We start from the raw sequence: 56,930 nt of genomic DNA on the forward strand, positions 1-56,930 counted from the left end.
GCCGCCCGGGTCAGCGCGTCGAGCGCGTCCTGGCAGGCCCGCTCGTCCCGCTCCGCGCGCAGCCGCCGCAGCTTCTCGATCTGCTGGGTGCGCACGGAGGAGTTGTCGACCTTGAGGACGTCGATCTCCTCGTCGGTCTCCACCCGGTACTTGTTCACGCCGATGACCGGCTGACGGCCGGAGTCGATGCGGGCCTGGGTGCGGGCCGCCGCCTCCTCGATGCGCAGCTTGGGGATGCCCGCGTCGATGGCCTTGGCCATCCCGCCCGCCGCCTCGACCTCCTCGATGTGCTGCCAGGCCCGCCGCGCGAGGTCGTACGTCAGCCGCTCCACGTACGCGCTGCCGCCCCACGGGTCGATCACCCGGGTCGTGCCGGACTCCTGCTGGAGCAGCAGCTGGGTGTTGCGGGCGATGCGGGCGGAGAAGTCGGTGGGCAACGCGAGGGCCTCGTCGAGGGCGTTGGTGTGCAGTGACTGGGTGTGGCCCTGTGTCGCCGCCATCGCCTCCACGCAGGTACGCGTGACGTTGTTGAAGACGTCCTGCGCGGTCAGCGACCAGCCCGAGGTCTGTGAATGGGTGCGCAGGGAGAGGGACTTGGCGTTCTGCGGGTCGAACTGCTTGACCAGCTTGGCCCACAGCAGGCGCGCCGCGCGCAGCTTGGCGACTTCCATGAAGAAGTTCATGCCGATCGCCCAGAAGAAGGAGAGCCGGGGCGCGAACGCGTCCACGTCCATCCCCGCGTCCCGCCCCGCCCGGATGTACTCCACGCCGTCCGCGAGGGTGTACGCCAGCTCCAAGTCGGCCGTCGCGCCCGCCTCTTGGATGTGGTAGCCGGAGATGGAGATGGAGTTGTAGCGGGGCATCCGCTGCGAGGTGAAGGCGAAGATGTCGGAGATGATCCGCATCGACGGCTTCGGCGGATAGATGTAGGTGTTGCGGACCATGAACTCCTTGAGGATGTCGTTCTGGATGGTCCCGGCCAACTTCTCGGGCGGCACGCCCTGTTCCTCGGCGGCCACGATGTACAGCGCCAACACCGGCAGCACGGCGCCGTTCATCGTCATCGACACCGTCATCTTGTCCAACGGGATGCCGTCGAAGAGCTGCCGCATGTCGTAGATCGAGTCGATCGCCACGCCCGCCATGCCGACGTCACCGGTCACGCGCGGGTGGTCGCTGTCGTAACCCCGGTGCGTGGGCAAGTCGAAGGCGACCGACAGGCCCTTCTGGCCGGCCGCGAGATTGCGCCGGTAGAAGGCGTTGGACTCCTCGGCGGTGGAGAAGCCCGCGTACTGGCGGATCGTCCAGGGCTGGTTGACGTACATCGTCGGGTACGGGCCGCGCAGATACGGCGCGATGCCCGGGTACGTGTCCAGGAAGTCCAGGCCCTCCAGGTCACGGCCGGTGTAGAGCGGCTTGACCGCGATGCCCTCCGGGGTCTCCCAGAGCAGGTCGGAGCCGTCGGCGGCGCGCTTCACGGACGTACGCCACTCGTCGGTGCCCCCGTCGGTGTGCGGGGTCCCCAGGTCGATCCCGGTGAAGTCGGGGATTCCCATCACGACACTCCCATGCGGTCGAGGGTGGCGGAGAGCACGGCCACGGCGTCGCAGCCCGCGAAGACGTAGGCGTCCACGTCGGTGTACTGCCCCGGACGGCCGGCCAGGAACACGTGCCCGGCGCCCGCGGCCCGTAGTGCCGAGGCGGTCGGCTCGGCCTGCTCCTCGTAGAGCGCGTCGCTGGAGCACAGACAGGCTTCGGTGGCGCCGCTCTCCTCGAAGGTACCTCCGGTGACCGGCTCGATGCCGCCGGCCTGGAAGAGGTTCGAGGCGAAGGTCGAGCGTGCGGTGTGCGCGGCGGCGGGGCCGATCGTGGCCAGGAAGATCCGGGGCCGGGAGCCGGTGGCGGCGAGGTGCGCGTCGGAGCGGGCGCGCAGTGCCTCGTACGCCTCGTCCCGGCGGACCCGGGGCAGTCCGCCGGACGGTGGCTCGGGTGCGGGGGCGCGCTGTACGGGTTTCTCGCCGAGGTTCGGGAACTCACTTACGCCGGTGATGGGTTCACGGCGTTTGGCGAGCTTGGCGCTGCGTACCGCCCAAGTCTCCGCGAGGTCCTCGGCGAGCCGTCCGGAGCGCAACGCGGCCGCCTGGCCGCCGAGTTGCTCGATGTGCTGGAAGAACTCCCAGCCCGCGTGGGCGAGTTCGTCGGTGAGCCGCTCCACGTACCAGGAGCCGCCCGCCGGGTCGATCACCCGGGACAGGTGGGACTCCTCGACCAGGATCGTGGAGGTGTTGCGGGCGATGCGGCGCGCGAACGCGTCCGGCAGACCGACCGCGTGGTCGAAGGGCAGCACGGTGACGGCGTCGGCGCCACCGACCCCGGCGGCGAGCGTGGCGATCGTCGTGCGCAGCATGTTCACCCACGGGTCGCGCCGGGTCATCATCACCGGCGAGGTCACCGCGTGCTGCACCTGACCACCCGCGCCCGGCGCCCCGCACACCTCGGCGACCCGTGCCCACAGCCGGCGCGTGGCCCGCAGCTTGGCGATCGTCAGGAACTGGTCGGCGGTGGCCGCGTACCGGAACTCCAGCTGCCCACAGGCCTGTTCGACGCTTATGCCGTTCCGGGTCAGCTCCCGCAGATACGCGACCCCGGTCGCCAGCGAGGCGCCCAGCTCCTGCGCGGCCGAGCCGCCGGCCTCGTGGTACGGCAGCGCGTCCACGGTCAGCGCCCGCAGCCCCGGGTACTCCTCGGCGCACCTGCGCGCGAGCCCGGCCACGTCGGCCAGGTCCAGCGCCTCGCCGGTGCGGGCCTCGTGGCCCAGCGGGTCGGCACCGAGATTGCCGTGCGCGGCCTCTTTGGCGACGCCCCGCTCCTCGTACAGCCGCAGCAGCTCCCGCGCGGCGGCCTCCGTGTCCCGGCCCGCGTCGAGCACGACCGGCGCCAGGTCCAGGTACACGCCGTCGAGCACCCGGGCGAGCGAGGAGACCGGAATGCCGTTCTCCCCCACGGCCAGCCAGAGCGAGGTGACGCCGTTCTCCAGGTCCGCGAGCACCGCGTCGCCGGTCGGTGAGGCGTGCCGCTGCCGTACGTCCCAGCCGTCGAGGGTGGTGCCCTCGGGCCGGCCGCCGCGCACGAAGGGCGCGAAACCGGGCAGGCCGGGCTCGGGGGCGGTGTCACGTGGGGTGTACAGGGGGCGGGTGCGCAGCCCGTCCTCCAGAGTGGTGGACAGGGCGTCTTCCGCTGCCGTACCCGAGACCTCCTTGCCCGACTTGCGCAGAACGCCCTCCACCAGGCGTTGCCACTGCTCGTGCGTAGCGTCAGGGAACTCGGCGGCCAGGGAAAGCCCGTCGTCAGGCAGGACCGTCATGCTCGGATGCTAGGGCAGATCACTTGAGCCGCACTAAGGCGCACCGTGTGACCTTTCCCTCTGCGTCCGTGTGACCGGGACCTCTCCGGCGGGGCGGCCTCAGGAATCGGGCAGGGCGCGTGCCGTCGGGGTGTCTCCGAGGTCGTACAGCGGGGTGCCGTGGGCCCAGCGCTCCAGGCGGGGTCCGTCGATGAGGTGGACATGGCCCTGGCGGGCCGCCCAGCGGACGTCCCGCGCGGCGAACGTTCCCCGGTGCACGACGAGACGGAGGTCGGGGCCCGCCTTGCCGCGGCCCTTGGAGCGACGGCGCCAGACCGGTTCCTCGTCGGGCAACGGCTCGGCCACCGGGCGGAACCCCACGACGAGCAGCCGTCCCTGGTCGTCGCGGGCGGCCAGCGCGGGCCGGTCCTGCGCGGGCAGCGGCAGTACCCGCCAGCCGTCCCTGCGCAGCATCCGCGCCACGGCGAGCACCAGCTCCTGCACATCGAGTTCGGTCAGCTCCTCCGGCGTGTAGTAGCCGCGCCGGCGGCGGGCCAGCGGGCGGCGCCGACGGTGGACGGTGACGGCGATGAGCATGAGCAGGACGAGGATCGCGGCGGGGGCGACCGGGCCGAACGCGCGATACGACAGGGCCAGCGCCGTGACGCCGGCGCAGACGACGATCACGAGTCCCGTGAGTCCGGACAGGACATCGCGGAACCGGGGACCGTACCGCCCCGACCTGCGTAACTCACGTACGGTCTGCCGGCGCCGGGCCCAGTTCGACCGGCCCATCGCCGAGTGCTCCTCCGCCTGCGCCATCGCGGCCAGCTCCCCCCACCCCTGTCCACGTCGTCGTGTGAGAGATGGGTACCCGTCAACGAGCCGGAATCTGCGGGGAGTTGAGATCCGGCCACGACCTGGCCCAAGTGCGCGGGGCAACGGTCGGCGGGAGCCTTCGGCCAGGGAGTATCAGATTCTCTTGTGTGAGGACTTGATTGGCCCATTTGGAGAATGTACTTTCCGCGCGACGAGTCGAAGCCTTTCGGCGCCGTCCGAACCTCCCCGAGGAGGCACCTTGCGCAGGCTCCTGATGGGCGCGGTCACCGCCGCCGCGGTACTACTGGCCGGCTGCTCCGGCCATTCCGACGACGAGGGCGCCAAGGACGAAAGCGCCACTCCGGCCGCGGGCGCCTCCCCGGCGTCGGCCACCTTCGGCACGCTCAAGGACGTCTGCGGTCCGGGCACCGCCAAGCCCGCCGAGGTCCAGGGCGTCACCGACACATCGATCCAGGTCGGCGTCATGTCCGACATCGGCTTCACCAAGAACTCCGAATTCCCGGACGCCGCCAAGGTGTTCACCTCCTGGTGCAACGACGCGGGCGGGATCAACGGCCGCAAGCTCGTCCCCGTCACCCACGACACCAAGCTGCTCCAGGCCCGCGAGGGCGTCCTGGCCGCCTGCAAGACCGACTTCGCGCTGGTCGGCGGCGGCTCCGCACTGGACGGCCTGGGCGTGACGGACCGGCTGAAATGCCTGCTGCCCGACTTCCCGGCCCAGTCCACCCAGGCCGTCGGCTCCGACCTCCAGGTCCTGGCCACCGGCGCGGGCGTCGGCTACTTCCCCTACGCCGGCTTCTATACCTGGTTACTGAAGGACAAGTACCCGGACTCGGCACAGAAGGTCGGCATCATCGCCGGCGACAGCCCGGTCAGCAAGGTGTTCGCCGCCCAGTACAGGGAAGCCATCGCTGGACTCGGCGGCAAGGTCACCTACAACGACCTCTACCCGGCGGCAGGCGTCTCCGACTGGACGCCCTACGCCCAGTCCATCAAGAGCAAGGGCGTCAGGGGCCTGGTCTTCCTGGGCGACCCCGCGAGCCTCGCCAAACTGGAGCAGGCGCTCAGCACCCTCGACTACGCCCCCGACTGGATCGACCCCAACAGCAACGCCTACGGTCCGGCGTTCCTCCAACTCGCCGGTCCCGCCCTGGCCAAGCAGCACAACTACGCCGAACTGTCCGCCACCGCACCGCTGGAGAGCGCCGCCGCCAACCCGGCGACCCAGCAGGTCATCGACCTGTTCAAGAAGTACGCCCCCGACAGCGCGGTCACCTACCCGGTGCTGCGCGCCTTCTCGGCCTGGCTGCTGTTCGCCACCGCCGCCCGCGACTGCGCCACGGTGACGCGCAAGTGCGTCTACGGCAACGCGATCAAGCAGACGGCGTGGACCGGCGGCGGGTTGCAGGCGCCGGCCGATCTGAGCCGGAACGACATCCCGCCCAAGTGCTACTCCATCGTCGAGGCGACGGCGAAGGGCTGGCGGGCGGCCGACTTCCAGCCCGACGACGGCGCCTACCGCTGCGACGCGCCCGTCTACAAGTACAAGGGCGACTACGGCAGGCCGAAGACTCTGGCGGACGTCGGCAAGTCGCTGTCCGACCTGAGCTGATCCGCGTGCCTGTGCGGATCGCGGCTCTCAACTCGCAGGTGTGAGCAGGCGGATGATCAGGTCCACGGTCCGCTCGACAGGAGTGCGGCGGGCCGTGGCGCCGGGCAGCAGGACGCGGGCCAGGATCGCGCCGAGGAGCATGTCGAAGACGTCGTCCGGGTCGACGGCGGGGTCGACGGACTCGGTCGGCGCCGCCCGCAGGATGGCGTGGAACTGGGGGCGGGCCGAGACCCTCAGGGTCAGTTCGGGTGAACGCGGCCGGGACGAGGACTGGTTGTGCGCCAGCAGCCCGGCTGCGGCCGCTCGCGCCACGGGGGTGGTGAAGGCGGCCAGGTAGGCCCGCGCGAACCGCCGTAGATCGGCGCGGAGTTCACCGGTCGGCTCGACGGCGTGCTGGTCGAGGCCGGGAAAGGTGGCCTCCGCGATGAGCTCGATACGGGAGGGCCAGCGCCGGTACAGCGCGGACGAGTGCACCCCCGCGTGCTCGGCGACGGACTGGATCGTCGTCGCCTCGAACCCTCGGCTCACCAGCAACTCGCGCGTCGCGGCGAGCGCCCGCTCGTCGATCGTCGTGTCGCGCGGGCGGCCAGGGCGTCGTCCGGTGTCTGCCACGGGTGTCATGGTAACGGCCCAGGTGGGCCCCTCGCCGGTAGCTAATTTCAGGAGACGGTCTTCTATAAATACGACGTTGTGGCTAGAGTCCGAAGGCAACACCCGCCAGGGACACCGGAGTTCGAGGACACCGGCTCCCCGGGACGCGAGTGCCCCGCACGCCCCCATCGAGGAGTGGCCCATGCGTGCTGCCGTGCTGCGGAACAAGACGGTGCGGGCGAGGACGATCGAGGACCCCGTCCCCGGCCCGGGTCAGCTGCTCGTCCGCTCGCTGGCCTGCGGGATCTGCGCGTCCGACCTGCACTTCATGGACCACCCGGAGGCCGGCCTCGACGACGACAGCGGCATGTCGACCTACGACCAGGACGTCGACATCGTCATGGGCCACGAGTACTGCGCCGAGATCGTCGGCCACGGTCCCGGCACGGAACGGCGCATCCCCGTGGGCGCCCGGGTGAGCTCCCTGCCGATCCTGGTCGTGCCCGGCGGTCGGCGGATCATCGGACAGAATCCCGAATCGCCGGGCGGCTTCGGCGAGTTGTTCCTCCTCACCGAGGCGTTGACCCGCCCGGTCGCGTCCGACCTGCCCAGCGAACTCGTCTGCGTCGCCGACGCGATCGCCGTCGGCTGGTCGGCCGCTTCCCGTGCCCGATCGACCGCACGGGAGGTCCCGCTGGTCATCGGCTGCGGCGCCATCGGTCTCTCAACCGTCGCCGCCCTGCGGTCACTTGGCGTCGGCCCCGTCGTCGCGGCCGACCTCGTGGCCTCGCGTCGGCGCACGGCCGCCGCGATGGGTGCCGATGTGGTCGTGGACCCCGCCGAGGTGTCGCCGTACGAGGCGTGGCGGGAGGCGGCCGGGGCCGGTGACGTGGGGTGCGTCGTCTTCGAGTGCGTCGGGCTGCCCGGCGTACTCGACTCGATCATCAAGGGGAGCACGAGGGGCACCCGGATCTTCTCCATGGGCGGCCCGCCCCAGGGCGATGTGCTCCACACCCTCACCGCCAAACGCAAGGGCATCGGCATCCAGTTCGGCGGCGGGCCGACGCCGGACCACTGGAACGAGGCGTTCGACGCGGTCTGTTCGGGGCGCCTCGACGTCCGGCCGATGCTGGGCCGGACGGTCGGGCTCGACGAGGTGCCCACTGCTCTCGACGCTGCGCGTGCTGCGGACGCGCCGGCCCGGATCGTCGTCGTGCCGTGACCCGGGAAAGGGGCCGCACATCGTGAGCGAGATCAACCAGATCGAGGAACTCCTTTCCGCCGTCGAGGAGTTGACCCAGAAGGTCCGCGCGCTGGAGGACCAGGCGGAGATCGCCCAGCTGGTCGCCCAGTACGGTCCGGCGGTCGACAGCGGCTCGGGCGAGGCGGCGGCCGAACTGTGGACGCGGGACGGCGTCTTCGACGTCGTCGGCCACTTCACGATGCACGGTCACGAAGGCATCAGCGGCATGGTCCACGGCACCGGCCACCAGCACCTGATCAGCAACGGCGCGGCGCACGTACTGACCGTGCCGCACATCCAGGTCGACGGCGACCGGGCCACGGGCCGCGGCTACGCCCTCAACATCCGCTGGGACCCGGACGCCGACCGCTTCTGGGTGGCCCGGGTGTCGGCCAACACCTGGCGCTGGGCGCGTACGGCGGATGGCTGGCGTGTCGTCGAACGCGTCAACGCGAACCTCGACGGCACCGCCGCGCATCGGGAGTTGCTGGCACCGGCGGCCGATTCGGCCTCCGGTCCCGACTCCGACCCGGACCCCGTCCCCGACGCCAACCCAGGCTCCAAGGAGGCGAAGTGAGGATCGGATTCATCGGACCCGGCCGCATGGGTCGGCCCATGATCGACCGGCTGACGGCCGCCGGACACGACGTCACCGTCCACGCCCGCACCTCCCGTACCCGTGCCGCCGCGACCGCCGACGGCCTGACCGTCGCCGACACGGTCGCGGCGACGGTCGAGGGCGCCCACGCCGTGTTCGTCACCGTCCTGACGGACGCGCAGGTGCGCGAAGTGTGCCTGGGCCCGGACGGAGCCGTCGCGGCCATGCGCCCCGGCGCGATCCTCGTCCAGCACACGACCTGCGATCCGGCCACCGTCGGCGCCGTCGCCGAGGCAGGCGCCGCGCGGAGCGTCGACGTACTGGACGCGGCCCTCTCCGGCGGACCGCACGACATCCGCGACGGTCGGCTCACGCTGTGGGTCGGCGGTGCCGAGACCGCGCTGGACCGGGTGCGCCCGCTCCTCGACACGTACGCCTCACCCGTCCTGCACGTGGGCGCGACCGGTGACGGGCAGCGGCTCAAGCTCGTCAACAACGCCCTGTTCGTGGCCCAGGTGGGTCTGGCCGTGGACGCCGTACGGCTCGCGGAGTCGCTGGGGCTGGGGGAGTCGACCGTGCTGGCCGCGCTGCAGCACGGCAGCGGGGCGAGCCGGGCCCTCCAAGTCGTCGCACGCGGCGGGTCCGTCGACTCGGTCGCCGATCGGCTGGCCGACCTGATGAGCAAGGACATCGGTACGGTCCGCGAGGTCGCCGACCGGGCTGGCGTGGACCTCGGAGTCATCGGCACCGTACTGACCTCCGAGGCGGTCGAGAAACGCGTGCTGCGCAAGTCGCCGGGTCCGAACGACAGTTGACGAAGGGTAGTGACCATCATGACTGCCAGCACCGCCAAGTTCGGGCGCTCGTACGGCCCTTGGGGCATCGTCGCCGGAGGGTCCGACGGTGTGGGAGCCGCGTTCGCCAGGGCGATGGCCGCGCGCGGGATCAACGTGGTCCTGGTGGCCCGACGCGTACCCGTGCTCAAGGAGTTGGCGGACAGCATCGCCGTCGAGTACGGCGTCCAGGTCCGCACCGTCCCCCTCGATCTCGCCGTACCCGACGCCGTGGCCGAACTCGGCGCGGCCACCGCGGACTTGGAGATCGGCCTCTTCGTCTACAACGCCGGAAGCGACGACAGCACCGACGACTTCCTGGACCGCGAGCTGCCGGCCCACCTGAATCTGGTGCGCCGCAACTGCGTGACCGTCCTCGAAGCGGTCCACCACTTCGGCGCCCCGATGGCCGACCGGGGACACGGCGGTGTGGTCCTCGTGACGTCCGGGGCGGCCTGGGCCGGCGGCGCGACCCGTGCCACCTACGGTGCCACCAAGGCTTTCGGCCTGGTCCTCGCCGAGTCGTTGTGGGCGGAGTGGCGCGGGCAGGGAGTGGACGTCCTGGCACTCGTCCTGGGCCGCACGGACACGCCCTCCCTGCGCCGGCTCCTCGGCGACCAGGACGAACACCTCGGTGCCCTCGCCGACCCGCGGGACGTGGCGGAGGAGGCGCTGACTCATCTGGCCGACGGCCCGACCTGGATCTCCGGCAGCCCGGACCCGACCGGGGCGTCGCCGCTCGGGGCGCTGAGCCGCCGGGACGCGGTCATCGCGATGAGCCCGCGGTGAGGCGGGAGACACCGACGGGTCACGGTTCGCGCGTGATGCCGACCTCCACGGTCAGGGTGCCCCTGTTGTCCTGGGAGCAGAGCCCGGCGAAGTCGTTCATCGCCAGTTCGAGGGTGCCGTCCCCGGCTGCCCGGAAGGTCAACTTCCGGCCGACGGTGTGGATCGGGTAGTCCTGGTCGCCGACGAGCCGTGCCAGCAGGCTGCCGAAGGGGGATGCCGGCCTGATCTTGCAGCCCGCCGAACCCGCGAGCACCTTGTCGTTGGTCGCGTCGTAGCCCGCCGGGCCGGTCATGGGCACGTGGCGGTAGTCGGCCGTCCACTGCCCCGAGACGAACCGTACGGTGACCCGGTCACCCCGCTGGACGGTCACTCCGGTCACCGGCTGCCAACTGGTCGCCGACTTGACGACGTAACCGGTGGTCGTCGTCTCGGGCCCGTCCTCGGGCGGCAGCGTCCCGGTGAGGAACAGTCCGCCGACGACACCCGCCACGAGCACCGCCGTACCGACGAAGGCCCGCAGGAAGAGTTTTGAGCCCGATCGAGGTGCCGGTCCCGGCACCTCTTGCACGGGCTTGAGCGAAGTGGTGTGCGTCGCCGTCGGTACGGTTCCCCAGACCGGGGCGGGCTGTTGGCGGCCGCTGGTCATCGTGTCCGCGTCGGCCGACGCGGGCGAGGGCGGCGATACCCGTACCGTCGGCGACGGCAGTGGCTCGGCCGTCGTGTCGCCCGCGGCGACGCGCCACAGCGCGGCCCGTGCGGTGGCCATCGACGGGCGTTCGCCGGGGGATTTGCGCAGCAGCGCCTCAACCACCGGGTACAGCGGGCCGAGTTGCTCGGACAGGACGGGTTCCTCGTACGCCACCGCGTGCAGCGTCGCCGGGCTGGCCGGCCGGCGGAAGGGGGACCGGCCGCTGCCGACCGTGGCGAGGGTCGCGCCGAGTGACCACAGGTCGGAGGGCGGGCCGGCCTCCGTCCCCATCACCCGCTCGGGTGCCATGAACTCCAGGGAGCCGACCAGTTCGCCGGTGGTCGTCAGGAACTCGCCGTCGTCCAGGGCCGCGATGCCGAAGTCGGTGAGGACGGCGTTGTCGTCGCGGCGCAGCAGGACGTTGGCGGGTTTGACGTCACGATGCAGGGTGCCGGCCGCGTGCACGGCCTCCAGCGCGTCGAGCAGTTGCACACCCAGGCCGGCCGCGTGCTGCGGTGTGAGCGGTCCGCTCTCGGCGATCCGCTGGGCCAGCGAGGGTCCCTCGACGAGTTCCATGACGATCCACAGCCGGTCCTCGGACTCGACCAGGTCGTGGACGCCCACCACGTGCGGGTGCGACACCCGGGCGACCGCACGTGCCTCACGGATCGCGCGGCGCACCCGGATGCGGTGCTCCTCGTCGCCGTCGGTGAGGATGTGCAGTTCCTTGGCGGCGACCGCGCGGTCGAGGAGCTGGTCGTGGGCGCGCCAGACGGTGCCCATGCCGCCCCTGCCGAGGACTTCGTGGAGGTGGTACCGCCCGGCGATCAGCCGTCCCGAGCCGCGGTGCGCACTCGTCGTCGCCCGGTGATCGCCCTCTTCGGATAACACGCGCTCTCTCACGTTTCCTTCGCGGCGGTGTCGACGTCCGCCGGTGGTCAGTCAGCTCGAACTGTTCGAGCGGGGCTGAGCATAGCGGCGGCAGCGGCCCCCTCGGGATCGTCCGGGAAACCGCTGCCGCCGTGAGCGCCTAGCTCGTCACGCCGCGGGCTTGTAGAACGCGTAGGTGGCGGTGTACTTCACGCTGACCTGGTCGGTTCCGGTGCAGGCCGTGGTGGGGGCGACACCGCCGTCCGTGTTCAGGCGCTGGATGTAGGAGACGCCGGCGAAGGTCCCGGTGCCGCGAGTGGCGGTGGCCTTCAGGAGAAGCTCCGGGATGGTGCCGGTCTTGGGGGAGTTGGCTATCGCACTGCCGTTGACCGCGCTGCCGTCCACCGTGGAGACCCAGACGGGGCCGCGGGAGTGGAGGGCGACGGAACGGTGGGTGCGGTCGTTCTTGGCCCACAGGGTGGCGGCCGGCTCCAGCAGCGTCCAGGCACCGTTGGTGCAGGTGTAGGTCTGGACGCCGGCGGCGGAGAAGACGCCGGTGAGCTTGTTGCCGTCGGGGACCTTCAGCGCGTCGGGAACGTCGACGGGGGCGACGGGGTGGCTGGTCTGCGGGGTCGCCGCCTGACCGGCCGACGCGCCCAGGAACGTGCCGACGGTCGCGACGGCCACAGCCGCGGTGGTGAGAACCACACGCTTGACTGGCTTCATTGATGTACCTCCAGAAGAATTTCTGAGCATGTTGCGCGGGAGTGGGCGCGGCGACCGTACGAGTCCATGCGCCGGAACCTCGCGCGTACAGAATCTGCGGGGCCGGTCGACAGATCTTCGGCCCTCGATGCCGCAGTGTAGGGGTGAACTCCCTTTGCGGGTCCGCCTATTGCTGACGATTCCGTGACGTGCCTGCCCTTTCGGTCCTCATCAATTGCCTATTCGGGCAAGGCGTTTCACGCACAAGTCCCTTCGGAGGAATTCCGCACGACAAGCGGTATCCATTGCGCACTTCGGCGTATCCGCTCGACGGATCTGGACGACACTGCTGCCATGAAAGCGCTCTTCACGACGTTCCCCGCGTACGGCCATCTGCTGCCGATGCTTCCGCTGGCCCGGGCGGCCGTCGTAGCCGGGGACGAGGTGGTGGTCGTCGCGGCGGAGGAACTGCACGCGGCGGCCGACGACTTGACGATGCGGGCCCTAGGGGTGCCGCTTCCCGAGCTCCCCGCCGACAGCGGGGATCCGCTCGACCGGACCGTCGCCCTGTTCACGACGGCCCGCGCGGACCTGGCCTTCGACGGGCTGTGCGAGACAGTCAGGGGCGAACGCCCGGACGTCATCGTCGCGGAGATGCGGGACTACGTCGCCCCGCTGGTCGCGCAGCAACTCGGCATCCCGTGGGTGACCTTCGTGCACAGCCCGGCCACGGCCGTCGACGCGGCTCTGGAAGGCGGACTCGCGAACGCGGCGGAGCGGCGCCAACTGCCCTTGCCCGTCCGGACGGCGACCGTCCAGCTCTGGCCGGAGTGGCTGGAGAGCGAGCAGATCGCCGCGCACCAGGAGACCGCGCTCCCGATCACAGCCGCCGCGTGCACCACCTCCACGGCGGTTGACATCCCGGCGTTCGACGGCGCGCGACCGGTCGTGCTGGTGACCCTCGGCACGGTCGTGGACGACGTGACGCCGCTCAACACGGCTGTGCGCGGCGTACTCGACGCCGGAGCCGATGCCCTGGTCACGACCGGTCTCACCCTGAGCCCCGAGGACATCGAGGGCGACTCCGACCGAGTACGTGCCGTGCGGTTCGCCCCGATCGGGCACCTGCTGGACAGGGTCCAGGCGGTGGTCACGGCAGGCGACCCGGGCACCGCACTGGCAGCACTCTCGCGCGGCCTGCCCCTGGCCTTCGTCCCCGGCACAGCGAACCGTCCAGGCCTCGCGAACGAGCCGCTCGTGGCATCCGCCGTCGCGGGCTTCGACGCCGGTGTCGACTGCGACGACCCGACCAAACTGACAGCGGCGGTGGAGGCGGTGCTCCACGACCCGGAGCTACGAGCACGGGCGCGGGCCGCCGCCGAATGGCTGGACCGACGCCCCGCCCCGGCCGTGGTGTGGTCGTCGCTACGGGACCGGATCGCCGAGGCAGGCCGCTGAACTACCGTGCGGCCCTTGGTGATTCACGGCGCCCGGTACGCCGATCAGGCCACCCCGTCCTTTTCCCCGCCCTCGTCCCCGTCCCGCTCATGGGGCGTCTTCAGACCGGCCTCGATGGCCACCGACAGCCGGTTCTCGGTGGGCGGCAGCGGGCAGGTGGCCAGGTCGGTGTAGGCGCACGGCAGGTTCGCCGCGCGGTTGAAATCCAGGACGACCGTGCCGTCGGCGGCCGGCGCGTCGAGGGAGAGCGAGCGGTTGGCCGCGTAGGTGGTCACGCCGGAGGTGGCGTCGGTGAAGAGCACCACCAGTTGGCCCGGGCCGTGCCCCGGGAACGCGGTCAGGGCCAGGGGACGCCCGTCCAGTTCGAACTCGACCCGGCCCGGTGCGTCGTACACATGCTCAAGGCCCTCGACCGCGGCGCCCACCGTCGTCGGACGCGGTTCGTCGAAGGCGGTGTAGCGACCGGTCACCACCCAGCGGGGGTCCGGTGCGTAGGCGGGGGTGCCGGCGAAGGCGGTGCGCAGCGGCGCGTCCGGGTGCCGGGGGCGGATGATGTCGTATCCCCCGCGCTTGGCCACCTCGATCACGGCATCTCCCCAGACGGCGTTGACGCCACCGCGCTCGGGCAGCACACCGAAGCGGTGTTCGCCCCGCACGGGCGTGCCGTCGACGACGAGTTCCTCACCCTCGTCGAGCGCCACGGCGACCCCGTCGGCGTCGGTCCACCAGGCACCCGGCGCGTCCGTGAAGCGCTGCGGCCGGTCGTCGAGCCAGTGCAGGTCGGTGATGGCCAGGAATCCGTGCGGAGCGGCGAGCCGTTCCTCCTGCCCGCGGTACCAGTCCAGCCAGTCCTCGGTGAAGGCCTGGAGGTCGGTCGCGGCGGGCTGGACGGTCTTTTCGCTGAGTTCGGTCATACCAGTGCCAACCCCGGCCGCCCGGAGGGGGATTCCGGTCCGCGTGTGACAGCTTCTTTTCGGGATGGTGGAGATCTTCGACGACCGAGCCCCTGATCGGGCTCGGGCCGGGGTCGGCTACTCGCCGATCAGCGGTCGCAGTGTTTGGTGGGCGATGCGCAGACCCCGCTTCACCTTCTCCTCGGTTCCGGACCAGACGGGGTCCTCGTGTTCCACGGAGACCGTGCCGGCGTAACCGAGTTCGTGGAAGCGGTCGATGATGCGCCGCCAGTCCACCTCGCCCAGTCCGGGTACCCGGTAGCGCCACCACCCCATCTCCCAGGGGTTGTCGCCCTTGTGCACGGTGCCGAAGAAGCCGGAACGGTCGCGCCTTTCGGGGAAGAGTTCCACGTCCTTGGCCTGGGTGTGGACGATCCGGTCGATGTACGGCTCGATCGTCGTGAGGGGGTCGATGCCGATCCACGTCAGGTGCGAGGGGTCCCAGTTGAGGTAGAAGTCGAGCCCGAACATCCACTCCCACAGCTCGGGGGAGTAGGCGAGATTGCCCGGGTAGCCGTCGGGGTGCCAGCCCTCCATCACACAGTTCTCGATCACGATCTTGATGCCGCGATCCGTCGCGTAGTCCACCAGCTCGGGCAGGACCTTCTCGCCCTCGCGCAGGTTCTCCACGACGGAGAGCGTCGGGTCGCGCCCGATGAACGTGCCGACCGACTCCACCCCCAGCCGTGCCGCCACGTCGATCACGTGCCGGAGATGGGTTCGGATCGCCGCCCGGGTCGCGGGGTCGGGATGGAGGTTGTTCTCGTAGTAGGCCAGGGAGCTGATCTCCAGGCCGGTGCGGTGCAGGAGTTCGCCGGTCGCGTCCTCGTCGGCCTCCGAGAAGGACGCGACGGGGAGGTGGGAGGCCTCGAAGTCGCGGCCGCCGGTGTCGGGCCACACCGCGACTTCGAGGGCCTGGTAGCCCTCGGCCGCGGCCCAGGTGGCGATCTCGTCCAGCGACAGGGAGGGCAGGCAGGCGGTCAGGAATCCGAGCTTCATGGCGGGGGTCCTCCGGTGAGAGGGGTGGGGTCGACGCGGTCGCGGGCACACGCGCCGGTCAGCCGGGGACCGTGGTCCACGCGCGCCGGTCGGCCGAGGTCAGGACGGTGTCGACGAGGTGGGCGGACCGCAGGCCGTCCTGCACGGTGGGCAGGCCGTCCGGGGCCTCGCCGCGCAGGGCGGCGTAGGTGTCCTTCACGAAGTTCTCGAAGCACTCCAGGTAGCCCTGGGCGTGTCCGGCGGGGACGAGCGAGAGGCGGGCCGCCTCACGGGCGTTGGACGACGGGTCGCGGACCACCGTCTCGGTGCGGTCGCCGTAGCCGAGCCAGAGGGACTCGGGCAGCTCCTGGTCGAAGACGGCGCTCGCGTCGGCGCCGTCGAGTTCGAACCACAGCCGGTTCTTCCGGCCGGCCGAGACCTGCGAGACGGTCGCGGACACCAGAACCCCGTCCGTCGTCCGACCGAGCACTCCGACCGCGTCCTCAGTGGTGACCGGGACACGCACGGAACCGGGGAGCGGCGCGCCGGAAAATGTAGGGCCGCCTGCGTCGAGTCGTTCGGCCACCGTCGTGGCCGTCTCGGCCAGTACCTCGGCGATCCGGACCCCGGCCACCCACTCCACCAGGTCGAACCAGTGCGAGCCGATGTCCGCGAAGGCCCTCGACGGGCCGCCGGCCACCGGATCCACCCGCCAACTGGTGCTCTCCGGCGAGAGCAACCAGTCCTGGAGATACGAACCGTGCAGCAGTTGCCAGGGACCGAAGGCACCGGCCGCCACCCGGGCGCGCAGCTCGCGGACCACGGGGTGGTAGCGGTAGACGAACGGCACGGTGGCGATCCGACCCGAGGCCACGGCAGTGTCGGCGAGCGATCGGGCATCGGCGGCCGAAGTGGCGATCGGCTTCTCGCAGATGACGTGCTTGCCGGCGAGCAGCGCATCGCGGGCCTGGGTGACGTGGAGATGGTTGGGCGTGCAGATGTGGACCACGTCGATGCGGTCGTCGTTCAGGACGGCGTCGACGTCGGGGTAGCCGACGTCGATCTGCCAGTCGCGTGCCGCCGCTCGGCTCCGCTCGGGCGAGGAGGCCAGGATGCCGGCCACGTCGGCGCCGGCCGCGCGTGCGCTGCGGACATGCACTCCCGCGATCATTCCCGCGCCGATGACGGCGATCCGTGGGCGCGGGGTGCGTGGACGTCGTATGTGAGTTTCGGTGACGCGTGGGGTGCGCGTGTGCCCGGTCGGGGCAGCCATGCAAGATCCTTTCGGCAATTGCCGTACGGGAACTCGCTGTTCCGGCCTCATCCACGGACAACAGTAAGAGGCGGACTTCCGTCAGGAAAGCCCTTTGAATATTGTCGTTTCTGGAATATTAATCGTCCGTTGGTGTCGTCGGCCTCACTGAAGGAGCGAACGTGGCAGCACGACTGGGGGCCCCGGGCAACGGCTCGCGCCGTCATCCCGACGCGGTCCGCAGCCAGATCGCCCGGCTGGTGGCGGCGGGCGAGGCGTCCCACCGCCTGGACCTGTCGCGGCTCACGGGGCTCTCGCGATCCTCGATCCACACGCAGGTGCAGGACCTGGTGGACGCGGGTCTGTTGCACGGGGAGGACGCCGGCGGCGGAGGGCGGGGGCGGCCGGCGCTGCGGCTGAGTCTCGCGGGTGACGCGGGTGTCGTCCTCGTCGCCGACCTCGCCCCCTTCTCGACGCGCTGTGTGGTGACCGATCTGACCCAACGGGTGCTCGCGGACGAGACCTTCCCCTGGCCGCTGTCCGAAGGGCCGGAACCCACCGTGGCCCTGCTGGTGGAGCAGTTCGCCGACCTGCTCGAACAGGCGAAGGTCCCGGCGGACCGGCCCCGTGTCCTGGTCGTCGGTCTGCCGGGCCCGGTGGACGTGGCACGGGGTATGGCCGTCCGCCCGCCGATCATGCCGGGCTGGGACGCCTTCCCGGTCGCCGAGCGGCTCGGGGGCGTGCTCGGCTGCCCCGTCCTGGTGGACAACGACGTCAATCTCATGGCGCTCGGTGAAGCACGGACGGTTCCGCCCGAGCAGTTGCCCGTCCTGTTCGTGACCGTCGGCGCCGGTATCGGCGCCGGGTTCGTGCTCGCCGACGGGACGCTGCACCGGGGCGCCGACGGTGCGGCCGGAGACATCGGGCACATCCGGGTCCCCGGTGCCGACGAGGTCGTGTGCCGGTGCGGAAAGGCCGGCTGCGTCGAGGCCGTGGCGTCCACCGCGGCGCTCGCGCGGGGCCTCGCTCCGGCCGGTGAGCCACCCGCCGAGATGACGGACGACGGTGCCGCGATGCGGGAGTTCGTCGCACGCCTGCGCGACGGCATGCCGGACGCACTGCACCCGGTGCGGGCCGCGGGCGCCGCACTCGGCGAGGTGATCGCCCTGTGCATCCACATGCTCAATCCCCGGCACGTCGTCGTCGGCGGCGAGGTCGTCGAGGCCAGCGACGACCTGCTCTCGGCGGTGCGCGCCGTGGTGTACCGGCACGCCCTGCCGCTCGCCACCCGCGAACTGTCCATCACCCGCAGCCACTTGGGACGGGACGCGTCGACGGTGGGGGCGATGGTGCTCGGCATCGAGCACCTGCTCTCGCCGACCGGGATCGGGCGCTTCCTGGCTCCGCGCGGTACTCCATGAGCTGACGTGACGGCAGGGCGGTCCACCCAGCGGACCAGCGCTCTTTACCGCCTTCCACCGCTGCCGCTAGCTTCCGACGTGTCTCGCACATCCGGTCTCATCCACCGGCGGACTCGCTCCGCTCGACCGCGATCTGGGAGACACGGTGAATCGATCAACCCCTCGCGCACGCATCGGCGTCGTCGGCGCAGGCATGGTCTTCGACGCCTACGCCCGGGGCCTGAACTGGTACGGCGATCTGCCCCTCATCAGGGTGGCCGACATCGACGTCGGCAGGGCCCGCGCCAAGGCCGAGCTGCACGGCATCCCCGCGTACGGCACGCCCGCCGAGCTCTACGCGGACCCGGACGTCGACGTCGTCGTCAACATCACGCCCCCCGTGGCCCATTGGGAGGTGACGCGGGACGCGCTCGCCGCGGGCAAGCACGTCTACAGCGAGAAACCCCTGGCCGCGTCGGTCGCCCTGGCCCGCGAGAACCTGACCCAGGCCAAGGCGGCCGGGCGCGTGCTGGCCGGCGCCCCCGACACTTTCCTCGGCACGGCGGGCCAGACGGCACGCGCCGCCATCGACGGCGGCCTGATCGGCACGCCCTTCGCCGCCACGTCCTTCGTCCGCTCGTCCAAGGTCGAGGCCAAGCACCCCAACCCCGGCTTCTTCTTCCAGCCCGGCGGCGGCCCGACCCTCGACTGGGGCCCCTACCACGTGGCCGCCCTGGTCAACCTGCTCGGACCCGTCGCCGAGGTCGTCGGCACCAGCACGATCCCGAGCCCCCGGATCACCGTGACCACCCCGGACCGCGTCGTCGACGAGGTCGAGGTCACCGTCCCCACGACCGTCGCCGCCATCCTGCGCACGGCCTCCGGCGCGATCGTCTCCACCCTCCACAGCTTCGACATCTGGGACATGACCCTGCCCCACATCGAGGTCTACGGCACCGAGGGCACCCTGAACATCCCCGACCCGAACCGCCATGACGCCCCGGTCCTCATCAAGCGCCGCACGGACGCGGACTGGTCCGAACTCCCCCCGGTCATCCCGCCCACCCGCGCCCCCGAGGCCGGCCCCTTCCGCGGCCACGGAGTGAACGACCTCGTCGAGTCCCTGCGCGGTCAACCGCTGCGTGTCCCGGGCGAGTTCGCGCTGCACGTCCTCGAAGTGCTCGAAGCGATCGAGCAGTCGACGTTCGCCGCCGGAGCCCGCCCCATCACCAGCCGGACCGAGCGGCCCGCGCCCGCGGCCCTCCCGCAGTCCGTCTCTGCCTGAACCTCACCGGCTGAATCTCACCGCCTGAACCACCCTGCCGAACCTTCTCCGGCCCCGCACGCCGGCACCGAACCCGTGCACCACTCCCATCGATCTCGCACGTCCTGAGAGGAAAATCCCATGCAGCGCAGAACCCGTGCAGTCGCGCTCGCGGCTGCGGCGACGCTGGCAGGCGCCGGTGTCACAGCGTGCGGCGGCGGCTCCGGTTCCGCCTCCGGTGACAAGACCATCACCTACTGGGCGACCAACCAGAGCACCAGCCTCGACGCGGACAAGAAGGTCCTCCAGCCGGAGATCGACAAGTTCACCAAGCAGACCGGCGTCAAGGTCAAACTCGAAGTCATCCCCTCGGCCGACCTGCTCAACCGCATCCTCGCGGCGACGACCAGCGGCAAGGGCCCGGACGTACTGAACATCGGCAACACCTGGTCCGCGTCGCTCCAGGCGACCGGAGCCTTCGTCGAGTGGGACAAGGAGCTGCTGGCCAAGGTCGGCGGCGAATCCCGCTTCCTGCCCGCGGCGTTGAAGTCCACCGGTGCCACCGGCAAGGACCCGGCGAGCCTGCCGCTCTACACCAGTTCGTACGAACTCTTCTACAACAAGAAGCTGTTCAAGGCCGCCGGCATCAGCTCGCCGCCGAAGACCTGGAGCGAGTTCGTCGCCGACGCCCGCAAGCTCACCAAGGACACGAACAACGACGGCAAGACCGACCAGTGGGGTCTTGGCATGCAGGGCGCCTCGTCCTCGTTCGCCGCGCACTGGGCGTTCATTCTCGGCACCCAGCACGGCGCCCAGGTCTTCGACGGCCACACCCCGAAGTTCGACGACACGGGCATGGTCGACGGGATCGACCAGTGGCTGTCCTGGATCGGCAAGGACGGCATCGTCAACCCGTCCGACGCCGAGATGACCGACAAGGTCGCGCTCCTGCAGAACTTCTCGTCCGGCAAGGCCGGCATGATCCTCGCCCAGTCGTCGACCGGCCTGACCCTGGGCCAGTACAAGATGACGACGGACGACTACGGCGTCGTCCCGGTGCCGGCCCAGGACCCTGCGGTCGCGGGCGGCAAGGACATCGGCTCGTTCGTCGGCGGCATCAACGTGGCGGTCTTCAAGAACACCGGGAACCTCGACGGCTCCACCCAGTTCGTGAAGTTCCTGACCAGCGCCGAGGAACAGGTGATCCTCAACAAGACCTACGGGACGCTGCCCTCGGTCACCGACGCCAAGGACCCGGCGTTCGACACCCCCACGCTGGCCGTGGCCCGCGAGACGCTCGACTCCCGGGCCGTACCGCTTCCGCAGATCGCCGAAGAGGCGCAGTTCGAGACCCTGGTCGGGCAGGCGATGAGCTCCTTCGCCGCACAGACCGCGACCGGCAAGCAGCCCGGCAAGGACAAGATCAAGAGCGAGATGACCGCGGCCGACCAGAAGCTCGAAGCCGGTAGCTAGGAGCAGGACGATGGCAGTCATCACTCCTTCCGGGACACGAGAGAGCCCCGGCGCCCCGGACACACCGAAGCGATCCGTGCGAGGAGGCCGCTTCCGGGGCCGCGGCCGCCGCTGGATCCCGTACGCCTTCCTCCTCCCCGCTCTGGCGCTCGAACTGCTCATCCACTTCGTGCCCATCGTGCTCGGCATCGCGATGAGCGGACTGCGGGTGACGCAGTATCAGATCAGCCACTGGTGGGAGGCGCCCTTCGCCGGTCTCGGGAACTTCAGGATCGTCCTGGACTTCGACGGGCCCACCGGCAAGTCCCTGGCCCAGTCCTTCTTCGTCACCCTCGGCTTCACGGCCGTGGTCCTGACCGGGGCCTGGCTCGTCGGCATGGCGGCGGCGCTCGCGCTGCAACGCAGCTTCCGCGGGCGGGGGTTGCTGCGCACCCTGTTCCTCGTGCCGTACGCACTGCCCGCGTACACCGCGGTCATCACCTGGCGTTTCATCTTCCAGCGCGACAACGGCATGCTCAACCACCTGCTCGGCCAGCTCGGGTTGATCGATTCCAACCCGTTCTGGCTGATCGGCCAGAACGCCTTCTGGGCCGAGTGCGTCGTCGCGATCTGGCGGATGTGGCCCTTCGCCTTCCTGATCCTGATGGCCGGCATGCAGGCCATCCCGGGCGAGGTCTACGAGGCGTCGAGCATCGACGGAGCGGGCCCGTGGCGGCAGTTGCAGATGATCACCCTGCCGCTGCTGTCCTCGGTCAACAAGGTGCTGGTCCTGGTGATGTTCCTGCACACCTTCAACGACTTCAGCACCCCGTTCGTCCTGTTCGGCGGCTCGGCCCCGCCGGCCGGGGACCTGATCTCCGTGCACATCTACCAAAGCTCGTTCGCCACCTGGAACTTCGGGCTCGGCTCGGCCATGAGCGTGCTGCTCCTGCTGTTCCTGGCGCTGGTCAGCGCCTGCTATCTCGCCTTCACCCGGAGGACCGGCCATGAATCATGACACCCCGGGCTACCGGGTCTTCCGGTACGTCACGCTGACGCTGCTGTCGGTGTTCGTCCTGGCTCCGCTGTACGTCATGCTGGCCTCGTCGCTGAAGACACTCCCCGACGTACAGGGCGAGTTCACCTGGATCCCGTCGTCGCCGACGATCCAGTCCTTCATCGACATCTGGCACACCGTGCCGCTGGCCCAGTACTTCGTCAACTCGCTGATCGTGGCCGTGTCCGCCACCGTGCTGTCGGTACTGGTGGCCGTCTTCGCCTCCTACGCGCTCAGCCGCTGGAAGTTCCCCGGCAGCGGCAGCTTCAAGTCGGCGGTGCTGGCCACCCAGATGTTCCCCGGCATCCTCTTCCTGCTGCCGCTGTACCTGCTGTTCGTCTATGCCGACCAGAACCTCGGCACCGACCTAGTGGGCACCCGCACCGGGCTCATCATCACGTACCTGACCTTCTCGCTGCCGTTCGCGGTGTGGATGCTGGTCGGATACTTCGACACCGTTCCGCGCGACCTCGACGAGGCGGCGAAGGTGGACGGCGCCGGCCCGCTGCGCACCCTCCTCCAGATCATCGTCCCCGCCGCGACGCCCGGCATCGTGGCCGTGTGCATCTACGCCTTCATGACGGCCTGGGGCGAAGTGCTCTTCGCCTCGGTGCTCACCGACACCCAGACCCGCACCCTCGCCGTGGGCCTGCAGGCCTACTCCACCGAGGCGAACGTCTACTGGAACCAGGTCATGGCCGCCTCACTGGTCGTGTCCCTCCCGGTGGTCGCCGGATTCCTGCTGCTTCAGCGCTTCCTCATCACGGGCTTCACCGCCGGCGCGGTGAAGTGACGGTGAAGTGACCAACCGGCCCCGACAGATTGGAACTTGGCATGCCGGCCATCGGCTTGCAGCTCTACACGTTGATGAACGTCCTGGAGGACCGTCCCGCCACGCTCGCCAGGATCGCCGACCTCGGGGTGACGTCGGTGGAGCCCTTCCGCCTGGGCCGCACCGAGTTGACCCGTGCCGCGCGCCTCGCCGAGGCGCGCTCGCTGAAGGCCGACATCGACGCGGCCGGCCTCACGGTCTCCTCGGCCCACGCCCGACTGCCCGACGCGGAGGACCCCGGCTGGTTCTTCGAGGAGATGGCCGAGGCGGGCGTACCCGTCGCCGTCGCCTCCACCCCCGAGGCACTGCCCGGATTCACCCGCGACGCTCTGGTCTCGGCGGACGGAGTGCGCCGGTACGCCGACCGGTTCAACGCCCTGGCCAAGGCGGCGTCCGGCCACGGCCTGCGGGTCGGCTACCACAACCACTACTGGGAGTGGACCCCGCTCGACGACGGCCGCTACGGCTACGACGTCCTGTGGGACGCCCTCGATCCGTCGATCGTTGCGGAGGTCGACCTCTACTGGGCCCAGACCGCGGGCCAGGTTCCTGCCGAGGTGGTCGCCAGGCTCGGCGAGCGGGTCGAACTCGTCCACGTGAAGGACGGCCCGGCGGTACGCGGCGAACCCCAAGTCGCCGCCGGACAGGGCTCGGTGGCCCTGGCGGACGCGCTCGACGCGGGCCGCGACTCGATCCGGGTACACATCATCGAGGCGGACGGGATCGCCGAAGGGGAGGACATCTTCGACCTGGTCGCGCAGAGTGTGGCCTGGCTGAAGCAACGGCAGGAGGGCGGAAGCGCGTGAGTGTCGAAGGGCCATGACGGCCGGTCGCGCACCCGGGCCCCTCTCGACCATGAGGTCGCCGGGATCCCGGTGACCGGCGGAGACGACGAGGTGTCGATGCATCTGCGCCCAGGGGAGACCGAGGCGGTCGGCTGGCGGGTGGTGTCCCTGCTGGACGCCGTCCGGCAGCTGCGCGATGCGTCACCCGACGTCTGCGGACGTCCGCGGGTGATCGCGATCGACGGCCGGGGCGGCGCCGGCAAGACAACCCTGGCCGAGCGGCTGCGCAGGGCAGTGCCCGACTCCGCCGTCGTGCACACCGACGACATCGCCTGGAACCACGCCTGCTTCGACTGGGGCGCCGTGCTCGTCGAGAACGTCCTGCGACCCCTGCACCGGGGCGAGGCGGTGGACTTCCGCCCTGAAGCCTGGATCACCCACGACCGGCCCGGTTCGATCACCGTCCCCGCCGGTGCCGACGTCATCTGGGTCGAGGGCACGGGCATCATCCGCGCGGAACTCGCCCCGTGGTTGGACGCCTCGGTGTGGATGCAGGGTGACCTCGACGAGCAACAGCGCTCGACGACCGCCCGCGACGGCGACTCCCCGGAGCAGTTGGAGCACGTGGCGAACTGGCTCCTGGAGGAACTGCCGTTCATGTCACGGGAACGGCCATGGGCCCGAGCCACCATGATCGTCGCCGGCCCGCCGCAGATCGACCATGCCCCGGACACCGAGCTGGTGGTCGCCCCGCCGACCGGTCCTTCGGTGTCGGGAGGGGACGACGGCGGTCCGTCACGACCGTACTCATGAGGAGTCCGGCACGGCCCCTCTGCGGCAGGAGCGTTCAGGCGCGAGCCGTCGAGCCGGTGCCGAGCAGGCCGTTGATCACCAGGGTCGCCAGTGTCTCCGCCGTGGCCGTGACCTGTTCCGGTGAGGTGGTCTCGGGTCGTCCCAGGCGTCGGGCCAGCGGCTTCTGCACCATTCCCGAGATGGGCGGGACGATGGCGAAGAACAGCACGTGCATAGGGATGGGTGCCATGCGTCCTGCGGCCACGAGCCGCTCGATGCTGGTCCCCATGGTCTCTAGGACCCCGGCGAGGTAGGTCTCGTACAGGTAGTCCAACCGCTCGCTGTCCGCCGTGGTCTCGCTGAGGAAGAGCCGTGCGATCAGCGGTGTGTCCGCCGCGGCCCGGTAGAAGCCGATGATGATCTGCCGCAGCCGCTCGGCATCGTCCAGCGAGGGATCCACCTCCGGGATGCCCGCCAGATGCGGCCCCACCGCCGCGTCCACCACCGCACGCCAGAACGCCGCCTTGGACCCGTACCTGTCGTTGATGAAGTTGTGGCTGACGCCCAGGCGACGGGCGAGTTCGCGCGCGGAGGCATGGTCGTAGCCCAGCTCCGCGAAGGCTTCGAGCCCGCGCGCCAGGATGCTCTCCTCCGCGGGCACCTCGGGAGTGCCCGCACCTGGGCGCCCCGGCCGGCGTACGGATGCGGTTCGCGGTTCCACCGCTGACTCCCTCGCTGCTGGTCCGATTGCTGCTTTCCGATCCTGCGACGCAGGCCGGCTCCCGATCGGTCGGGAGCCACGATCACTTTACTTGACACCTGTCAGAACAGAACTAATCTGACAGGTGTCAGAGGCTGTCCTCCCGGGTGCGCCGAACGTTCTTTCCTCCTGTCCACGTCTTCTGGAGATCCGTCATGCCCGAACACCCCACCGGCGCGTCCGGCGCTGCCACCATGTCCACGCTCCCGCCCTCCGGCGCGCCCCCGCATCACCGCTGGTGGATCCTCGCCGTCGTCGGCGTCGCCCAGCTCATGGTCGTCCTGGACGCGACGATCGTGAACATCGCACTGCCCTCCGCGCAGCAGGACCTGGGCTTCTCGGACGGTGACCGGCAGTGGGTCGTCACCGCCTACGCGCTCGCCTTCGGCAGCCTGCTGCTGCTCGGCGGCCGGATCGCCGACCTGTTCGGCCGCAAGCTGACCTTCCTCGTCGGTCTGATCGGCTTCGCCGGCATGTCCGCCCTCGGCGGTGCCGCCACCGGCTTCGAGATGCTGATCGTCGCGCGGGCCGGGCAGGGCCTGTTCGGCGCGCTTCTCGCCCCGGCCGCGCTGTCCCTGCTGACCGTGACGTTCACCGACCCCAAGGAACGCGCCAAGGCCTTCGGCGTGTACGGCGCCATCGCCGGAGCCGGCGGCGCCATCGGCCTGCTGCTGGGCGGCGTACTGACCGAGTACCTGACCTGGCGCTGGACCCTCTACGTCAACCTCGCCTTCGCCGCCGTCGCCTTCGTCGGCGGTGTGATCCTGCTTCAGCGCACCAGTCGCGACAGGACCGCCAAGATCGACATCCCCGGCGCCGTCCTCGTCGGCGGCGGCCTGTTCTGCCTGGTCTACGGCTTCTCCAACGCCGAGAGCCACGACTGGAGCTCCCCGCAGACCTGGGGCTTCCTGGTCGCCGGAACCGTCCTGCTGACCGCGTTCACCTGGTGGCAGACCAAGGCCGCGCACCCGCTGCTGCCCCTGCGCATCCTGCTGGACCGCAACCGCGGCGCCTCCTTCATCTCCATCCTGATCATCGGCGCCGGCATGTTCGGGGTCTTCCTCTTCCTCACCTACTACCTGCAACAGACCCTCGGCTACACGCCGGTGAAGACCGGCCTTGCCTTCCTGCCCATGGTCGCCGGGCTCATGGTCGCGGCGACCGCCGCCACCACTGTCCTCGTTCCCCGCTTCGGCCCCAAGCCGGTCGTGCCGGTGGGCATGGGCGTGGCCGCCGCCGGCATGGTCTGGCTCACGGGTCTGGACCTCGACAGCTCGTACGCCACCCACATCATGCTTCCGCTGATCGTGGCCGGCCTCGGCTTCGGCCTGGTCATGGCCCCCGCCATGAGCCTGGCCGTCGACCGCGTACGCGCCGAGGACTCGGGCGTCGCCTCCGCCTCCGTCAACGCCATGCAGCAGGTCGGCGGCTCCCTGGGCACCGCCCTCCTCAACACCCTCTTCGCCAGCGCCGTCACCGACTACCTCGACGGCAGGAACCCCAAGGACCCCGCCGTCCTGGCGCAGGCGAGTCTGGAGGGCTACTCCACCGCCTATTGGTGGTCGGCCGCCTTCTTCGCCGCGGGGCTCGTCATCAGCGCGATCCTCTATCGGCGGGGTGCGCCGGCCACGGACCCGGATGCGGCGCCCGTGGTGCACATGTGAGGTCGAGGGCGCGGCCCGCTTCGGTGGGCCGCCGCTCGCCTACAGGGCCGCCTCTCGACGCGCAGGACTCACGGGACTCGCGTCAGCGCGGTGAGTCCGGCAGCGCGACGAGCAGCCGCTTGTCCGTCACCACGGCCAGTGACAGGGTGCGGTAGCCGACCGACTCGAACAGGATCGTGATCCTGCCGTCGCCCTCGCTCATGACCTCGCCTTTGCCCCACTGGTCGTGGCGCACGCGGACGCCCGGCAGGTAGGCGTGGTCGTCCGGTGAGGGGCGGGCGACCGTCTGCGCCGGCCGGGCGGCGCGCCCACCGGCCCAGGTCCACCGGCGCCGTCGTACGGCTGACTTGTGCGGCCGTCCGGCGGCCTCGGGACGCCCGCTCGCGGAGCTGGGCGCCGGGCCCGTGCAGTTGTCGCACGCCCCGCACGGGACACGGACGGAGTCGCCGAAGTAGCCGAGGAGGAACCGCCGTCGGCAGTCGGTCGTCTCGCAGTATCCGCGCATCATGTCGACCCGGGACTGTTCGAGCTTGCGGTGCGTGGCGTGGACGGCGAGGGCGTTTCGTACGGCGGTGTCGACGTCGTCGTCCGCGCGGGCGCCGTCGGTCCCGTCCGCGCCGGTGAAGCGGCTGCCGTCCTGGCCGGTACGGACGGCCCCGGCCTCCTCCAGCAGGTTCAGCACGGCGGACAGCGCCGTCGCGCTCAGTTCGCAGTCGGCCCGGAGCCGGGTCGCGGCCACGGCGCCCGTCTCGGCGCGCAGGCGCTCGACGACGCGGCGCAGTGCGTCGGCGTCGGGCGCGCCGGCGGCGAAGAAGCGTTGCAGGCCCAGGTCCTGCGGGCGGTAGGCGAGGATCGCCCTTGCCGGTGCCCCGTCGCGGCCGGCCCGGCCGATCTCCTGGTAGTAGGCGTCGAGCGAGCCGGGGACGGAGGCGTGCAGCACGAACCGTACGTTCGCCTTGTCGATGCCCATCCCGAACGCCGAGGTGGACACGACCACGTCGAGGTCACCGGAGCTGAACCTGTCCTGGGTCCGGCCGCGTTCGGCGGCGGAGAGGCCCGCGTGGTAGCTCGCGGCGGACAGGCCGAGGTCGCTCAGCCGCTCGGCGTAGCTGTCCGCTGCCTTCCGCGTCCCCGCGTACACGATGCCCGGCTTCTCCTCGACGGCCGCCCGCTCCACGACGAACCGCTCCTTGGCGGCTGCGTCCTGGAAGGTCGACACGGCCAGGTCGATGTTGGGACGGTCGAAGCCGGCCACTATCTCCACCGGGTCGTTCATGGCGAGACGGTCGGCGATGTCCCGCCGTACCGGGGCCGCCGCGTTCGCGGTCAGGGCGAGCACCGGCGGGTTGCCGAGCCGCCGGCGTGCGTGGCGCAGGCGCAGGTAGTCCGGCCGGAAGTCGTGCCCCCAGGACGACACGCAGTGCGCCTCGTCCACCACCAGCAGCCGGGGCCGTACGGCGGCGAGCCGGTCCGTGACGTCCGGCTTGGCGAGCTGCTCGGGAGCGAGGAAGACCACGTCGACCGTGGAGGCGCTGATGCGGGCCCATGCTGTGTCGTTGTCGCTTCGGCGCTGGGCGGAGTTGATGGCGGCGGTGCGCAGCGCGCCGGATCCGAGCAGGCTCTGCATCTGGTCCCGCTGGAGCGCGATCAGCGGCGATACGACCACGACGGGACCGCCGAGCAGGACCGCGGGCACCTGGTACACGGCGGACTTGCCCGCGCCGGTCGGCATGACGGCCAGGACGTCACGCCCCTTCATCACGGCCTTCATCGCACTCAGTTGGGCCGGACGCAGCTGCTGCCAGCCGAAGACCCGACGGGCGGTGCCGCGCAGACGTCGGGAGGTGAGTGCGAACATCGTTCTCCTTGAAGCTGGGCGATCAACCGTCGGGTCCGGGTGTCTGGCGGCTACCCCGGTTCGCCGGGAAATCGCCTCACGCGATCCGATCGCCCACATCAAGATCCCCACGGCGCGCTCGCCCGGGCCGGCACGCGCAGGCCCGCCGCTCCCGGGGGAGTGAAGCGGCGGGCTCCCTTCGCGGGGAAAACAGACCGTACGCCCCCACCTCGCGAACCGAAAGATGTCGGACTCGACCAGATACACGCCCGCATTCGCCCACGCGACGAACGGGCCAGCGCGGCGAACGTGCTATCGGGGCGAACGGGCCAGCGCGGCGAATGTGCCGACGCCGGCCTCAGGCGTTGTCGGTCCGCCGGCTGTCGGCGTTCCAGCTGGCCAGGAGGCGGATCGCGTCGGCTTCGGGGGAGCCGGGTCGGGGAGTGTAGACGCTGATGATCTGGCTGGAGACGGCGTCGATGCGCAGGGTCTCGTAGGGCAGCGTGACCTCGCCGATGAGCGGGTGGCGGAAGGTCTTCGCGCCGGCCCGTGCGGTTCGTACGTCGTTGGTCGCCCAGCGTGTACGGAATTCCGTACTGCGGGTCGCGAGCTCACCGATCAGTGCGGTCAGGTCCGGGTCGTCGGGGTGGCGGCCGGCCTCGATGCGCAGGATCGCCACGGTGTCGGCGGTGATCAGGTCCCACTCGGGGAACAGGTCCCGGGCCCTGGGCTCGTCGAGGAACAGGAAGCGGGCGCTGTTCGTCCGTCCGGGCAGGTCGAACACGGGCGCCAGGAGCGCGCGCCCCAGTGCGTTGACCGCGAGGATGTCGAACCGGCCGTTGAAGACCACCGCGGGCAGGTGGTCCATCGAGTCGAGCAGCACCCGGATGCCGGGGGTGACCAGGTCTTTCGCGGTGGCGCGGCGCCGCTTGCGGGCCTCGGGGGTCAGCGCGGCGAGCAGCCGGCCGAGGTGCGCGCGTTCGTCCTCGTCCAGGCGCAGGACACCGGCGACGGCGTCGACGACTCCGGCGGAGGGCCCGGTCGCCTGACCGCGTTCGAGCCGTACGTAGTACTCCGGGCTGACCCCGGCGAGCAGCGCGACCTCCTCCCTGCGCAGGCCCTTCACCCGACGGCGGGTGCCCTGCGGGGGAAGGCCGGCGTCGGCCGGGGTGACCCGGGCGCGGCGCGTGGTGAGGAACTCGCGGACCGCCGCCCGTGCGGCCTCCTTGTCGTCCATGCGATCAAGCGTAGGCCCGGCCCGCGTCCCGGAAGGGGTCCCTGTGAGTACCCCTTTTCGCAGTGCCTGTCGGGACGGGGCGAACGGATGTTGGCTGGATGCCGGAGTGATCGAGATCGGGGCGGATGCCGGGGGCGCAGGCCCTCGCCGCTTCCCTCCGACCGACCCGCTTTCCTTCGACACGCTCGACACCTTCGTCTTCCTTCGACGCCCTCGACGAGAAACGAGTTCTCTGATGCAGCACGCCATGCTGGGGAGCCTGCGGGTTTCCCGGATCGGTCTGGGTGCCATGTCCATGGCCGGCACGCTCCTCTCCGGCGGCGGTCTGGACGACGCCGAATCCGTTCGCGCCGTCCATCGCGCGCTCGACCTCGGCGTCACCCACATCGACACCGCCGAAAGCTACGGCCCGTACCACAGCGAGGAGGTCGTCGGTCAGGCGCTGGAGGGGCGGCGCGACCAGGTCGTCCTCGCCACGAAGTTCGGCATCCTGTCCCATGCCGGGGACGGGACCGGCATGTTCGACAGCAGTCCGGCCAACATCCGCACCGCCGTCGAGGGTTCCCTGAAACGCCTGCGCACCGACCGGATCGACCTCTACTACCAGCACCGGGTCGACCAGAACACCCCCATCGAGGAGACCATCGGCACGGTGGCCGAGCTGGTCGCCGAAGGCAAGGTCCTGCACATCGGCCTGTCCGAGGCCTCTCCGGAGACGATCCGCCGCGCCCACGCCGTGCACCCGATCTCCTCGTTGCAGACCGAGTACTCCCTGTGGACCCGTGACGTAGAGACCGAACTGCTGCCCCTGCTGCGCGAGTTGGGCATCGGTCTCGTCCCCTACGCGCCGCTCGGGCACGGGTTCCTGACCGGCGAGATCCGCACGCCCGAGGAGATTCCCGAGGGCGACTGGCGCAAGACCAATCCGCGTTTCATCGGCGAGGCCTTCCAGCAGAACCTGCAACTCGTCGAAGAAGTACGGCACATCGCGGCCGAGGTCAGTGCCACCCCGGCCCAGATCGCGCTGGCCTGGCTGGTCGCCCAGGGCGGGGACATCGCCCCGATCCCCGGCAGCCGGCGCGTCGCTCGCGTCGAGGAGAACACCGCCGCCGACGGTGTCGTCCTGACCGCCGACCAGTTGCGGCGCCTCGACACCCTCACGCCGGCCACGGGCGCCCGGCACGACGACTTCAACGAGTCGACGATCGACCGCTGAACACGCCTGAACACGTCTGAACTACGCCTGAATCACGCCTCAGAGGAGATACGTCATGTCCGCAGCCACATCACTGACCGACCAGAACCGCGCGGTCGTCGAAGCCATGTTCGCGGCCGCCAACCGCGGTGACGTCGAAGGGGTCTTCTCCTACCTGTCCGAGGACGTCGCGGTGATCGAGCCGGTGTTCCTGCCCTTCGGGAAGGCCTACCACGGCAAGGACGAATTCCTCGGTCTCGCCCAGATCCTGCCCAACTACCTCGACGTCTCCAAGATCACGGTGCACTACACCATCGCCGACGGCGACCGCGTCGCGGCGTGCGTCGGCATCACGGACGTAGCGACCGGAGAACTGACCCATTTCATCGAGCAGTTCACGCTCAAGGACGGCAAGATCATTGAGAACCGGGTGTTCTACCACAACGTCGGCAGCATGATCGACAAGCCCAGGGTCGTGTAGTCGTCGATCTAGGACCGTTCCATGTCAGCGGCGTGGCCTTTGGCCACGTCGGCCGGCAGCAGCCCCCAGGCCATGGCGTTGCCTCCGGCGATCAGGTTCCGGTCCCGGGTCGGCAGGGCTGCCTGGTCCAGACGGGAGACCGGATCCGAAACGCCCATGTCGAAGGGGTAGTCCGTGCCGAGCAGGACGCGTTCGGCGCCGAGGACGGCCACGAGCGTGCGCAGCGCGTCGGGCGAGTAGACCAGGGAGTCCACCGCGATCCGCTGCATGTACGCGCTCGGCGGGAGCAGGCACGTCCGCGCGTCGGGCCGTTCGTGCCAGGCGTGGTCCGACCGGCCGAGGTAGGTCGGCAGATATCCGCCGCCGTGGGCGGCCAACAGTCTGAGCCGGGGATGGCGGTCGAGGACGCCGGAGAAGATCAGGTGGCTGAGGGCGATGGTGTGTTCCAGCGGTTGACCGATGACGTTGTCCAGGTACCAGCGGTCCAGCCGTCCGTCGACGGTGCACCCCAGCGGATGCAGGAACACCACGGCGTCCAACTCCTCTGCCCGTGCCCACAGTTCGTCGAGCCCGGGGTCGGACAGATCGATGATCCGACCGTCCGGGGCCGGTGCCCACGACGAGATCTCGATCCCCTTGAGCCCGCAGTCCGACATCGCGTGTTCCAGGGCCTCCACCGCGAGCCGCGGATGCTGCAGCGGCACAACTCCCAGCCCTGCCAACCGCCTTGGCGCAGCCCTGCACAGCGCGGCGATGCCCTCGTTGGTGGCGGTCCAGAGCTCTCTGGCGAGTGCGGCGTCGGCCCAGTAGTGGTACTGCGTCGGGCTGGGCGAGACCAACTGCACGGCGACTGACGCGGCGTCCATGGCGGCCAGTCGCGCTCCGAGGTCGGTCAGCCGCTCGCGTGCGTCGGCCAGGACCCCCAGCGTGACCGCGAACGACTCGCCGCCGAGGCGACGGGCCGTCTCACGCTGCTCCCGTGCGTACTCCTCGCGCCCGGCCACCAACTCCTCGACACCCGGCACCTCGGCGTGGGCGTGCACATCGGTGACCGGCGGTGTCCCGGGCATCAGTCGGTCTCCGTGACGGTGTCGAAGACGTCGTCGACCGCGTCCCACTCGGGAACGGGACCCTCTCCGAACGGCAGGCGCAGGGTCTTCGTGTAGGTCCACTCCCGCAGGGTCTCCAGCGTGTGCTCGCGCCCGTAGCCGGAGTGCTTGATCCCGCCGAAGGGAACCCCGACCGCGCCCCGGTGGTAGTGGTTGACGAAGACGATGCCCGCGTCGAGCCGCCGCCCGACCCGGACGCTGCGCTCATGGTCGCGCGTGCAGACACCGGCCACGAGCCCGAACTCGGTCCCGTTGGCGATCTCGATCGCCTCTTCCTCGTCGTCGAAGGCGATCATCGAGACCACGGGGCCGAAGATCTCCTCCTGAGCGATGCGCATGTCCGGCGTCACCCCGGTGAAAAGCGTCGGCGGTACGAAGAATCCGCCCGCCAGCGCCGGATCGTCCGGAAGCTGGGCGCGCGCGGCGACCAGGGCGCCCTCGTGCTCGCCGATGCGCAGGTAGCCGAGGACGCGTTCCTGCTGTGCCCGAGTGACCAGCGGACCCACGTGCGTCCGCTCGTCCGCGCCGTCGCCGACGACGAGCCGGGCCACCGCCTTGGCGACCCGCTCGGCGAGAGCGTCCTGGATGTCGCGATGGACGAGCACGCGGGAGGCCGCCGTGCAGGCCTCGCCCTGGTTGAAGAAGCCGCCCTCGACGATGCCACGGGCGGCGGCGTCCAGATCGGCGTCGGGGAACACGAGGAGGGGGTTCTTGCCGCCGAGTTCGAGGACCGTGGGTACGAGGTTGTCGGCAGCGGCCTTGGCCACCGTGGTCCCGGTGGCGGGCGCACCGGTGAAGGAGATCTTGCGGATGAGCGGGTGCGTCGTCAGGGCGGCGCCGGTGCCGCCGTCGCCGGGCACGACGTGCAACACGTCGTCCGGCAGGACGGACGAGACGATCTCGACGATACGCATGACGGTCAGCGGGGCCTGCTCACCGGGCTTGAGCACCATGGCGTTGCCCATCGCCAGCGCGGGCGCGGCCTTGCCCGCCGTATGGATGGGCGGCCAGTTGAAGGGGACGATGCCGGCCACCACACCGAAGGGGTTATGGGTGGTGATGTCCAGGATGGGACCGGAGTCACGGGCCTCGCCCGTAATCGCATGCACGAGGCCGCCGAAGAGATCGAAGATCCCGACCGCCGTGCGCAGGTCGAAGTTGAGTGCCTGCGAGACCGGTTTGCCCATCTCGCTCGATTCGAGCTCGGCCAGTTCCTTCGCGTGTGCCTGGATCGCCTCGGCGGCCCTGCGCAACACCGCGCCGCGTTCGGCGGGGGTGCGGCGCGCCCATGATCGCTGGCCTTCGGCCGCCGCGCGTACGGCCAGGTCGACCTCGGTGGGGCCCGCGCCGTACACCTGCGCGAGCAGGCGCCCGGTGGCGGGGTTCACGACGTCGAATCGGCGCGCGTCCTCGTCCGAAGACCAGCGTGACCGAACGACTTTGGCGTTCTCCGGCATGGATCCGTCCCTTCTAGGTGCGTGTCAGGGGTGCGTCTCCACGCTCGGTCACACGGGAGGTCCGAGGAAGATCGATCTGCCGATGCCGGAAATAGCCGCGATCTATACCGGCTCGAAGTCGTGTTCCTCGGTGGCGATCCGCCGGGCGGCCGCACGCAGCAGATCTCTGAACCACTGGTGCCCACGGTCGTGGTCGCGGTGGGGATGCCACCAGAACGCCTGCACCAGCGGGTTCGTCGGGAAGGGCGGCGGGAGGACCCGCAAGCCCATGGTCCGCGCGGCCTGCTCGGCCAGCGAACGGTGCACCACCGCCACCCGATCGGTGCCCCGTACAAAGGCCGGCAGGGCCGAGAAGGTGCCGGCGGAGACCTCGACACGTGGGGTGATCCCGGAGAGCCGGACCTGCCGCATGACGATCGACGTGACGTCGTGCGCCGTCGACGACCGGTCGGCGAAGACGGCCCACGGCAGAGCGGCCAGCGTGTCCAGGTCGAGCGTGCCACCCACCCGTGGGTTGTCCGCGCTGACGACGCACCGCCACTGGGTGCTCAGCAGCTCCAGATGACGGGGGCCGTGCAGCGCCCCACGCGGGGCCAGCACCCCGTCCACGTTGCGCAAACCGTCCATCGGGGCTTCGAGTTGCACGTCACGCGGCAGCTCGAAGCGGACCGAGGCGGAGGGCATCCGCTCCGTGAGCAGACGGCTGATCGTCGGCCCCATGACCTCCAGCCAGAAGTCGCTGGCCAGCACCGTGAACTCGCGACGCGCGGTAGCGGGGTCGAACTCCCCCTGGGTCATGAACACCCGCTCGGCCCCGTCGACCGCGTCCGACACGAGCGGCCGCAGGTGCATCGCCAGCGGCGTCAACTCGTACCGGTTCCCTTGACGGATCAGCAGCGGATCGCCGAAATGCCGGCGGAGTCTGCCCAGCGCGGCGGAGACCGAAGGCTGGCTGAGTTCGAGAGTCTCCGCGGCCCCGGAAACGCTCCGCCGCGACAGCAACGCGTCGAGATGGAGGAGCAGATTGAGATTCAGACTTCTGAGCTCCATCGAACCGCCCTCACGTCGAGCACCGACCCCGGACCAGCTTAATGCACACGCCTCTTGCGTTTGCCGTTCGGTGCGCCTACGGTCGCTGTAACGCACATCTGATCTGCATTAGTGCCGGAGGCTGCTGTGAAACTCTTTGTCATCGGGGCGACGGGCTACATCGGGTCGGTGGTCGCCGAACGCCTGCAGGGCGAGGGGCACGTACTCACCGGTCTCGCGCGCAGCGAGGACTCGGCCGCGCAGCTCCGCGCGGCGGGAATCGAACCGGTCCGCGGAGCACTGGGCGATATCGACGTCATCACCGAACAGTCCGCGGCGGCCGACGGGGTCGTCCAGCTCAGCGGCGGCGGCTTTCTCACGCAGGCCCTGGAGACGGTGCACGAGGCCGTCGCCACGACGGACGCCGTGCTCGACGCGCTCGCGGGCACCGACAAGCCCTACGTGTTCAACGGCGGCACCGGGATCTGGCTGGACACCGGGATCATGGTCCCGGACCGGGTCGTCACGGAGGACGATCCGATCTCACCGCCGTATTTCTACAGTCACTTCGGCGACATCCAGCGCAAGCTGACGACGGTCGAGAACGTCCGGACGATCCTGGTCTCGCCCGGTCAGGTCTACGGCCGAGGCGGCGGCTACATCGGGCCGATCGGCCGGATGTTCGCCAGGGTCCGCAAGCACGGCGTGGTCCACGCGGTGGAGAACGACAACGCCTCCACGTTCGTCCACGTCGACGATCTCGCCGACCTGTATGCCCTGGTGCTGCGGACCCCCGACGTCCGAGGCCTCTACATCGCCGCCACCGACACCGTGAGCGCCATGGACGTGGCACGGGCGGTGAGCGCGGCCGCGGGCCTCGGCGGCGAACTCGAACTCGTCGACTACGCCACGATGCGCAGGCTGAACGGCCGGGCCGGTGAGCTCGACTTCTGGTCCAACTGCCGTGCCTCCGGCGACAAGGCGCGCAAGGAGCTCGGCTGGCGGCCGGAGCGCCCGGGTGTGATCGCCGATCTGGCCGCGCTGCCGAAACCGCTTGATCTCGACACGGTCTACCCGGAACCCCGGCGCCAGGCCGCCGCGGCCCGGATCTCCTTCTGAGCCCCGACACGATCAGCGGAGAGGAGACGGGACATGCGACTCGTGACGTTCCAGCCCGTCGCGGGCGGACCGCGACTGGGGGTCCTCGACGGCGGGACCGTGGTCGAACCGCAGGCGGTGCTGCGTGCCGAGCAACGGTTGCGCTCGGGCCCGGCAGCCGTGGAGCGGGCACCCGAGGTCGCGACGGAGATGGTCGCGTTCTTCGAGAGCGGTGACCGCGGCCTCGATCACGCACGCCGGGCGATCGACATCGCGCGCGCCCGGCACCGACGGGGCGACACCCTCACCGACGACGACGGTGCCCCGGTGGTGCACGCGGCCGACGAGGTCCGACTGCTCGCACCGGTGCCACGACCTCGTCGCATCCGGGACTATCTGACGTACAAACACCATGCCACCGGCGCGGGGCTGGTCGTACCGCCGGCATTCGCGGCGATGCCCATCTGCTACAAGTGCAACGTCGAGACGGTCGTCGGCCCGGACGCGGAGCTGCTCTGGCCGTCGTACACCGACCAGCTCGACTTCGAACTCGAGATCGGCTTCTTCACCTCCGGCGGCGGACGCGACCTCACACCGCGGGAGGCCGAGAAGCGCATCGCGGGCATCACGATCTTCAACGACGTCAGTGCCCGCGACATCCAGCTCTTCGAGATGAGCCTGTCCATCGGGCCCTCCAAGGGCAAGGACTTCTGCACCGCGATGGGCCCCTGCGTCCTGACGACGGACGAGGTCGACGAGTGGTCGATCGCGATGAGCGCCCGGGTCAACGGCGAGACATGGACGTCGGGCACGTCCAAGGAGCGCCAGTTCTCCTTCGCCGAAGTGCTGGCCTGGGCCTCGCTCGACGAGGACGTGTATCCCGGCGAGTTCCTGGCGGTCGGCACGGTCGGCGGCGGCTGCGGTCTCGAACTCGGCCGATGGATCCGGCCGGGAGACGTGGTCGAACTCGAAGCGTCCGGCGTCGGCGTACTCCGCAACGTCGTGGGCGAGAAGCGGATCCCTCCCGTACACGCGGGAGTCGCCAGCTATCACGGCGCGCCGCCGGCCCACATCAGCCATGACTGACACCGTCGCCGGACTGCTGCGCCGCCATGCCACCGACCCGCACCGTGTCTTCATCGTCCTACCGGACGGCGGCACGATCACCTACGCCGAGCAACTGGCCCGGAGCCGAGGCGTGGCGGCCGGTCTGCGCCGCCGTGGTGCGCGGCGCGGCGACCGCGTCCATGTGCAGGTGCCGAACTGCCCCGAGTTCTTCGACGTCTGGTTCGCCACGGCGCTCGGCGGCACCGTCCTCGTCCCCACGAATCCGCAGTCCGCGGGAGACGAACTCCGGCACATCCTCTGCGAGACGGCTCCGGTCGTCTCGATCCGCAGCGCCGCCGAGGTCGACGATCTGTACCGCGACGGCGCGTCGACGGACGTGGACGAGGAGTGGCCGGGAGAGGCCGCGGCGATCCTCTATACGTCGGGCACCACGAGTCGCGCCAAGGGCGTTGTGGTCACCGACGCGAACTATGTCGCCGTGGGCAAGGCCGTCGCCGACCAGCTGGCGGTCACCGCGGCGGACCGGTGGCTGATCACGCTGCCGCTCTTCCACGCGAACGCCCAGTACTACTGCACCATGTCGGCACTGGTCCGGGGCGCGTCGCTCGCGCTCTCGCCGCGGTTCTCGGCCAGTGGCTGGGCCGGCCAGGCACGAGCGACGGGCGCGACTCTCGCCAGCCTGTTCGCCGCACCCGTACGCATGATCCTCGCGAGCACGGCGCAGCCCGGCGACGAACTCAACTGGCTGCGGGCGGTGTTGTTCGCCCAGAACCTGACCACCGCCGACGCCGCCGTGTTCGAGCGCCGATTCGGCACCCGCCTGGTGCAGTTGTACGGGATGACCGAGACCGTCCTGCCACCCACCATGAACCCGCACGACGAGAACCGTCGCTGGGACAGCATCGGGAGACCGATCGCAGGCGTCACCGTCGACCTCGTCGACGAGGCCGGCACCGTCGTCGACGGCCCCGGCACCGGCGAGATGCGCATCGCCGGACGCCCCGGCGAAACACTCGCCGCCGGCTACTGGCGCGACGTGCCCGCCACCCAGGAGACCTTCACGGCTCAGGGGCTGCGCACCGGCGACCTCGCACGTCGCGACGCCGACGGATTCCTGTACTTCGTCGACCGGACCAAGGACATGATCAAGCGGTCCGGCGAGAACGTCTCGGCCGGCGAGATCGAACGCGTCGCCGGTGCCCACCCCGCCATCGCCGAATGCGCCGCCGTCGGCATCCCCGACCCGCTCCGTGACGAGGCCGTAGTGCTCGTCGCCGCCGTGCGCTCCGGTTACGAGCTCACGGCGACAGCCCTTCTCGACTGGTGCGCCGAGCGGTTGAGCGCTTTCAAGGTCCCGAGTGCCGTCGTCTTCGTCGACAGCCTCCCCCGTACGAGCGTCGGCAAGATCCGCAAGGCGGAACTCCGCGCGCTGCTCACCTGACCGCGCTCGCAGCCGACTTCGCCGACGACCTCGTTGGAAAGGACACGACCGATGGCAACGAACCCCGACATCCCCTACACCCGAGGCTCGCACCGTCTCACCGAGCACTGCCACGCCTGGCTCGTGCCCGATGGTTCATGGGGCTGGAGCAATGCGGGACTTGTCACCGGCGACGGTGAATCGCTGCTGGTGGACACGCTGTTCGACCTGGCCATGACGCGCGAGATGCTTGACGGACTGCGTCCGGTGACCGACGACCACCCGATCCGGACCGTGGTCAACACCCACGCCAACGGCGACCACTGGTTCGGCAACGAACTGGTCGCCGACGCCGAGATCATCGCTTCCCGGGCCACCGCCGAGGAGATGGTGACGAACGGTCCGGACCTCGCCCTGGGACTGGTCGCCCGGACCGACCCGGTCGGACGCTTCGCCCGGCACATCTTCGGGTCGTTCGACTTCTCCACCATCACTCCCACCCTCGCCACCCGTACCTTCGACCACGAACTGACCGTGGACGTCGGCGGCACCGAAGTGACGCTGATCAACCTCGGCCCTGCCCACACCGCCGGTGACAGCGTGGTCTTCGTACCGTCGGAACGCGTGCTGTACGCCGGCGACCTGCTGTTCATCGGGGGCACCCCGATCAGCTGGGCGGGCCCCGTCTCGAACTGGATCACCGCCTGCGACCGGATGCTCGCCCTGGAGCCCGACCTGGTGGTGCCGGGACATGGGCCCGTCATCGCCGCCGCGGGCATCCACCAGGTGCGCGACTACCTGATCTGGGTGCGGGAAGAAGCACGGGCGCGTCACGAGAAGGGGATGACACCGCAGGACGCGATGCGCGACATCAACCTCGGCCGGTTCGCCCGGCTCGACGAACGCGGGCGGATCGCGCAGAACGTACTCGCCGTCTACTACGAACTCGACCCGACCATGGAACGCGTCGACGTCGGCGAAGTGCTGCGCCGCATCGCCGAACTCGAAGGATTCAGCGCGTGAGTGCGGCGCGACGGGTGTGAGCGGGTGTCAGGACAGCGGTCGGCTTTCGACAGGGTGCGGCGTGTTCCGTGGCTGAGGGGTGGTGGCGCGCGACCTCAGGAGTGCCACGCCCGCGATCAGTTCCGCGGCCATGATCGTGTAGACCGAGCCGCGCTCGAACACCGCGACGCCGTCAGGGGTGGTGTTGTCAGGCATGAACGTCATCAACAGCAGCACACACACCAGTCCGAGCGTGCCGAGCGCGATTCCGGAGATCCCCAACTGCCGCTGCCCGAGGGTGCGCAGGGTGTGGAAGCCCACCACGATCCAGAGGACGTTGCCGCCCAGGATCGCCATCGCCGCGCCGAGACCGTGCCAGGCCATCGACCCGTCCTCGATCGACTCGGCGGAACCGTGCACCAGCCCCACCAGGGTGATGCCCACGCCATGCACCACCGCCAGGGCGAGGCAGATCCAGCGCAGGCGGCCCGGCAGGAGGCGGAACAGCAGCAGTGCCGCCAGGATGACCAGCCCGCCCTGCACGATGAAGCCGGCGTTCATCACCGTGTGCAGCGGTGAACAGATCGTCCGCCCCTGGACCCGGCCCCCGCACGAGGAGACCCCCAGGTCGCTGATGAAGTTGTAGCTGTAGCTGTAGTGCGGGTCCTTCCAGTCCGAAGCCGCAACCGCTTCGGCGATCACGTACTGAATCGCGGCGACGATCAGGGCGACGGCCCCGATCGTCCGCGCGATCGACCGCGATCCGTCCGGACGTGGCATGTCCCGCTCCTTGACTGTGTGTGATCACTTGGCTGAACTCGGGCGGGACGCTGAGGCGTTCCGCAATGTCGATCGTGTTGATCGTGTCGATCAGCTACGGTTTCGCGCTTTCTAAACGCACATACGCGTCGCCTTAGTGAGGATGCTAGGCGGGGTCTTCATCAAACGCAAACCCCACGTGCGTTAGCCTGAGTCTATGAGCGCACCCATGCAACGCCCCGGAGGTCGGAGCGCGCGTGTCCGTCTGCAGGTCCTGGAGGCCACGGCGCGGATCCTGGTCGACGACGGGCTCGACGCCACCACGATCCCCGCGGTCGCGGAACGCTCCGGGGTGCATCACACCTCGATCTATCGCCGGTGGCGCGACCGGGGAGTCCTCATCCGGGACGCGATCCTGCATGCTGTCGACGGCGCCGTACCGGTACCGGACACCGGTCATGTGCGGAGCGATCTGATCGAACTGGTCGAGGGCGTACGCGCGTTGTTCGGCTCACCCTTCGGGGCCGTTCTCATCGACGTGGTCCGGTCGCGCGACGACGGCCTCGCCGAACTGCAGCACACCTACTGGGACGCCCGCCTGGACCACGCCGCCGTCGTCATCGAACGGGCCGTCGCGCGGGGTGAGTTGCCTCCGGGGAGCGATCACCGTTTGATCTTCGAGTTGCTGGTCGGACCACTGCACGGGCGGTTCCTGCTGGGCGGGAACGACCGCGACGCGGTGACCGCGGACGTCATTGTCGATGCCGTCCTCTACGGCGTCGCCGACCGGCCGCTCACGCCGGGCCCGCCCGGGGCCCCGGCGTGAGCGTGTTCCTTGCCGCCGGCGTCAGTTGACCTCGTTGAGCTTCCCGGTCGCGACGTCGAAGACGAAGCCCCGGATGTGGTCCTTGTGCACGACGAAGGGGTCGGCCTTGATGCGCGCGATCGACTGGCGGACGTCCGAATCGAGGTCGCCGAAGGCCTCCGCCGCCCAGGACGGACGGATCCCGGTGTCCTCCTCGACCGTGGCCTTGAAGCCGTCATCCGTGAAGGTGAGCATGCCGCAGTCGGTGTGGTGGATGAGGATGATCTCCTCGGTGCCCAGCAGCCGTTGGCTGATCGCGAGCGAACGGATCTCGTCCTGGGTGATCACGCCGCCCGCGTTGCGGATGACGTGCGCCTCGCCGTCGTTCAGGCCGAGGACCGCGTACACGTTCAGCCGGGCGTCCATGCAGGCCACGACGGCGAGTTGCTTCGAAGGGGGCAGGGGGAGCGGGCCGGAGAAGGTCTCGGCGTAGCGGGCGTTGTTGGCCAGCAGTTCATCGGTCACGGACATGGTGGACCTCTGTTCTCGAGTGTTCCGAAAGGTGCTGCGCGGGCGGCGAGAGCGGCGCGCGGCAACAGAACACGTCGAAGACATAGACACGACGCGAGGGCCAGAAGCCCGTCAGCGTGGTGGCGAAGGTCGGCACGCGACCAGTGAACCTTCCGGTACCGAGGGCTGGCAAGAAAACGTGTGTTCGGGGGGCGGGGCGAGACGGTCGGAGGTTGGCCTGCGGCGGGCCGACGGCGCGGCCGATCGTTTCACCTTCGTGAACATCGCATCCGCGGGAGCGCGATCGGCGGTTCCGGGGATCAGGATCGACAGCATGACAGTCATCACCGACGCAGCGGTCGGCCTGCGGATCACCCCGCTCGGGCCCAGTTTCGGCGCCGAGGTGCACGGTGTCGACCTCGGTCGCCCGAGGGACGAGCAGGTCGCGGCGGTCCGGGCCGCGCTCGTGGCGTACAAGGTGCTGTTCCTGCCCGGGCAGGACATCGACGACCACGCGCAGATCGACTTCGGCCGGCGTCTGGGCGAGGTCACGGCAGGGCATCCCGTGCACGACTCCGGTGACGTGCCCGACGAGGTGTACTCGCTGGACAGCCAGGACAACGGGTTCGCGGACGTGTGGCACACCGACGTGACCTTCATGCGGCGTCCGCCCGCGATCTCCGTCCTGCGGGCCGTGGTCCTGCCGCCGCACGGCGGGGACACGTCGTGGGCCGACAGCCAGCTCGCCTACGAGTCACTGTCGCCGGGGCTGCGCGCGCTGATCGATCCGCTCACCGCCGTGCACGACGGCAGCCGCGAGTTCGGGTACTACCTGGCGCGCAAGCGCGAGGGACGCGGCAACGTCTGGGAGGGCGAGGTGGTCACGGAACTGGCCCCCGTGGAGCATCCCGTGGTCCGCGTACACCCGGAGAGCGGGCGCAAGGGCCTGTTCGTCAACCCGGGCTTCACCTCGCACATCGTCGGTGTCTCCGAGCACGAGAGCCGGGGGATCCTCGACATCCTCTACGCCCACCTCGTCAAGCCCGAACACACCGTCCGCCACCGCTGGCAGCCGGGCGACGTGGCCCTGTGGGACAACCGCGCCACCTCGCACTACGCCAACCGCGACTACGGCGACCAGCACCGCGTGATGCACCGGATCACCCTGCGCGGAGACGTACCCGTCGGCCCCGGGGTCGGCTAGTCCGCGCCGCCCCCCACAGACACCTGCGCGACGCCGACGATGAAGCCTCCCCGGCTCCGGACCTCCACCGACCAACCCAGCGCGGTGAGTTGGGTGGTGAGGGTGTCCGGGGCGTGGAAGATCTTCTCGATGCGGAACTCGCGGCCGTCGTCGAGTCGACGTACTTTCGCGGCGACTTCATCGCGCGTGGCCTCGGCGGGGCCCTCGTCGATGAAGACCGCTCGGCCGCCCGGGGCGAGTGCGGCGGCGACGGTCTCCCAGAAGGCGCTCAGCCGCGACAGCGGGACGTGGGAGAGGAAGAAGGCGAAGAACACGGTGTCGAAGCGGCGCGACGGACGCCACCCGAACACATCGGCTCGGGCGAACCGGACGTTGGGGAAACCGGCTCGCTCCCGGGCGATCTCCAGTACCTCGGGTGAGGCGTCCACCGCGGTGAGCGTGCGCGCCCGCGCGGCCAGTACTCGTGTCCACTGAACTGTGCCACAGGCCAGTTCGAGTACGTCGCCGGTGATCGGGAGGTCGTCGACCGTGGTCAACAGCTCGCGCAGGTCCGTGCGTTCGGCGTAGACACGGTCGTACTCGGGTGCGCGGGCCCGGTAGTAGGCAATCTGCTCGGCCACGAGGGCTTCGTCGTCGATTGACATGGCATCGAGCCTAGCCGGTGGGCGATGCTCTCAACTCGGTTGCGGGGAAGGCGAGTTCACCGTTCGCCGACCCCTGGTGTCACCGGCTCCGTCCGGAGTCCGTTGACCGTCGCGGCCACCTGTTGCTGGAAGGACTCCGGGAGGGCGGCTCCCGTGACGGCGCCGACCAGGTCGTCGGCGACGTGGTGCAGTTTGGTGTTGGTGTTCTGGGAGAGCGCGACCAGGACCTTCCAGGCGTCCTCGGCGCTGAGGCCGAAGGAGGCCATCAGCACGCCGCGGGCGAGGTCGATCACGGGGCGGGTCTGCATGGCGCGTCGGAGCTGGACGAGTTCGATGCGCAGGTCCTGGTCGGCGTCGCCGAGGGAGATCCCCTCCGCCTCGGCCGGCGCCTCCGACGCCGCACGGCCGTTCTCGTCACCCTCGGCGCCCTCGTCCAGGACGGTGAAGAGCGAGCGCGTGCCGGTGATCGAGAGGAGTCGCTGCACGGCCGTGCCGGCCACCTGGAGCGTGACGGTCCTGCCCTCGTCGAGAGCGCGCCGGCGAATGCTCAGGAGCGTGTTGAGGCCGGAACAGTCGCAGAACTCGACACCGCGCAGATCGAGGTCGATGCCGCGGATCGACCGGCCGAGGGCTTCGCGCAGAGCGTCCTGCAGAGCCTGCTCGGTATGGATGTCCAGCACCCCGGACACGACCACGAGCGTCCAGTCGCCCGCGGGGTGCGTCTCGATCCCCACGCTCGAAGATGCACGTTCAGGCATGGCAGCCGCTCCAGAGAGGTCCGCGCGTGTTCACCACCCCAAGATTTGCCCCGCCATCAGGGATACGTCAAGAGATACAGGAAATCTGGTTCGCCCTTTTGAATGCGTGAATCAAACGCCCTACGCTGTGGACATGTCTGGAGTACCGGAATCACACACCGGTTGGACGTTTCTGACCAACCACGCCCGCGTGCTGGCCGCGATCGCCGAGGATCCCACCACGCGCATACGCGACATCGCCGCGCGCTGCCGGCTCACGGAGCGTGCCGTCCAGAAGATCGTTTCCGATCTGGAGGAGGGCGGCTATCTCACCCACACCCGCCAGGGCCGCTCCAACGCCTACCGCATCGAGCAGGGGACCAGTCTGCGCCACCCCGCCGAGGCGGGGCTGACGGTGGCCGAGCTGCTCTCCCTGCTCGCCCAGCACGACGCCGCCCACGACGAGGGGCGACAGGGGCGACGAGAACTGCAGGACGCGGCGGGCCCGCAGGCGTGGACGGCCGAGTCCGACCTCTGACGCCCGGCGCGGGACCGGCGCCCGACGGCACCGGCCCCGCAGGGGTACGTACCGCGACGGCGCTCCGGCCACCGCGGCGCGAGTGCGTGTCGCTCAGACGCCGACCGGATCCGACCTGCTCGCCCGGGTGCGCAGGCTCCGCAGTTCGAACGAGCCGAAGACCGCCGAGACGCCGTAGAAGATGCTGAAGAGCCCGAAGACGGTGGCCAGCGACACCGCGCCGATGTCCGGGCGGACGAACAGCACGAACGCGAGCACGATCGAGACCGCCCCGGTCAGCAGGAACAGGGTCCGCTCGCCCGCCGATTCGCCGCGCTGGAAGGCGAGGGCGATCTCCATGGCGCCCGTCGTCAGCGCCCACGCGGCGATCCAGATCGTGAGCGCGAGCGCCGTGATGCCGGGCCACGCCAGCGCGACCACGCCGGCCACCAACGAGAGCACGGCGAGCAGCAGCCAGCCGACGACCGGCCCCACCCGGTCGCTCGCGAAGGCGCGGGCGCCGTCCGTCGCCGCGCCGATGAACGCGTAGACGGCGAAGAGGATGACGAAGGCGCCGATCGTGATGTCGGGCCATGCGACGGAGACGATGCCGGCGACGACGGCCAACAGGCCGCGCCAGAGGAGTGCGTTGGGCGAACTGAGCATGGTGACCTTCCACATACGAGGGTGTCGACTCGTGCCTGACATGGAGCGGCGGTGCGTCGTGCGGTGCCCGACCTCGCCCGGGACCCCGATGCCGGTCGCGGCCGTGGCGTTCGCGGTGAACGCTAGAGTCGCGGTCCCTCGCCGCGATCTGTCATACGACTGCAACCGCTACCTCAGCCTTGACCTGCTCACGACGGACGGGGCCCGGACGGTCTTCGCAGGACGCGTTGCAGTCATGTGACGGATGCGCGGACCATGGCCTGAGGAGAGCATCGGCGTCGCCCGTGTGGGGAGGACGATTCGAGGAGGGGCGCGGGTGTCGCATCCTGCGTTGTCGGCATGTCGACGAGGAGCCACGTGATCAAGGTGATCGGAGACGAGGGCACCCGGTCGGCGTCCGAGGCCGGCGGAGCGCGGGACGGCTCCCCGGCGCCGGTGATCGACGTACCGCCGCCACGGGCCGTACGCCGTGCGGCCGATCTCTGGCGGCTGCTGGTGTCCCTGGCCGTCCTCCTGGTGACGGTCCTGCTGGCCGTCGCGACCCGCGACTTCGCCCGCGCGGCACAGGACGGGCTGCTCACCTCGGTGACCGCCCTGCCGCCCGGCCTGCGGGACGGCCTCGTCGGAACGGTGCAGGTCGTCGCCATGCTCGCGCCGGTCGCCACCCTGGCGGTGTGGTGCGTACGACGACGGATCGCGCCGGTGCTCCGGGTGGTGCCCGCGGCCGCCCTGGGCGCGCTGGCCGCGTGGTCGCTCACCCACCTGGCGTTGGCGCACAGCAGGCCGGACGCGTGGCCGGAGGTGCTGGTCGGCCGGGGCGGTCTGGTCGGCGCGGACTGGCCGTCGGCCGTGTATCTGGCGGCCTGCGCGGCCGCCGTCGTGGCCGCCGGACCATGGCTCGGGGCGCGGCTGCGGCGGACGCTGTGGGGTCTGACCTGCCTGTGCGCCCTGCTGAGCATCGCCGCCGCGGGGATCGTGCCGCTGGACGCGGCCGCCGCGCTCGCCGTCGGTGGCGCCGCCGGGTCCGCCGTACTGCTGATGATCGGCGCACCGGCCGACCGTCCGCCGGCGCGGGCCGTCGCGGACGCCCTCGTCGCCTCCGGCATCCCGGTCGCCACCCTGCGTGAGCTGCCCGCGGCCGAGCAGCGGCCGGGGGAGGGGACCGTCTACCGGGCCGAGACCACCACCGGTGCCCGGCTGGCGGTACGGGTGCTCGGCGCCGAGGAGCACAACCGCGATCTGTTCGACCGGCTCGCCCGGCGGACCCTGCTGCGCCATCCGTCCGCCGCGACCGCCCAGTCGGCGCTCGGGGCGGCCGAGCACGAACTGCTCATGCTCGTCTTCGCCGCCCGCACCGGCGCCCGGGTCGCCGAACCCGTGATGGCGTACCCGGTGACCGGCGGCGGCGCGCTCGTGGCGACCGTCGACAAGGACGCCCGCGCGCTGTCCGCGCTGACGGACGAGGAGTGGACCGACCCCGTCCTCACCGAGGTGTGGACGTCCGTGGCCCGTCTCCAGGAACACCGGCTGGGGCATGGGGAGTTGCGCCCGGAGCACGTACTGGTCGAGCCGGACGGCGGGATCCGGCTCACCGCGTTCGCGCGCGGCCGGCTCAACGCGCCGCCCGACGTGCTCGGCGGCGACCTCGCCGAACTGCTCGCCACGACCGCCGTACGGATCGGACCCCGGCGCGCCACCGCGTGCGCGCTCGCCGGTCTGGGCCCTGACCGCCTGGCGACCGCGCTGCCCTACCTCCAGCCGCTCGCGCTGATGGGCCCCGCGCGGCACGAGGTCGCCCGGTACGACGCCGACCGTGCGCGGGCGGACAGCCGTACCGCCCGCCGGCGTACGCTGCGCGCCGGCGGGCGGCCCAGCCTGCTGCGCGATCTCGCCGGCGAGGTCGAGACGGCGGAGGGCACGAAGGCGGTGCCGCTCGCGCATCTGGCGCGCTTCACGTGGAAGAGCGTCCTGGGACTGGTGGGCGCGTTCCTGATCCTCCATCTCGTCCTGCCGCAGTTGGCCAACTTCCCGGCGGCCGTCCACGCGCTGCGGGACGCGAACTGGTGGTGGGTGCTCGCGGTGCTGCCCGTCACCTTCATCTCGCAGGCGTTCTCGACCTGCCTGCAGCTGGGCACCATCCCGGACCGGCTGCCGTTCGGCCCCACCTACCAGGTGCAGTTCGCCAGTTCGCTGCTCAACCGGATCACGCCGAGCAACGTGGGCGGGATGGCGCTCAACCTGCGCTATCTGCAGAAGACGGGGATCGAGACCGGCGCCGCCACGGCCTCCGTCGGGCTGCAGAGTCTGGCGGGAGCGGTGTCCAACACCGTGGTCGCCGCCGTCTTCTTCGCCTGGGCGGGACGGCATCACGCCGGTGTGCACCTGGACCTGCCCGACAGCCGCGTTCTGCTGTGGGCCCTCGCGCTGCTGCTCGTCGCCGGGGGGCTGCTCGCCTTCACCCCGCGCGGCCGTCGCTTCCTGCAGGAGAAGGTGTGGCCGTTCCTGCGCGCGGCCGGATCGACGGTGGCCGGTATCGCCACCGAACCGTCCAAGGTCGTCGTGGGTGTCGTCGGCGCCCTCGGTCTGCCGCTCGTCCAGGTCGTCGGCCTGGCGATGAGCGTCCACGCGCTCGGCGGCGACCTGCCCTTCCTCCAGATCGGCGCCGTCTACATGGCGGCCCGGCTGATCGCCAACGCGGCTCCCGTGCCGGGCGGTCTGGGCGCGCTGGAGGCCGGACTCATCGCCGGCCTGACCGCACTCGGGGTGCCGGCCGGGGCGGCCACCTCGGCCGTGCTCGTCTACCGCCTGCTCACCTTCTGGCTGAACGTCCCGCTGGGCGCGGTGGCTCTGAGCGTGGTGCAGCGGCGGGGATACGTCTGACCCGCGAGGTCGGCGACGGGCACGGGTGCGGTGCGAGGCGCGGTCACGTGGTGCGGTGCCAGGTCCGGTCACGTGGTGCGGTGCCAGGTGCAGTCACATGACTCAAGACCTCCCGTCGAGGTTCCCCCTACGATCCGGCCGAGAAGGCATGGGGCGTACTCGAAGACTGGGGCGGCGCGTGGACGAGCCCGGACTCCTTGGCCGCGACGAGCAGTTGAGGGTCCTGCGGGAGATGCTGGGCAGGCTGCCCGAGGCGGGTGGCGCCCTGGTACTGCAGGGCGGCCCGGGCGTCGGCAAGACCGCGCTGCTGCGGGCCGCGGCCGACCAGGCGCGGACGGCGGGACGGCGGATCCTGGAGGTCACCGGGCGTGGTGACGACACGCCTTTCAGCGGATTGCGCGAGGTGCTGCGGCCGCTACTGGGCACCGCGGACGCGCTTCCCGCCGGACAGAGCGCGCTTCTGCGGTCGGCACTGGAGAACGGCTCCGTGCCACCGTCGGACACCTTGAAGGTGGCCCTGGCCGCGTTCAACCTCATCGCCACCGCTGCGGCCGAGCGGCCCACGGTGCTGATCATCGACGACGTGCACCGGCTCGACCGGCCCACCCGGGATGTCATGGCGTTCATCGCGCGCAGGGTGGGCGACAACCCGTTCGTAGTCGTCGGGGCGATCCGCGGCGTACGAACCCGGGCCGTCGCGCCCGTGGTTGACGTACCGGTGCTGAACGAGCCCGCGGCGCAAGGGCTGTTGGCCCGGCACGCGGCGACACTGCCGCCCGCCGTACGGGAGCGGATCCTCGCGGAGGCACTCGGCAACCCGCTCGCTCTGGTCGAATTCCCCGCCGCGTGGCGCACGACGGGGCTGGCGGGATCATGGACCCACCTGCCGGTGAGCCCCGCACTGGCGACGGCGTTCGCGACGGGGCCGGCGGGTTCATGGACCCATCTCCCGGTAAGTCCCGCACTGGCGAAGGCGTTCGCCGCAGGGCTCGACGAACTGCCGGCGCGGACCCGGGACGCCCTGCTGGTCGCGGCCGTCGATCACGTCGGCGACCTGGCGGAGATCTTGGCGGCCGCCGCCGTCCTGGCCGGGCGCGGCGTCGCGGTGGACTTCCTCGACCGCGCCGCCGAGGCCTCACTGATCCGCCTCGACCGGACGACCGTGCGCTTCTGCCACCCCGTGGTGCGGTTCGCGGTGCTGGCGGCGGAGACCCCGGCCCGCCGACGATCCGCCAACGCCGTCCTGGCGCAGGTGCTGGCCGAACACCCGGCCCGGCGCACCTGGCACCGTGCCCAGTCGATCGACGGTCCTGACGACGAGTTGGCGGACGAACTGGCCGACGCGCACGGCTCGTTGCTCCGACGGCACGGAGTCGTCGCCGCGATCCGGGCGCTCGAACGGTCGGCCCAACTCACCACGGACTCACCCACCCGGGGCCACCGCTACCTGAACGCGGCCGAGCACGCGTACGACCTCGGCCGCACCCACCTGACGCACTCCCTGATCGAGGAGGCGGAACGCCAGGAACTCCGCCCGGCGGACCGCGCGAAGGCCGGATGGCTACGGGACATCACGGAGACGGATTTGAAGGTGGCCTCGGACTTGGCGCCAGTTTCGGACCTGGCCCCGTCCTCGGACCCGGCCCTGGCAGCGGCCTCGGCTCCGGCAATGGCCCTGGGCTCGGCCGAGGAGTCGGCACCTGCCTCGGATCTGGCACCGGCGCCGGGCCCGGCCCCGGACCTGGGCTCGGCCCGGGCCCTTGCCTCGGCCCTGGGCCTGACCCTAGGCCCGGCTTCGGGCTCGGCCCCGGCCGTGGACCTGAACCTTGCCCCCGCACCGGATATGGATCTAGCCCCGGCCCCGGCCCCGGCCCCGGCCCCGGATCAGGCCTCCGCCTCCGCCCCGGACCCGGGTCTGGACCCGGCCTCGGCCCCGCCCCCGCGACCCGATCCAGCCCGGACACCCCTACCGGACATCACCGAACTCTCGGCAGGCGACCCCGACTTGGCTCTCGACCTGCTGCTGAGCGAAGCACAACGTGCTCGGCGGACCGACGCTCACCCCGTACTACGAGCCCGTGTCGGCGTGGCCGCCGAGCGGCTGGACGGCTCGGGCGATCCACGGCACCTCGCGGCGCTGGCGTTGACCGGACCCGTGCGGTACGGCAGGGCGGTGGCCGAGTGGCTGCCGTCGAGCGAGAGTGTGTGGTACCTCCCCGACGCTGACGCCCTGCGGCTGTTCGGCACGGCGGCGCACGAGATCGGGGACCCGGTCCGCGCGGTCGACCTGCTTGCCCGGGCCGAACCGGTTCTCCGCGAGCAGGGCCGGTTCGGTCTGCTGGCGGACACCCTCCTCACCGAGGCCGCCGACCTGCTGGTGCTCGGGGACTGGCCGCGGGCCACCCGGCTCACCGAGGAGGCCCGCCGGATCCTCGCCGGGACCTGTCGGCCGACCGCCCTCGCCGCACTCACCGGCACCGACGCGATCGCCGCCGCTCTGCGCGGACAGGCCCACCGCGTGACGGAACCGGACGATTCCGGGGCGGCCTTGCGGCTCTGCGGTCTCCTCCCTGCCCTGCGGCTGGCCCGTGGCATCTCGCGGCTCGGTGAGGGCCGGTACGTCGAGGCGTACGAGGAGCTGCGACCGCTTCTCGACCAGCCGCCCGAGAACCTGCGCAGGACGGACTTCGCCGCGGTGATGCCGTTCGCCCTGGCCGCGGACCGGGGCGGCGACCGTCGGGACACCGCGCGGATTCTCGCCGTACTCGAAGAAGCCGCGGACGTCACGCCCGCCCCGCTGCTGCACGTACAACTGCCCTACGCGCGCGCCGTGTTGGCCGCCGACGCCGTGGCCGAGGAGCTGTACCTGGTCGCGCTGGGGCAGGATCTGGCGCGCTGGCCGCTGGTCAGGGCGCGGACGGAACTCGCGTACGGGCAGTGGCTGCGGAGCCGACGGCAGGCCGCCCGGTCGCGCACGCTGTTGCTGTCGGCGCGGACCACCTTCGAGATCGTCGGAGCCTCCGACTGGGCGGGCCGCACCTCCGCCCAAGGACCCGACCACGCGCTTCCGTCCCTCACCGAGCTGCTGTCACCCCAGGAAGCGCTGATCGCCCGGCTGGCCGCGGAGGGGCTCTCCAACCGTGAGATCGCGGAACGGGTGCATCTGTCCCACCGCACGGTCGCCGCGCATCTGTACCGCACCTTTCCCAAGCTCGGCATCACCTCGCGCGCCGAGCTGGCGCCGCTGCTGGCGCTCTCGGACCCCGTCGCGAGCGACGACTGAGAGCCGCAGTTCGCCGCGCCGGTGGATGCCTGGGCGGGAGCAGTCAAACGACGCAAGCCGCCGTTGCCGGGGCGTGCCTCGCGTGGAGTTTCGGAGAGTGGGGAGTGAGCCGTGGGTTCGGCGACGCTGGTCGGACGGGAGTGGGAGAGCGCCGTGCTGGCGCGGTTCCTCGACCGGACGCCGCCGAGGGGCGCGGTGCTGCTGATGCTCGGGGATCCGGGGATCGGCAAGTCGTCGCTGCTGAGGGAGGCGGAGGCCAGGGCGCGGGATCGGGGTTTTCGGGTCCTGCGGCTTGTCGGGGTCGAGTGCGAGGCGACCTTCCCCTTCGCCGGACTGCATCAGCTGGTCGGGCCGGTGCTCGATCATCTCCCGTTGCTGCCAGGGCACTTGAGGGACGCGTTGGCGACGGCGTTCGGTCTGGTCGAGGGTCCGCTATCGGAGCCCTTCCTGATCGATCCGGCCGTCGTCGAGCTGCTGGCGGCCGTGGCGGCAGAGCAGCCCGTGCTGGTCCTGGCCGACGACGTGCAGTGGCTGGACCCGCAGTCGCACGAGGCGCTGACGTTCGTCGGACGGCACGTGGCGGGGTCAGTGGTGATCATCGCCGCGATGCGCCGCGGACATCCGGGCCCGTTCCTCGGCGCCGGTTTTCCGCGGCTCACCCTGAGCGGCGTGGACGACGACGCGGCGGCGCGGATCCTGGCCACGCACGTGCCCGACCTGAGCCCCGCCGAGCAACGGCGCATCCTGCGCGAGGCGTTGGGCAACCCGCTGGCCCTGCGCGAGCTGCCGATCGCGATGGCTGCTCTGCCCTCCGGCGGACCAGGCCCGCTGCCCCTGTCCGACCGGCTGGAGCATGCCTTCGCGGGGCGCGGGGCCGAGTTGCCCCCGGCGACCCGGGACGCCCTGCTCGTCGCGGCCGTCGACCCGGGCGGAGAGCTCGCCCAACTACTCGTAGTGACCAGGGCCTTGCGACGCGAACCGGTCACCGCCGCGGTGTTCGATCCTGCACGGGCGGTGGGCCTGGTGACCGTCGAAGAAGGCCGGGTCGCCTTCCTGCACCCCCTGATGCGTTCGGGGATCCTGCAGGCCGAAGGCCTCGCCCGGCAGCAGTCGGCGCATCGGGCACTGGCGGACACGCTGACCGACGCGTACCGGCGGACCTGGCATCGCGCGCAGTCCATCGTGGGCCCCGACGACCGGATCGCCGACGCCCTGGAGGCCAACTCCGCGCGGGCGCTGAGCCAGGGCGCGGTGATCGCGGCGATCCACGACCTGGAGCGGTCGGCCCAGCTGACGAGTTGGCCGGCGTTGCGCGGGCACCGGCTGGTGGTGGCCGCCGGACACGCCTTCGTGCTGGGCCGGGACGACCTCGTCCACGAGCTGCTCCAGTCGGCCGACAGGAGCGAGTTGGCCGACCTGGACCGGGCGCGAATGGAGTGGCTCCGCGAGATGTTCGACCACGGCACCGACACCCCCAACGATGCCGCCCGCGTCCACGAGTTGTGCGACATCGCCGTCCGGTCCGCCCCCGCCGATCCCGATCTGGCGCTCGACCTGCTCATGGTGGCCGCCCTGCGCTGTCACTTGGCCGACACCGGGCCGGCTGCCCGGGCGCGGGTGGTCGTCTGCGCCGACCGGCTGCCCGGGACGGCCGGCGATCCACGCCATCTCGCGACCCTGGCGCTGGCGGAACCGCTGCTGCGCGCCCGGCAGGTCGTCGAGGCGCTGACCGGGACACCGCCGGGCGACGACGGGGACGCACTGCGGGTCATGGGCCTGGCCGCCCACGTGGTCGGGCACCTGGCCCTGGCGTCCGAACTGTTGGACCGCGCCGAGGAGATACTGCGCCGGCAGGGCCGCCTGGGACTGCTCTCGCATGTGCTGACCATGCAGGCGTTGACGCTGGTGCTGCGCGGGGAGCTGGTGCGGGCCGCCGCCGCGGCCGAGGAGGGGAAGCGGCTGGCGGAACGGACGGGACAGCCGCTGTGGGGGAACGGAACGCTGGTGTGCGACATCCTGCTGAAAGCGCTGGTCGGTGACGCGCAGGGGGCGCTGCGACGGGCCGCCGAGGCCGAGCTGCACGAGGCCCGGGGCCGCAACGCCATGCTGTCGCTGCTCCAACTCGCCCGCGGGATAGTGGACTTGGAGGCCGGGCGCAGCCGCGACGCCTACCGGACCCTGCGGGCGGTCTTCGATCGGACCCACCCCAGCTTCCACCGGGCCGAGAGGTTCATCAGCCTGATGTTCCTCGCGGACGCGGCCGTGCGCGCCGGACACCGGGAGGACGCCCGCGAGGTGGTGGCGGAACTGGAGCCGACCGCGTCGGTGACACCCTCGCCGATGCACCTCATCAACCTGTCGTACGCCCGCGCCGTCCTGGCCGCCGACGAGGATGCCGAGGACCAGTACCTGGCGGCGCTGCGGCAGGACCTGTCCCAGTGGCCCTACGCCCGCGCGAAGTTGGAGCTGGCGTACGGCTCCTGGCTGCGCCGCCGGGGACGCACCTTCGAGGCGCGATCGCTGCTGACCTCGGCGCAGTCCGTCTTCGACCGGATCGGCGCGCTCCCCTGCGGTGACGAGGCACGGCTCGAACTGCGGGCGACGGGCGCTCCGATCGCGTGGCCCGAGTCCTCGGCCGAGCGGCTGCGGCAGATCACCGCGCTGTCCGACGTGCGGCTCGCGGACGACGAGATCGCCGAGCGGCTCGGCGTGCGGGAGGCGGTGGTGGCGATGTACCGCGAGCGGAAGCGGCCCGACGGCTCCGGGTGAGGACACGGCGGCAGTCGGATGACTCAAGCCCGGTGCCGGGGGCCTGCGGCAGCATGACCGGGGTCCGCTTCTCTCGAGTGGCCGGATGGGACTGCATGAAAACAGCCGAGAACGGATCGATTTCCCGCGGGTCGATTTCCTCGACCGAAAACGAGAGTTCGGCACCCCAGGGTGTCGAACTGCGCCACCTGCGCTATTTCGTGGCGGTGGCGGAAGCCGGCACCTTCACCCATGCCGCGGCCCGTATGTATGTCGCGCAGCCGACGCTGAGTCAGCAGATTCGACGGCTGGAGGAATTCGTCGGCACGCCGTTGCTGCAGCGCCGGCGCGAGGGAGTCCGGTTGACCGAGGCGGGCACCGTCCTGCTGGAGGAGTCCCGGGCCGTTCTCTCCCTCGTCGATCACGGCGTCAGCCGCACCAGACGGGCGGCGGGGCTCGGCCGCTCGCGCCTGCGGTTCGTCGTACAGCCGCATCTGCCGCCCACGCTGGCCGCGGAGACCGTCTCGCGGCTGCGGTCGGTGGCCCCCGAGGTCGACGTGACCTGGCTGGAGACGGCACCGGACGCCGTCTTCTCCTCGATCCTCCAGCGGCGGGCCGACGCCGCGCTGGGCTGGATGAGTCCGGCGGACTGTGCGCTGCCGGACCCCCTCGACGTGATGGACCTCGGGTCCTTCGAGCCGGACGTCTGGATCCCGGCCCGGCATCGGGGGGCGTTGGACGGGGTCATCGGCCTCGACGAACTCGCCCGGATGCACATCATCCACGGACCCCGGCACACCGATCCCGGCACCTACGACGCATGGCACGCGGCGCTGCGGTCGAGGAATCCGTCCTTCGATTTCGTCGACCCGCCGTTCCGTGAGTCGCTGCCCATGACGCTGGCCTTCGCCGCGACCGCGAGCCGGCCGAGCGCCGTCCTCACCGGGCCGTGCCGCCTCACGGGGATCGCCGCGCGGCCGGCGGCGGACGCGGGCCGGCACGACATGGTGCCCGTGCGTGTCGAGGGGGCGTTGCTGACCGCCACCGCCGGTCTGGTGTGGAACACGGACCTCCCCCGTGAAGTGCAGCAGGTGCTTTTTGAGACCGCCGAGAAGATTTCCGCCTGAATCAAGCTGAATCAAGACCGGACGCGTTGCATCATGACCGGATCCGTGGCGCGGAATCCATAGCGCAGACCAATACCAGAATCGTCCGTATCGCTTTTACCGCACCGGTTTTTCGCGGTGAGCTGAGGGCGAAGCGGACATTCGCCGCTCTCACCGGAACGGAAGGATCCACCCGATGAGCAAGACAAAGGACATTCGCCAGTCGGTCGAGGCGGAGCTCGTCTTCGATCCGCTGGTGAACTCGACGGACATCACCGTTCACAACCTGGGCGGCGAAGTACGGCTCACCGGCACCGTCCCGAGCTACCTCCAGTACCTGGCGGCCGCCACCGCGGCGCAGCGCGTGGCCGGTGTGACCAAGGTCCACAACAACCTGGAGGTGGTGCTGCCGACCGCCCACGAGCGCGACGACGCGACGCTCGCCGACACGGCCAACAGCGTGCTGCTGATGAACATCGCCGTGCCCGTCGGCATCGAGGCGACCGCGAGCAACGGCAACCTGACGCTGACCGGCGTGGTCCGCTTCGGCTCGGAGCGGCAGGCCGCGGAGCAGGCGGTCGCCGGACTCACGGGTGTGCGCGGCATCAAGAACAGGATCGAGATCGCCGACGACGCCGACCCGGTCGACGTCACCCTGCTGGTGTCGGACGCGCTCGACCGCAACGCGCTGATCCTCGACGACAGCGAGGTCGCCGTCACCACCGACGGCAACACGGCGGTCCTCACCGGCCACGTCCGCACCTGGGCGGAGCACGACGCCGTGATCGGCGCGGCCTGGATGGCCCCGGGCGTCTACGACGTACGCGACGACCTCTTCATCACCGGCTGACCGCGAGCCCCCTCAGGCGTTCACCACGGCCGGTCCTTCGGGGAACCCCGCGGGACCGGCCCGCCGGCCTTCTCCGGACCGCCCGCAACGCGACTGAAGCACCTGAACCCCGACCGAGAGGCACAGCACGCCATGTCCGACGCAGCTCGATCCACGAAGAAGGGTCCCGGCCGGTTCCGCGAGCCGGCCACCGAGCTCGAACACCTGTTGCGGGACGCACTCGCACTGGTCGCCGGCACGAAGGCGGTCGCCCGCGCACCCCACGACCACCACGGGTCCCACCACCACCCCCGCCACCGACTCGCCCGCTCGGCTGGCCACTTCGTCGGCTACGCGGTGCTCGGCTACATAGTCCTCCACCAGCGCCGGAGCCTGCGGAACCCGGCCGCCTGACCAGGAGGCCGGCCGCCCGGCACGGCACGAGGGGCACACCCCGAGGCCGTGCCGGGCCCGGCCGATTTCGCACGGACCGGAACGGATCGGCAAGGATCCGCACAGAAAGGGAAGTCCATGGGCCGCTCGGACAACG

The 56,930-nt window shown here is 70.8% G+C and carries 50 protein-coding genes (2 of these 50 only partly in view); 30 read left to right on the forward strand and 20 right to left on the reverse strand.

Annotation, left to right across the window (positions count from 1 at the left end):
* From scpA to ACWDR3_RS02145, 3 genes are all read right to left on the reverse strand, one after another.
* Positions 1 to 1,556 carry the 5' portion of a methylmalonyl-CoA mutase gene (gene scpA, locus ACWDR3_RS02135; RefSeq protein ID WP_450350020.1) on the reverse strand. It extends 619 nt beyond the left edge of the window, so the window shows 1,556 of its 2,175 coding nt (coding positions 1-1,556); the start codon lies at positions 1,554 to 1,556; its stop codon lies off the left edge, out of view.
* The gene (locus tag ACWDR3_RS02140; protein WP_450350021.1) at positions 1,556 to 3,364 is read right to left on the reverse strand and encodes a methylmalonyl-CoA mutase family protein; all 1,809 of its coding nucleotides are present in this window, start codon (positions 3,362 to 3,364) and stop codon (positions 1,556 to 1,558) included. The genes scpA and ACWDR3_RS02140 overlap by 1 nt, the downstream gene beginning before the upstream one ends.
* A 99-nt stretch (positions 3,365 to 3,463) precedes the next feature.
* Complete coding sequence (locus ACWDR3_RS02145; RefSeq protein WP_450350022.1) at positions 3,464 to 4,165, reverse strand: hypothetical protein; 702 nt, start codon at positions 4,163 to 4,165, stop codon at positions 3,464 to 3,466.
* A gap of 256 nt (positions 4,166 to 4,421) precedes the next feature.
* Between ACWDR3_RS02145 and ACWDR3_RS02150 the strand changes: the two genes are divergently transcribed.
* Positions 4,422 to 5,795, forward strand: coding sequence for an ABC transporter substrate-binding protein (locus ACWDR3_RS02150; protein WP_450350024.1), 1,374 nt, complete (start codon positions 4,422 to 4,424; stop codon positions 5,793 to 5,795).
* 27 nt (positions 5,796 to 5,822) lie between these two features.
* Here the strand turns inward: ACWDR3_RS02150 and ACWDR3_RS02155 are convergent, their stop codons facing one another.
* Positions 5,823 to 6,407, reverse strand: coding sequence for a TetR/AcrR family transcriptional regulator (locus ACWDR3_RS02155; RefSeq protein ID WP_450350025.1), 585 nt, complete (start codon positions 6,405 to 6,407; stop codon positions 5,823 to 5,825).
* Between the two features lie 181 nt (positions 6,408 to 6,588).
* Between ACWDR3_RS02155 and ACWDR3_RS02160 the strand changes: the two genes are divergently transcribed.
* From ACWDR3_RS02160 to ACWDR3_RS02175, 4 genes are read left to right on the forward strand one after another with little or no spacing between them, the layout of a single operon-like run.
* Positions 6,589 to 7,608, forward strand: coding sequence for a zinc-binding dehydrogenase (locus ACWDR3_RS02160; RefSeq protein WP_450350027.1), 1,020 nt, complete (start codon positions 6,589 to 6,591; stop codon positions 7,606 to 7,608).
* A gap of 22 nt (positions 7,609 to 7,630) precedes the next feature.
* The gene (locus tag ACWDR3_RS02165) at positions 7,631 to 8,206 is read left to right on the forward strand and encodes a nuclear transport factor 2 family protein (RefSeq protein WP_450350029.1); all 576 of its coding nucleotides are present in this window, start codon (positions 7,631 to 7,633) and stop codon (positions 8,204 to 8,206) included.
* Positions 8,203 to 9,042, forward strand: a complete 840-nt coding sequence (locus ACWDR3_RS02170) for an NAD(P)-dependent oxidoreductase (RefSeq protein WP_450350031.1) — start codon at positions 8,203 to 8,205, stop codon at positions 9,040 to 9,042. Before ACWDR3_RS02165 ends, ACWDR3_RS02170 begins: the two co-directional genes overlap by 4 nt.
* 18 nt (positions 9,043 to 9,060) lie before the next feature.
* Positions 9,061 to 9,849 carry an SDR family NAD(P)-dependent oxidoreductase gene (locus tag ACWDR3_RS02175; RefSeq protein WP_450350033.1) on the forward strand — a complete coding sequence of 263 codons (789 nt, stop codon included), beginning with the start codon at positions 9,061 to 9,063 and terminating at the stop codon, positions 9,847 to 9,849.
* A 19-nt stretch (positions 9,850 to 9,868) separates the two neighbouring features.
* On the opposite strand, the gene ACWDR3_RS02180 is transcribed toward ACWDR3_RS02175, so the two are convergent.
* Both ACWDR3_RS02180 and ACWDR3_RS02185 read right to left on the reverse strand, forming a co-directional pair.
* Positions 9,869 to 11,428, reverse strand: coding sequence for a serine/threonine-protein kinase (locus ACWDR3_RS02180; RefSeq protein WP_450350034.1), 1,560 nt, complete (start codon positions 11,426 to 11,428; stop codon positions 9,869 to 9,871).
* Between the two features lie 147 nt (positions 11,429 to 11,575).
* Positions 11,576 to 12,133 (reverse strand): DUF3455 domain-containing protein, encoded by a 558-nt coding sequence (locus ACWDR3_RS02185; RefSeq protein WP_450350036.1) that lies wholly within the window; start codon positions 12,131 to 12,133, stop codon positions 11,576 to 11,578.
* 333 nt (positions 12,134 to 12,466) lie between these two features.
* On the opposite strand from ACWDR3_RS02185, the gene ACWDR3_RS02190 reads away from it, so the two are divergent.
* Positions 12,467 to 13,570, forward strand: a complete 1,104-nt coding sequence (locus ACWDR3_RS02190; protein WP_450350038.1) for a glycosyltransferase — start codon at positions 12,467 to 12,469, stop codon at positions 13,568 to 13,570.
* Positions 13,571 to 13,614: 44 nt separating this feature from the next.
* Here the strand turns inward: ACWDR3_RS02190 and ACWDR3_RS02195 are convergent, their stop codons facing one another.
* The 3 genes from ACWDR3_RS02195 to ACWDR3_RS02205 form a co-directional block, all read right to left on the reverse strand.
* Positions 13,615 to 14,484 (reverse strand): DUF1684 domain-containing protein, encoded by an 870-nt coding sequence (locus ACWDR3_RS02195; RefSeq protein ID WP_450350040.1) that lies wholly within the window; start codon positions 14,482 to 14,484, stop codon positions 13,615 to 13,617.
* A gap of 117 nt (positions 14,485 to 14,601) precedes the next feature.
* Positions 14,602 to 15,522, reverse strand: a complete 921-nt coding sequence (locus tag ACWDR3_RS02200; protein WP_450350041.1) for a sugar phosphate isomerase/epimerase family protein — start codon at positions 15,520 to 15,522, stop codon at positions 14,602 to 14,604.
* A 58-nt stretch (positions 15,523 to 15,580) separates the two neighbouring features.
* Complete coding sequence (locus ACWDR3_RS02205) at positions 15,581 to 16,774, reverse strand: Gfo/Idh/MocA family protein (RefSeq protein ID WP_450350043.1); 1,194 nt, start codon at positions 16,772 to 16,774, stop codon at positions 15,581 to 15,583.
* A 161-nt stretch (positions 16,775 to 16,935) separates the two neighbouring features.
* On the opposite strand from ACWDR3_RS02205, the gene ACWDR3_RS02210 reads away from it, so the two are divergent.
* The 7 genes from ACWDR3_RS02210 (at position 16,936) to ACWDR3_RS02240 (ending at position 24,356) form a co-directional block, all read left to right on the forward strand.
* Positions 16,936 to 18,174 (forward strand): ROK family protein, encoded by a 1,239-nt coding sequence (locus ACWDR3_RS02210; protein ID WP_450350044.1) that lies wholly within the window; start codon positions 16,936 to 16,938, stop codon positions 18,172 to 18,174.
* A gap of 145 nt (positions 18,175 to 18,319) precedes the next feature.
* Positions 18,320 to 19,438 (forward strand): Gfo/Idh/MocA family protein, encoded by a 1,119-nt coding sequence (locus tag ACWDR3_RS02215; RefSeq protein WP_450350046.1) that lies wholly within the window; start codon positions 18,320 to 18,322, stop codon positions 19,436 to 19,438.
* Between the two features lie 120 nt (positions 19,439 to 19,558).
* A complete protein-coding gene (locus tag ACWDR3_RS02220; protein ID WP_450350047.1) occupies positions 19,559 to 20,890 on the forward strand; it encodes an ABC transporter substrate-binding protein in 1,332 nt (443 codons plus the stop codon).
* Positions 20,891 to 20,900: 10 nt separating this feature from the next.
* Positions 20,901 to 21,887: a carbohydrate ABC transporter permease gene (locus ACWDR3_RS02225; RefSeq protein WP_450350049.1), complete on the forward strand. Its 987-nt coding sequence runs from the start codon at positions 20,901 to 20,903 to the stop codon at positions 21,885 to 21,887.
* Complete coding sequence (locus ACWDR3_RS02230) at positions 21,877 to 22,719, forward strand: carbohydrate ABC transporter permease (RefSeq protein WP_450350050.1); 843 nt, start codon at positions 21,877 to 21,879, stop codon at positions 22,717 to 22,719. The genes ACWDR3_RS02225 and ACWDR3_RS02230 overlap by 11 nt, the downstream gene beginning before the upstream one ends.
* A gap of 41 nt (positions 22,720 to 22,760) precedes the next feature.
* On the forward strand, positions 22,761 to 23,564 hold the full coding sequence (locus ACWDR3_RS02235) for a sugar phosphate isomerase/epimerase family protein (protein ID WP_450350051.1): 804 nt from the start codon (positions 22,761 to 22,763) through the stop codon (positions 23,562 to 23,564).
* Positions 23,565 to 24,356, forward strand: a complete 792-nt coding sequence (locus tag ACWDR3_RS02240; protein ID WP_450350053.1) for a uridine kinase family protein — start codon at positions 23,565 to 23,567, stop codon at positions 24,354 to 24,356.
* A gap of 34 nt (positions 24,357 to 24,390) precedes the next feature.
* On the opposite strand, the gene ACWDR3_RS02245 is transcribed toward ACWDR3_RS02240, so the two are convergent.
* Positions 24,391 to 25,056 carry a TetR/AcrR family transcriptional regulator gene (locus ACWDR3_RS02245; RefSeq protein ID WP_450350055.1) on the reverse strand — a complete coding sequence of 222 codons (666 nt, stop codon included), beginning with the start codon at positions 25,054 to 25,056 and terminating at the stop codon, positions 24,391 to 24,393.
* 233 nt (positions 25,057 to 25,289) lie between these two features.
* Between ACWDR3_RS02245 and ACWDR3_RS02250 the strand changes: the two genes are divergently transcribed.
* Positions 25,290 to 26,759, forward strand: coding sequence for an MFS transporter (locus ACWDR3_RS02250; protein WP_450350112.1), 1,470 nt, complete (start codon positions 25,290 to 25,292; stop codon positions 26,757 to 26,759).
* Between the two features lie 82 nt (positions 26,760 to 26,841).
* Here ACWDR3_RS02250 and ACWDR3_RS02255 read toward each other — a convergent pair whose 3' ends face one another.
* Both ACWDR3_RS02255 and ACWDR3_RS02260 read right to left on the reverse strand, forming a co-directional pair.
* Complete coding sequence (locus ACWDR3_RS02255) at positions 26,842 to 28,617, reverse strand: RecQ family ATP-dependent DNA helicase (RefSeq protein ID WP_450350056.1); 1,776 nt, start codon at positions 28,615 to 28,617, stop codon at positions 26,842 to 26,844.
* Between the two features lie 337 nt (positions 28,618 to 28,954).
* Entirely contained in the window at positions 28,955 to 29,833 is an 879-nt protein-coding gene (locus ACWDR3_RS02260) for a helix-turn-helix domain-containing protein (RefSeq protein WP_450350057.1), read from the reverse strand.
* 235 nt (positions 29,834 to 30,068) lie between these two features.
* On the opposite strand from ACWDR3_RS02260, the gene ACWDR3_RS02265 reads away from it, so the two are divergent.
* Positions 30,069 to 31,049, forward strand: a complete 981-nt coding sequence (locus ACWDR3_RS02265) for an aldo/keto reductase (protein WP_450350059.1) — start codon at positions 30,069 to 30,071, stop codon at positions 31,047 to 31,049.
* Between the two features lie 55 nt (positions 31,050 to 31,104).
* Positions 31,105 to 31,509, forward strand: coding sequence for a nuclear transport factor 2 family protein (locus ACWDR3_RS02270; protein ID WP_450350061.1), 405 nt, complete (start codon positions 31,105 to 31,107; stop codon positions 31,507 to 31,509).
* Positions 31,510 to 31,517: 8 nt separating this feature from the next.
* Here ACWDR3_RS02270 and ACWDR3_RS02275 read toward each other — a convergent pair whose 3' ends face one another.
* From ACWDR3_RS02275 to ACWDR3_RS02285, 3 genes are all read right to left on the reverse strand, one after another.
* Positions 31,518 to 32,579, reverse strand: a complete 1,062-nt coding sequence (locus tag ACWDR3_RS02275) for an amidohydrolase family protein (protein ID WP_450350062.1) — start codon at positions 32,577 to 32,579, stop codon at positions 31,518 to 31,520.
* A complete protein-coding gene (locus ACWDR3_RS02280; RefSeq protein WP_450350063.1) occupies positions 32,579 to 34,075 on the reverse strand; it encodes an aldehyde dehydrogenase family protein in 1,497 nt (498 codons plus the stop codon). The genes ACWDR3_RS02275 and ACWDR3_RS02280 overlap by 1 nt, the downstream gene beginning before the upstream one ends.
* Positions 34,076 to 34,177: 102 nt before the next feature.
* Entirely contained in the window at positions 34,178 to 35,125 is a 948-nt protein-coding gene (locus tag ACWDR3_RS02285; RefSeq protein WP_450350064.1) for a LysR family transcriptional regulator, read from the reverse strand.
* 126 nt (positions 35,126 to 35,251) lie between these two features.
* Here ACWDR3_RS02285 and ACWDR3_RS02290 point away from each other — a divergent pair, with 126 nt between their 5' ends.
* Genes ACWDR3_RS02290 through ACWDR3_RS02305 form a run of 4 tightly spaced genes read left to right on the forward strand, consistent with a single transcriptional unit; the run spans position 35,252 to position 39,713 of the window.
* Positions 35,252 to 36,223 (forward strand): NAD-dependent epimerase/dehydratase family protein, encoded by a 972-nt coding sequence (locus tag ACWDR3_RS02290; RefSeq protein ID WP_450350065.1) that lies wholly within the window; start codon positions 35,252 to 35,254, stop codon positions 36,221 to 36,223.
* Positions 36,224 to 36,256: 33 nt separating this feature from the next.
* Positions 36,257 to 37,288 carry a fumarylacetoacetate hydrolase family protein gene (locus ACWDR3_RS02295; protein ID WP_450350067.1) on the forward strand — a complete coding sequence of 344 codons (1,032 nt, stop codon included), beginning with the start codon at positions 36,257 to 36,259 and terminating at the stop codon, positions 37,286 to 37,288.
* Entirely contained in the window at positions 37,281 to 38,711 is a 1,431-nt protein-coding gene (locus tag ACWDR3_RS02300) for a class I adenylate-forming enzyme family protein (RefSeq protein WP_450350069.1), read from the forward strand. Before ACWDR3_RS02295 ends, ACWDR3_RS02300 begins: the two co-directional genes overlap by 8 nt.
* 51 nt (positions 38,712 to 38,762) lie before the next feature.
* Positions 38,763 to 39,713 carry an MBL fold metallo-hydrolase gene (locus tag ACWDR3_RS02305; protein WP_450350070.1) on the forward strand — a complete coding sequence of 317 codons (951 nt, stop codon included), beginning with the start codon at positions 38,763 to 38,765 and terminating at the stop codon, positions 39,711 to 39,713.
* 27 nt (positions 39,714 to 39,740) lie between these two features.
* On the opposite strand, the gene ACWDR3_RS02310 is transcribed toward ACWDR3_RS02305, so the two are convergent.
* On the reverse strand, positions 39,741 to 40,472 hold the full coding sequence (locus tag ACWDR3_RS02310; protein WP_450350071.1) for a DUF998 domain-containing protein: 732 nt from the start codon (positions 40,470 to 40,472) through the stop codon (positions 39,741 to 39,743).
* 196 nt (positions 40,473 to 40,668) lie between these two features.
* On the opposite strand from ACWDR3_RS02310, the gene ACWDR3_RS02315 reads away from it, so the two are divergent.
* Positions 40,669 to 41,277: a TetR/AcrR family transcriptional regulator gene (locus tag ACWDR3_RS02315; RefSeq protein ID WP_450350072.1), complete on the forward strand. Its 609-nt coding sequence runs from the start codon at positions 40,669 to 40,671 to the stop codon at positions 41,275 to 41,277.
* A gap of 21 nt (positions 41,278 to 41,298) precedes the next feature.
* Here the strand turns inward: ACWDR3_RS02315 and ACWDR3_RS02320 are convergent, their stop codons facing one another.
* Positions 41,299 to 41,787 (reverse strand): beta-class carbonic anhydrase, encoded by a 489-nt coding sequence (locus ACWDR3_RS02320; protein ID WP_450350074.1) that lies wholly within the window; start codon positions 41,785 to 41,787, stop codon positions 41,299 to 41,301.
* A 313-nt stretch (positions 41,788 to 42,100) separates the two neighbouring features.
* On the opposite strand from ACWDR3_RS02320, the gene ACWDR3_RS02325 reads away from it, so the two are divergent.
* The gene (locus tag ACWDR3_RS02325) at positions 42,101 to 42,970 is read left to right on the forward strand and encodes a TauD/TfdA dioxygenase family protein (RefSeq protein WP_450350075.1); all 870 of its coding nucleotides are present in this window, start codon (positions 42,101 to 42,103) and stop codon (positions 42,968 to 42,970) included.
* On the opposite strand, the gene ACWDR3_RS02330 is transcribed toward ACWDR3_RS02325, so the two are convergent.
* Together ACWDR3_RS02330 and ACWDR3_RS02335 are read right to left on the reverse strand one after the other, a co-directional pair.
* Positions 42,967 to 43,614 (reverse strand): class I SAM-dependent methyltransferase, encoded by a 648-nt coding sequence (locus ACWDR3_RS02330; protein WP_450350077.1) that lies wholly within the window; start codon positions 43,612 to 43,614, stop codon positions 42,967 to 42,969. The genes ACWDR3_RS02325 and ACWDR3_RS02330 overlap by 4 nt on opposite strands.
* Positions 43,615 to 43,670: 56 nt before the next feature.
* Complete coding sequence (locus ACWDR3_RS02335) at positions 43,671 to 44,372, reverse strand: anti-sigma factor antagonist (RefSeq protein WP_450350079.1); 702 nt, start codon at positions 44,370 to 44,372, stop codon at positions 43,671 to 43,673.
* A gap of 133 nt (positions 44,373 to 44,505) precedes the next feature.
* Here ACWDR3_RS02335 and ACWDR3_RS02340 point away from each other — a divergent pair, with 133 nt between their 5' ends.
* Complete coding sequence (locus ACWDR3_RS02340) at positions 44,506 to 44,889, forward strand: helix-turn-helix transcriptional regulator (RefSeq protein ID WP_450350080.1); 384 nt, start codon at positions 44,506 to 44,508, stop codon at positions 44,887 to 44,889.
* Positions 44,890 to 44,982: 93 nt separating this feature from the next.
* On the opposite strand, the gene ACWDR3_RS02345 is transcribed toward ACWDR3_RS02340, so the two are convergent.
* Positions 44,983 to 45,534, reverse strand: coding sequence for an HdeD family acid-resistance protein (locus ACWDR3_RS02345; protein ID WP_450350082.1), 552 nt, complete (start codon positions 45,532 to 45,534; stop codon positions 44,983 to 44,985).
* A 357-nt stretch (positions 45,535 to 45,891) separates the two neighbouring features.
* On the opposite strand from ACWDR3_RS02345, the gene ACWDR3_RS02350 reads away from it, so the two are divergent.
* The 7 genes from ACWDR3_RS02350 to ACWDR3_RS02380 form a co-directional block, all read left to right on the forward strand.
* Positions 45,892 to 48,414, forward strand: coding sequence for a flippase-like domain-containing protein (locus tag ACWDR3_RS02350; protein ID WP_450350084.1), 2,523 nt, complete (start codon positions 45,892 to 45,894; stop codon positions 48,412 to 48,414).
* Positions 48,415 to 48,592: 178 nt separating this feature from the next.
* Positions 48,593 to 51,697: an AAA family ATPase gene (locus ACWDR3_RS02355; RefSeq protein ID WP_450350086.1), complete on the forward strand. Its 3,105-nt coding sequence runs from the start codon at positions 48,593 to 48,595 to the stop codon at positions 51,695 to 51,697.
* 111 nt (positions 51,698 to 51,808) lie between these two features.
* The gene (locus ACWDR3_RS02360; RefSeq protein ID WP_450350087.1) at positions 51,809 to 54,466 is read left to right on the forward strand and encodes an ATP-binding protein; all 2,658 of its coding nucleotides are present in this window, start codon (positions 51,809 to 51,811) and stop codon (positions 54,464 to 54,466) included.
* 95 nt (positions 54,467 to 54,561) lie between these two features.
* Positions 54,562 to 55,572, forward strand: coding sequence for a LysR family transcriptional regulator (locus ACWDR3_RS02365; protein ID WP_450350089.1), 1,011 nt, complete (start codon positions 54,562 to 54,564; stop codon positions 55,570 to 55,572).
* Between the two features lie 175 nt (positions 55,573 to 55,747).
* The gene (locus ACWDR3_RS02370; RefSeq protein ID WP_450350091.1) at positions 55,748 to 56,401 is read left to right on the forward strand and encodes a BON domain-containing protein; all 654 of its coding nucleotides are present in this window, start codon (positions 55,748 to 55,750) and stop codon (positions 56,399 to 56,401) included.
* A gap of 132 nt (positions 56,402 to 56,533) precedes the next feature.
* Positions 56,534 to 56,794, forward strand: a complete 261-nt coding sequence (locus tag ACWDR3_RS02375) for a hypothetical protein (protein WP_450350092.1) — start codon at positions 56,534 to 56,536, stop codon at positions 56,792 to 56,794.
* 117 nt (positions 56,795 to 56,911) lie between these two features.
* Positions 56,912 to 56,930 carry the 5' end (the start) of an SsgA family sporulation/cell division regulator gene (locus ACWDR3_RS02380; protein ID WP_450350093.1) on the forward strand. 449 nt of this gene lie beyond the right edge of the window, so the window shows 19 of its 468 coding nt (coding positions 1-19); the start codon lies at positions 56,912 to 56,914; its stop codon lies beyond the right edge, outside the window.

Source organism: Streptomyces sp. NPDC001002 (assembly GCF_053599215.1).

Coding starts and splice junctions, on each gene's coding strand:
- ACWDR3_RS02140 (WP_450350021.1), bottom strand. CDS start 3,364: ATGACGGTCCTGCCTGACGACGGGCTTTCCCTGGCCGCCGAGTTCCCT.
- ACWDR3_RS02145 (WP_450350022.1), bottom strand. CDS start 4,165: ATGGCGCAGGCGGAGGAGCACTCGGCGATGGGCCGGTCGAACTGGGCC.
- ACWDR3_RS02160 (WP_450350027.1), top strand. CDS start 6,589: ATGCGTGCTGCCGTGCTGCGGAACAAGACGGTGCGGGCGAGGACGATC.
- ACWDR3_RS02175 (WP_450350033.1), top strand. CDS start 9,061: ATGACTGCCAGCACCGCCAAGTTCGGGCGCTCGTACGGCCCTTGGGGC.
- ACWDR3_RS02185 (WP_450350036.1), bottom strand. CDS start 12,133: ATGAAGCCAGTCAAGCGTGTGGTTCTCACCACCGCGGCTGTGGCCGTC.
- ACWDR3_RS02190 (WP_450350038.1), top strand. CDS start 12,467: ATGAAAGCGCTCTTCACGACGTTCCCCGCGTACGGCCATCTGCTGCCG.
- ACWDR3_RS02195 (WP_450350040.1), bottom strand. CDS start 14,484: ATGACCGAACTCAGCGAAAAGACCGTCCAGCCCGCCGCGACCGACCTC.
- ACWDR3_RS02200 (WP_450350041.1), bottom strand. CDS start 15,522: ATGAAGCTCGGATTCCTGACCGCCTGCCTGCCCTCCCTGTCGCTGGAC.
- ACWDR3_RS02205 (WP_450350043.1), bottom strand. CDS start 16,774: ATGGCTGCCCCGACCGGGCACACGCGCACCCCACGCGTCACCGAAACT.
- ACWDR3_RS02220 (WP_450350047.1), top strand. CDS start 19,559: ATGCAGCGCAGAACCCGTGCAGTCGCGCTCGCGGCTGCGGCGACGCTG.
- ACWDR3_RS02225 (WP_450350049.1), top strand. CDS start 20,901: ATGGCAGTCATCACTCCTTCCGGGACACGAGAGAGCCCCGGCGCCCCG.
- ACWDR3_RS02230 (WP_450350050.1), top strand. CDS start 21,877: ATGAATCATGACACCCCGGGCTACCGGGTCTTCCGGTACGTCACGCTG.
- ACWDR3_RS02235 (WP_450350051.1), top strand. CDS start 22,761: ATGCCGGCCATCGGCTTGCAGCTCTACACGTTGATGAACGTCCTGGAG.
- ACWDR3_RS02250 (WP_450350112.1), top strand. CDS start 25,290: ATGTCCACGCTCCCGCCCTCCGGCGCGCCCCCGCATCACCGCTGGTGG.
- ACWDR3_RS02255 (WP_450350056.1), bottom strand. CDS start 28,617: ATGTTCGCACTCACCTCCCGACGTCTGCGCGGCACCGCCCGTCGGGTC.
- ACWDR3_RS02260 (WP_450350057.1), bottom strand. CDS start 29,833: ATGGACGACAAGGAGGCCGCACGGGCGGCGGTCCGCGAGTTCCTCACC.
- ACWDR3_RS02265 (WP_450350059.1), top strand. CDS start 30,069: ATGCAGCACGCCATGCTGGGGAGCCTGCGGGTTTCCCGGATCGGTCTG.
- ACWDR3_RS02270 (WP_450350061.1), top strand. CDS start 31,105: ATGTCCGCAGCCACATCACTGACCGACCAGAACCGCGCGGTCGTCGAA.
- ACWDR3_RS02275 (WP_450350062.1), bottom strand. CDS start 32,579: ATGCCCGGGACACCGCCGGTCACCGATGTGCACGCCCACGCCGAGGTG.
- ACWDR3_RS02280 (WP_450350063.1), bottom strand. CDS start 34,075: ATGCCGGAGAACGCCAAAGTCGTTCGGTCACGCTGGTCTTCGGACGAG.
- ACWDR3_RS02285 (WP_450350064.1), bottom strand. CDS start 35,125: ATGGAGCTCAGAAGTCTGAATCTCAATCTGCTCCTCCATCTCGACGCG.
- ACWDR3_RS02295 (WP_450350067.1), top strand. CDS start 36,257: ATGCGACTCGTGACGTTCCAGCCCGTCGCGGGCGGACCGCGACTGGGG.
- ACWDR3_RS02300 (WP_450350069.1), top strand. CDS start 37,281: ATGACTGACACCGTCGCCGGACTGCTGCGCCGCCATGCCACCGACCCG.
- ACWDR3_RS02305 (WP_450350070.1), top strand. CDS start 38,763: ATGGCAACGAACCCCGACATCCCCTACACCCGAGGCTCGCACCGTCTC.
- ACWDR3_RS02310 (WP_450350071.1), bottom strand. CDS start 40,472: ATGCCACGTCCGGACGGATCGCGGTCGATCGCGCGGACGATCGGGGCC.
- ACWDR3_RS02315 (WP_450350072.1), top strand. CDS start 40,669: ATGAGCGCACCCATGCAACGCCCCGGAGGTCGGAGCGCGCGTGTCCGT.
- ACWDR3_RS02320 (WP_450350074.1), bottom strand. CDS start 41,787: ATGTCCGTGACCGATGAACTGCTGGCCAACAACGCCCGCTACGCCGAG.
- ACWDR3_RS02325 (WP_450350075.1), top strand. CDS start 42,101: ATGACAGTCATCACCGACGCAGCGGTCGGCCTGCGGATCACCCCGCTC.
- ACWDR3_RS02330 (WP_450350077.1), bottom strand. CDS start 43,614: ATGTCAATCGACGACGAAGCCCTCGTGGCCGAGCAGATTGCCTACTAC.
- ACWDR3_RS02335 (WP_450350079.1), bottom strand. CDS start 44,372: ATGCCTGAACGTGCATCTTCGAGCGTGGGGATCGAGACGCACCCCGCG.
- ACWDR3_RS02340 (WP_450350080.1), top strand. CDS start 44,506: ATGTCTGGAGTACCGGAATCACACACCGGTTGGACGTTTCTGACCAAC.
- ACWDR3_RS02345 (WP_450350082.1), bottom strand. CDS start 45,534: ATGCTCAGTTCGCCCAACGCACTCCTCTGGCGCGGCCTGTTGGCCGTC.
- ACWDR3_RS02365 (WP_450350089.1), top strand. CDS start 54,562: ATGAAAACAGCCGAGAACGGATCGATTTCCCGCGGGTCGATTTCCTCG.
- ACWDR3_RS02370 (WP_450350091.1), top strand. CDS start 55,748: ATGAGCAAGACAAAGGACATTCGCCAGTCGGTCGAGGCGGAGCTCGTC.
- ACWDR3_RS02375 (WP_450350092.1), top strand. CDS start 56,534: ATGTCCGACGCAGCTCGATCCACGAAGAAGGGTCCCGGCCGGTTCCGC.